Below are 57,671 nucleotides of genomic sequence, written 5' to 3'. Positions count from 1 at the left end.
TTCCATTGCTTCCCTTGCAGCTTGTTTAATCCTTTTTTCCGTTTCAGCATGATCCTTCTGAAAATCGGTTACTCCCAAATTGACAGATCTAAAAGAAGCAAGCTTATTTATGCAACCGTATTTATGAACATTCTCTTTCATCTCTGGAATCCACTTATCTCTACCTACAATAATAGAAATACTTTCTCCAAGTGTAGAAGCAAGATGTAAACTAGCTTCTGCCGGGGCAGTTATTACTATTTTATTGGAAATTTCCCTAGCTGCTCTGATAAGAGGATCATAAAAACAACCAATAATCGCTGCATCATAGCCATCCTTTTCTGCCTGATAAATGATCTCTAGCACTTCTGGCATTATCATGACTTCATAAGCATTGTATTCAAGATGAATGGGCCCAGGCGCTGGTTTTAACGAGACAACATCTACAATCGTATCTGTTTGTTTTACCTTCTCGTATTCTTCCTTAAATGTTTGATCAAATAGATCAGTTGTGACCGGATTAATCCATAAAATCTTCTTTTTCATTTTCCTTCCTCCTTAATTTTAGTTTTCTTACAGAAGGGCTATCCCTTTAAGCAGCTAACCTTTTGGATCCATATTACTTTTGCTACTGCTTCATATTTGCTGTTTTGGGCTTTTTAGTGATAATGAGATCTCTCGAAAGGTTATTTAGACGTTCAAATCCTACTGGTGTAACTAAAACAATATCTTCAATTCTAACGCCATATCTATCACTTAAATAAATACCGGGCTCCACACTAGTGACCATCCCAGGTTCTAAAACTTGACTGTTATTAAAAGTAACGTATGGTTCCTCATGAACGTCAATCCCTATACCATGACCAGTTCGGTGAGTAAAGTTTACTCCATAACCGGATTTGCTAATAATATCCCTAGCAATTTTGTCAATTTCTTTTAGCTCAATTCCTGGTCTGATAGCTTTGACAGCCTCATCTTGCGCGCGTTTAACCACTTCATAAACATTTTTCTTTTCTTCATCTGGTTCTTCACCCACTACGATTGTTCGGGTGATATCGGAACAGTAATGATTTTTAACTCCTCCCATATCAATAACTACCATATCCCCTGACCTTATAATAGTTTCGTCAGATTGATGATGAGGGATAGCTCCATTTTTCTCTGCGCCTACAATTGGGTTGAATGACAGCTTCTCTACCCCTTTTAAAGCAAATAACCTTTTAATTTCATCTGCCACTTCTTTTTCGGTAGTACCCGGACTAATGTAATCAATGATTTGTTTCATTACTTCATCTGCTATTTTTCCTGATTCCCTTAAAAGTTCAATTTCTTTTTCATCTTTATACATTCTTAAAGAATGAATGATGTTTGATCCTTTGGTGAAAGTTACATTTTTCTTGTATTCCATTAACTCTAATAACTTTCCACTTGGCCAAGAATCATCAATAGACACAGTAGCATAAGAAGATAACTTTTCAGCTAACAATTCAATAGAATTGTCGCCATCTTTCCAAAACTCGATTTCAAAGGAAGCTGTAAAAAGTATTTCTTCTTTTGACATTTCATGTACAATCATAACTGGTTTTCCGATTTGTGGAATAATGATGGCCTGTAATCTTTCATTAGAATCAAGCCATGTTCCACTAAAGTAGTAGAAATTCGATGGAGAGGTTACCACTACTGCTTGTAAATTTAATTCTTGTAATTTTACTTATGCTTGAGACACTCGGTTTTCATAAATCATTTTTACCCCACCTCTAATTTAAATTCGGGAAAATTTCCGATATCATATAGAAAATCTAGAGGCGAATACATGCTAAATTTAAATAAAGAAAGAAGGACAAGGAGAGTTGCGGGCGCAATATCATTTCACAAAAGTAAAAGATTGTATTCTCCAAAATCCTTAAAATCAATCTATTTACACGTATTACGCCTCTCCTGATGAAATATCTTATATCCCCTCATTTAATAGTTTAATACTTTATTAGCCCTTCACTAATGCGTATACCAATTCAACTGCACTGTCGGCATTGTTGACACACCAATGCTTTTCCCCTGCAGGAATATACGAGGCTTCCCCTGCCTTGATATTGTAAGGTTTCCCTCCGCTTTCACCAGATAAAGAACCTTTCAGAATATAAGAATACTCATGTTCCTCATATGCAGTCGTTCCTTCTAGCGGAAGACGTGCTCCAGCAGGAATCGAGACAAAGCCAAATTTCACTTCAGCGCCTTGAAATTGGTCTTTAAAAAGAGTTTGTACGATTTCATCGGTCACTTTTGGTTCTGTTATCTTCATATTTATTGCCTTCCGATTATGCTTGTCTGCCTGGCAGTTCTTTATATTCAAATGTTACTGGGTCCACTTCAACAAGGAAGTGCGCTCTTGCTTCTTCTACTGTGAAGTAGCCATTCTTCACATCCTTGGCCACCTGATCGGCCGGACGGTTTAGCGGATTTCCATAGCCGCCGCCTGTTCCAGTCATCAGGCGGACCACATCATTCTTTTGAAGCCTGTATCGAGGGTAAACCCCGTATGGTCCGTCAACTTCACCATTGGCTTTATGGATGTAGAATTCGTTTGGTGATCCTTCATGACCTTTGTTCATACCCCATGGATAGAATTTATTTCGCCCATAAGTAATGGTAGCAGCCTGTCCATCGGACAATGCCCGGTAAGCTCGGATAACCCCCTTACCACCGATATACTCCCCTGCACCAGCACCATTGCAGTCTTGGCGAAGACTGTATTCATCGATTAATACGCCGTAGCGCGTTTCAGCCACTTCAACAGGAATGTTATAGGTTTCACCATCAGCGATACAGAATTGGCCGGAAGCTCCATCTTGTCCCATACCTCCGCCCCAGCCTCCGACTGAAGGTTCAACGATTAGGAATGGCTCATCCGTGTCTTGGTGATTACCAGTTAATGTTACGGAACATACAGACAGATGATGTCCTGCTGTTAGGCGGTTTGGAAGATGTGGTGCCAGTGCTTTCCAGACTAGATCCAGGCTTCCTAAAAGGGTTTCGAAATAGTTAGAAACCGGTACTGGTCTTTCAGCTGACATGATGGATTTTTTATCCACAATAACCTTGAGTGGTCTGAATACACCATCATTGACATCTTGTTCCGGGTTTGTGATCGCTAAGAAAATGACCCGAACCGCTGACATCAGCCCAGTAAAGGAACAGTTCATCGGTCCAGGTACCTGCGGTGAACTTCCCCGGAAATCGCAAATGAACTCATCGTCTGTAATGGTTACTTTTACTTTGATTGGGAACGGCCCATTACCAACGCCGTCTGTATCAATGAAATCCTCTGCTTCAAAAACGCCCTTTGGCAGCTTTTGAATTTCTTGGCGAGAAATCGTTTCGCCATGATCTAATAAGTAATCTATGGCAGCTAGAATTGTATCTTTTCCATGTTTGTCGCAAAGCTCCTTTAATCGGCGGTCACCTGTACGAAGCGCCGCAACTTGTGCCCACATATCCCCTAGTGAAAGATCCGGGAATCGGACATTGGACCGTATTATTTCAACAATGCCTTCATTTAGGCGATCAGCTTCGTAAAGCTTGATGCAATTAAATTGGAGACCTTCCTGGAAGATATCAACCGCATCATTTGTAAATGAACCTGGATCCTTTCCTCCAACTTCTGTCCAGTGGGCTTTGTTGGCAGAGAATGCAATAAGTTCGCCTTCATAGAAGATCGGCATAACAAGACCGACATCGGAAAGGTGGGAGCCTCCGCCATTGTATGGATCATTAATAATGATGACGTCGCCAGGCTGTAATTTTTCGCCCGGATATTTTTTTAGCGTTTCTTTTACCATGAACGTAAGCATTCCGATGAATCCTGTTACACCATTTCCTTGAGTAAGTAGGTTTCCTTCTGCATCCGTCAATCCACTGGCGTAATCGAGCACTTCATAAACAATGGGACTCATAGATGTACGGGCAAGGGCGACGAACATTTCGTCCCCTGCTGCTAAAAGAGAATCTTTAACGATTTCCAATGTAAATGGATCCACTTTGACTTTCGTTGTTGTCATTTATCTCTCCTCCATTTCGATAATGATGTTTCCGAAGTCATCTAGGTGTAATTGCTGTCCTTGATAAATCACGGTTACCGCTGCTTTTTCTTCCACAATTGCAGGCCCTTGGATAAATTCATTTGGCGGTAGCTTTTCGCGGTCATAGACTGGTGTATTGATCCATCCTTGTTTCTCGTAGTAAACATTGCGGTCTTCTTTTTTCGCTTCCTCAAGGGAGCCTGTATGTGTCACTTTACCGATTGCAGGTTTTGGCACTTTACCAAAAGCGGTTACATGAAGATTAACGATTTCCGTAGGTGAATCTTCCAGCTGGAATGTATAGTTCTTTTCATGAAGCTCATGGAATTTCGCGATGATCGCTTGCTTATCTTCTTCTGTCCACTGGCCATTTGGCACTGGCACTTTAACGGTGTGCTCCTGGCCAAGGTAGCGCATATCGGCAAAGCGATGGAATTCTACCTGATCTGCAACCATGCCTTCTTCTTCATAATGAGCAAGGGCATGCTTTTCAATTTCGTCCCACTGGGTATCCATTTCTGCAAGACTAAGCTCATTTAAGCGCTTAATATATGTCTTGATGTAGTCATGGCGCAAGTCTGTCATAAGCATTCCCCAGGCAGAGAATACCGGTGAAGCAATTGGTACAACGACTTTCTTAACACCTAGTTCAAGAGCAAGCGCTGGCGCATGCATTGATCCCCCGCCGCCAAATGCAAGTAATGTGAAGTCTTGCGGATTGTGTCCTTTACGGATAGAAATCAATTTCAGTGCATTTAGCATGTTAGAGTCAGCAATTCGGATAATACCAAGCGCTGCCTCTTCAGCTGTAATGCCGTAATGGTCCCCAATCTTTTTCTGGATGGCGTCTCTAACACTTTTCATGTCAACGTCATAGTCAAAGTTTTTTGGAGACAGACGGCCTGTTAAAAGGTTCGCATCTGTGGTCGTTGGCTCTGTGCCACCTAATCCGTATGCAACAGGTCCTGGATCAGCACCGGCAGATTGAGGACCGACTTTCAGAGATCCTGCGTTATCAATCCATGCAATGGATCCGCCTCCGTTTCCGATTTCAACGATATCAACAACAGGTGCTTTAATTGGATATCCGGCATTACGGCTGTCTCTTTCAATGTAGTAGTCAGTGGAAACCTTCACTTCGCCATCTTCAATAAGTGAACATTTCGCTGTTGTACCACCGATGTCAAAGGCAATAATGTTCTTTTCACCGATGAGCTCCCCAAGAACCGCAGCCCCGAAAATACCGGCAACCGGTCCGGATTCAACCATATTGATCGGCGCTTCCTTGGCATTATTAAACTTTGTTGTTCCGCCATTAGACTGCATAATGTAGCGCTGATCTATTTCAATTTGCTCTCTTAGTTCCTTGTCTAATTTATCAATATAGGTTGTCGCTGTTGGCTGCACATAGGCGTTCAGAACAGCTGTGTTTGTTCTCTCATATTCACGCCATTCTTTTGTGATCTCGTTTGATGATGTAACGAATACTTCTGGCCAAAGCTCTTTGATGATCTTTACTGTTTCTTTTTCGTGTGATGGGTTCACATAAGAGTGCAAAAAAGAAACGGCAATAGCTTCAACCCCCTCTTTTTTAAAGTAATTTACGCATGCTTCGATATCTTCTCTTTTCAGATGGGAAAGGATTTCACCTTTGTAATTAAGACGCTCATCTACTTCAAGACGAAGATGACGCTCAACAAATGGTTCCGGCTTTTTATAGCGGACGTTGAATAAGTCCGGTCTGTTTCCTCTAGCAATCTCTAAAATATCCCGGAATCCCTTTGTCGTAATGAGCCCCATTTTGGCTCCCTTGCGCTCCGTCAGCGTATTAATGATGACAGTTGTTCCATGAATAAACATAGACAATTTCTCAGATTTCACACCTGCTTTTTCAATAACATCAAGAACCCCTTTTTCAAAGTTTGGCGGGGTTGTGTTGCTTTTGGCAATCCCGACATATCCTTGGTCATCAACGTAAACAATATCTGTAAAGGTACCTCCGATATCTGTTGCTACTCTCATGTGATCTGCACTCCTTTGGATTAGAAAATGATTGGTGTTGTTACGCTTAAAATGAAAGTTTCCTCTGAAGTTGGATTTTCCCATTCGTGTATAAGTTCTGAAGGAAAGTGGATGGTGTCTCCTGTTGTCATGCGGTAGCTTTCATCGTTTAAATGAAAGATTACATCACCTTTTAAGATGTAATAAAACTCCTCTCCTAAATGACTGTGCTTTTGTTCCTCTTTAAGGTAAGGGGGAAGAATAACCATCATCGGTTCAAGCTTTCGGTCAGGAAAGGTACCTGATAAGCGAGCATATCTTTGTTGCCCGCCATTTACTTTAAAAAACTTCTGATCTTGCCTTCTTAAAAAATACAACTGCTTGTACCTTTCCTCTTCAAAAAAGAAAATCATCGATACCCCAAGTGCATCAGCTATTTTCTTTAATGACGTGATTGAAAGTGATGAAGCTCCTCTTTCAATCTGTGATAAAAAACTAAGCGATAATCCGGTTTCCTCACTTAGCTCCTTCAATGTAAGGTTGTTCTGTAGCCTTAAAGCTTTGATTTTCTTGTAAATATCCTCCATTTAAATGCAACCCCTAATAAATTGTAAGTCTACTGTAACGAGATAGAGTTGAATTACAGAATTCCCTAAATATTTGTGGTACTACTGTAATTATTATGAATATAACATAACTTTTATCTGAAATGAATATATATTTTAAATTTTTTAATAATTTTTTTGAATATAAACTTTAAAGAGTATAGTATTACAGTAAAAAGGTGAATTTTCTTATTAATCATTTTAATAAAAGGATGAAGTTTATACTTTAAATAGGAAATCACCAAAAATGGATATATTTGGATGAATATCCAAATATGTATTGCCTTAATGGGAGGGTATAATTGTGAGGATGACAGTGAAAGGTATGTTAGAAATGGAGCCTCTTAAAAAACTAAATTTAATTGCTGGGCATGAAGGATTAAATAGAACAGTAAAGAGTGTAAGTGTATTAGAAATACCTAATAAGGTGGATAAATTTATTGCTGGTGGGGAATTTATTCTAACTACGTTTCATAGCTTAAGCAATAATTACGAAGGACAAGTTGAAACAATACAAAAGTTTTCTAATTTTGGAGTAGCAGCATTAGGTATTCACCCTATGATCACTGGATTTCAAATAAATAATAAATTAGTACATGCTGCAGATACTTATGGTTTACCACTAGTTTTGCTACCGCCGTCTATGAACTATTCAACAGTTTTTTCAATTGTCTTGGGCTCTATACTCAATTATCAATCTCTAATTCTTAAAAGGTCGGAGGAAATTAATCGTGAATTAACAAAGGTTATTCTAGAGGGGGGAGATGTTAAAAAGATTGCTCTATCTCTTGCAGAATTAATAAAAAAGCCTATTTTAATAATAAATGACACTTTTGATATTTTAGCTACAGGTTCAATTTCATCGAATGATGAACACTTTTTGCAAAGGTTTTTCCAAGCTAAAGAAATTTTAGGTAAGGGAAATTCTACATATTTAAGAAATTCAATAAGAAAACATCATCAAGAAAAAGATTATTATACCGATCAACTGGAATTTGGAGGACAGAGCTTTCACCAAGTTGCTTTCCCAGCTGGTGCAAAAAGTAGTCCATTTGGATATATTTTTACATGGGAGTTAAAAGAAACCTTACAAGAGTTGGATATTATTGCGTTATCACACGCAGCCACAGCACTTGCACTGGAAATCGCAAAACAAAAGGCAGTATCTGAAACTAAAGACCGTATTCGAAGTGATTTTCTTACAGAGTTATTTAATGATAAGTTTGTAAATGAAGAAGAACTATATAATAAAAGCGAGTTGGTTGGAATAAACATAGCCAACAAACATATGATTCTAGTTGCAAAGATTTCCCAAGATGAAGTTGCATATATTAATAATATGGGATCATACAAAATTGAAAAACACATACTTTCCCGCATAATACCTAAAATTGAATTGTTTTGTCCCCATACTATTTGTCTTACAAAAGGTAACGCCATCCTTCTCTTTATCCATTTTAATAAAAATCCTGAAGTACAGTTCGCTAGAGACAAAGCTTATAAAATATCTTCTATATTGGAGAAGTTCATCAATATACAGTTCAAGGATATTAAGATTTCAATTGGAATTGGTAATTTTTATTCTTCTCCCTTAGAATTAGGAAAAAGCTATAAAGATGCAATTAGAGCAATAGATATTGGAAAAAGAATTTATAATGCTAAAAACGTCACAGCAATATATGAACTTGGTATATATGAAATAATTGAGCAAATTCCAAATAACATATTAAAAGACTTTATAACATATTTTCTTGAAAAGATATTACAGTACGATTATAAGCATCGATTAGATTTAGTTAAAACTGTAGAAATATATCTAGATGAAAATGAAAGTTTTACCGAAACTGGGAAGAAGCTATTTGTTCATCCTAATACAGTTAAATACCGTATTGAAAAAATAAAAGAAATTTTAGGTTTTGATCCATTTATGGTACCTGAACAAAAGTTAAACTTCCACTTAGCATTAAAGGCCCAAAAGTTATCAAATTAATTTTTTGATAAGTTTGTTACTTCAAGGTAACCTATTAAATATTTAATGTTTTATATAAACAAAAAGGTTCAGTAAAAACAAACTGGACCTTTTTGGTCTGTTCACTTCACCGTCTATTCATCAAGAAATCCCCCCTTTGGAGTAAAAACAAGGAAATTTGTTTCCAACACACAAAAAAATGCTATAAAATTTGTACTTGCTAAATATTTAGATTATTCAGTATAAATGAAACAATATAACTAACACAATAATCCTGTGTGTATTTAATATAGGAGGGGAGAATACCATTGACAAATAGTACCAAGTATCGAGTTGGAGTAGACATTGGAGGAACATTTACAGATTTTGTTATCTTGGATCAAGATTCGGGGCAAATCACTATAGAAAAAACACCTACAACCCCAAGAAATCTTTGGGAAGGAATACGAAACGGTTTTGATCAGGCTAACGTTGACTTAACTGAAACAGCAATGATAGTTCATGGAACAACTGTAGGTTTAAATTGTTTCTTGGAGAAAAAAGGAGTACGTACTGGAATTATTACAACAAAAGGATTTCGTGATGTCTATGAAATCGGTCGGGTTAATAGAATAGAAATGTACGATTTATTTTACAAAAAGCCTGAACCTCTTGTTCAAAGGGAATACAGAGTTGAAGTAGAAGAACGATTAGATTCAAATGGGAATGTTATTTCTGCGTTGAATAGGGAAGACGTACTAAAAGCAGCAGAATATTTTCGAAAAGAAGAGATTAAGGCTATTGCTGTATGTCTTTTACACGCTTACAACAATCCAGTGCACGAAATTTTAGTTGGACAAATCCTATCAGAGGTATATCCAGAGGCACAAGTCTCCCTTTCTCATCAGTTAGCGCGGGAGTGGAGGGAATATGAAAGGACAAGTACAACAGTCATAAATGCCTATATCGCTGATAAAGTAGGAAGTTATTTATCTAATATAGAATCAGGTTTGATGGAACGCGGTTACAAGCGGCCATTCTTTGTTAACCAGTCTTCTGGTGGCATAATGTCGGTTAACTCAGCAAAGGCGAAACCTGTTCATACAATTATGTCAGGTCCCGCAGCTGGTGCTATAAGTTCTGCCTATATCGGGAAACTAGCAGGTTTTAATAATATTATTTCCTTTGATATGGGTGGAACAAGTACTGATGTAAGCCTTACCTACCACGGAAAAACAAGGGTAACTAATGAATCTCAAATTGAGCGACATCCATTGATGGTTCCAATGATAGATATCTATTCCATAGGTGCAGGAGGTGGATCCATTGCCCATATTGATCGTGCAGGCTCCCTGAATGTTGGCCCCCAATCATCTGGGGCTGAACCCGGACCAGCCTGTTATGGTCGAGGGGGCTTAGAGCCAACTGTAACAGATGCAAATCTTACCCTTGGTCGTATTCCTAGTCATTTACTAGGAGGAAAGATGGAAATGAATAAGGAATCCTCAATCAATGCCATTCATCGAATCTCAGACCCTCTTACTCTAGATGTTGTGACGGGCGCTGCGGGAATACTTCGGATAGTCAACAATAATATGGCCTATGCAATTCGTGCTGTTACTGTGCAACGCGGTCTGGACCCAAAAGACTTTGTTCTATTTGCTTTTGGTGGGGCGGGACCAATTCATGCATGTGAAGTTGCTGAAGAACTTGGAATCAAAACAGTAATTGTACCATTGGCACCGGGGACATTTTCTGCTCTAGGAATGTTGCTTAGTGAGATTCGCCATGACTTTGCCCGTACACGATTGGTTAGAACAGAATTATCCGATCCATTAGAACTTGAAGGCATATATTCTGAAATGGAACAGGAGTCAATTTCCATTTTGGAAAAAGAAGTGAATCCGGATACACCAGTCCGATTCGAAAGAGCAGTTGAGATGCGCTATGTAGGGCAAGAATATACAGTTCGTGTTCCTTTACCAAATGATGCATTAACAAAAGATCGAATGATAAGTCTACGTGAAGATTTCAATCGTCTTCATAACCAAGCATATGGACATTCATCGGAATCTGAACCAACAGAAATTATCAACCTCCGTTTAGCAGCTTTTGGTTCATTAGGAGAAGTCAAAATTAAGAAGATTACAAATGGTGGACCCGAACCATTAAATAATGCACTCATGGGCACAACTAAAATTTTTCTCAATTCTACTGAGGGATATGTGGATTGTCCTGTTTACAATCGAGATAACCTTCTGGCTGAAAACAAAATATTAGGCCCTGCCCTTGTTCTTGAAAAAGGGTCAACAACACTTATAACATCCGATTTCGAGGGAGTAATTGATCAAATTGGAAATTTACTTTTAACAAGAAAGGAGGACTAAGGTATGAAAGCCACAAGCATAGGAACAAAAAAAGTAGATCCTATTTTGATTGAGGTAATACGTAATGGGTTTGTAGCAGCTGCAGATGAGATGAAGATCAACCTAGCTCGTACAGCTTACAACCCAATAATATATGAGGTACTTGATTTTAGCGTAGGATTGTTTGACCATAATGGTGATATGGTATCACAAGCTGCAGGGCTACCTATTTTCCTTGGAAACCTTCCACCATCAGTTAAGCAAATCATCTCTGATATAGGTAAGGAAAATATGACAGCTGGGGATGTATATTTAATAAATGACACATACACAGTAGGTACCCATCTTAATGATGTTGTTGTTTGCAGTCCCATTTTTTTAGAAGAAAACATAATCGGCTTTGCTGCTAGTCGTGCTCACTGGCTGGATATTGGTGCTGTTTCACCCGGTGGCTGGACAACAGACACAACTGAAATTTACCAAGAGGGTATTCGCCTTCGCTCTATCCAATTAATGAAAAGTGGTGTAATGAACCGTGACGTATATCAAATTCTACGAGATAACGTTCGTTTCACAGAAAGTGTCATGGGAGATTTACGCGCACAAATTGCGGCTAGTCATACAGGCGAACGCCGAATGCTTGAAATTGTAAAAAAGTATGGTTTGGAAACTGTCCAAGTAGCCATTCAAAAGATGTTTCTAATGGAGGAAAAGGCTACAAGAGCCGCTATAGCAGCCATTCCAGATGGGGAGTATAAGGCTGAATCCTTTATGGATGATGATGGAGTTGGCGTTAAGAATCCTAAGGTGTGTGTCAATGTTAAAATAAAAGGCGAAGAGATGATAATTGACTTAACTGGATCAGCAGAACAGTGTCTTGGTCCTATAAATTGTGGATATGCTGCTACACTTTCTGGAGCTAGGATAGCCTTAAAGGCTGTAACAAATCCTCTAAGTCCAGTAAACGAAGGGACATTCCGGCCATTAACCCTTACGATACCTGAAAATTGTATGTTTAATGCTAAACACCCTGCCCCATCTGCAGTTTATGGACTTGTATTAATGACTCTTTGCGATACGATATTTAAGGCATTGGCGACAGCTATTCCAGAACGTATTCCCGCAGCCCATTATGGTGATGTGTGCGCAGTATTTATCTTCGGTGATGATCCCAGCACTGGTGTTCCATACTTGCATACTGAAGCTGAAGGAGGCGGCTGGGGAGCAAATCGATTCCGCGATGGTGAGAATGTAATGATTGCTATTGCTGATGGTGACACCCGGAATGTTCCAGTAGAAATTGTTGAATCAAAATTTCCATTTCGTATAGAACGTTATGAAGTTCGTCAAGACTCGGGGGGACCTGGTAGATTTAGAGGAGGATTAGGGCATTTTAGGGATTATAAGATTATCAATCATGATCCTAAATTTACCACTACCCAAGAACGCTCTGAGTGCCCACCGTGGGGATTATTTGGAGGTCAGACAGCGTTGCATAATCGGGTAGTCGTTAATCCGGGAACCCAGAAAGAAGAAATAATACAAAAAACTACAGGTTATCAATTAAAGGACGGAGACATACTTTCTGTTCAAACTGGTGGTGGAGGTGGATACGGTAATCCATTGGATCGCACAGTAGATGAAGTTCGCGTTGATGTAATAAGAGGTTATGTTAGCCTAAAGGCGGCTGAGGAGTGCTATGGTGTAATAATTGATCCTATTTCATTAAGCGTTGATCAAATTGCTACCAACAATAAGCGAAAGCAATTAAAGGCCTTGTCATAATAAAAAATAACTTAAATAAGAGCACTTTTATAAGAAGTTCAATATGATTTCTTATTTGCTTTTTTTCCTGTAGCTGATATTAAGAGAACATTAAGAATATCAGCTATATTTTTATCAAAATGATCTTCTAAAAGTAAAGAAACTATTCGGGTAATGCAACCAAAACTATACATTCGGTTGCAATGGTATTTAAATTGAATCTAGTAAATTTTTTTCCTCGGCTCTGTTCCCTCTTTGGTGATTTTGAAAGGGGTACAGAGCCCAATTGATATATATACCAAAGGGGGATTACCATGAGTCAAATTAGAATGGGAATTGATGTAGGAGGAACTTTTACCGATGGAGTGATTATGCAAGGCAAAGAAGTACTTGCAAAAACAAAGTCATTAAATACAGAAGATATTATTTCAGGTATAATTCATGCCCTTGATGATGTATTACGAGATAGCAAAGTTTCCCCTTCTAATATTTCAATGATTTCGTTAGGAACTACACATACAATCAACGCAATTATTGAAAGGAGAAATTTGGATAAAGTTGGAGTATTACGTCTTGGTGCCCCATCATCTACCTCAATTCCCCCACTTACTGGTTGGCCAGAGGATTTAGTAGAAGCAATAGGTGGAAGAGTACATACCCATATTATCCGAGGCGGTTCTGAATTTAATGGTCAAGATATCGTTCCATTAGATGAAGAAGCAATCATTTCTGCTGTCAAGGCAATGAAGGGACAAGTAACATCTGTTGCAATCGTGGGAATATTCTCACCGATTATTGCAAAGCATGAAGAACGAGCTGCTGAAATTGTACGCGAATATCTTGGCGAAGACATTCCGATTACCCTGTCTCATAAAATTGCCTCACTATCCTTAATTGAGAGAGAAAATTCTACGATTTTAAATGCATCTGTTGTTTCCGTTATGAGAAATGCAATCCGTGCATTTAAGGAAGCAGTTGCTTCAAGAGGAATCAAGGCAAGATTGTTTGTTGTTCAAAATGATGGAAGTGTAATGAACGCTGATTTTGCAGTGGATTATCCAATTTTTACAGTTGCTGCAGGTCCGGCTGCTTCTGTTAGAGGAGCTGTTTATTTATCGGGAATTGAGAATGGAGCAGTTGTAGATGTAGGAGGCACCTCCACAGACGTAGCTTACATTGTAAATGGTTTTCCTAGGGAAAGTTCTGTTACCGTTAATATCGGTGGTGTAGTGACAAACATTCGTTGCCCCGACCTATTATCTATTGCACTAGGTGGAGGAACCATTATCGAGGCGAACCAAAATGAAGTGCTTAGTGTTGGACCAAAGAGTGTAGGCTATAAACTAACGTCATTAGGTATGTCCTTTGGTGGAGAAACATTAACAGTTCATGATATCGCAGTGGCAACAGGCAGATTAACAAATAATCTAGATATATTTGAAACAAATTTTGTTACACATATGAAAAACATTGAAGTGATTCCGAAAGAGGTTGTTGAAGCAGCTGATCAGCGAATCAAAGAAAAGATAGAGATTGCAATTGACCAAATGAAGACAAAATCTGGGTTAATCCCCGCCATTTATATTGGTGGAGGAGCTGTCACAGTTCCACAAGAAAATATAGCAGGGACATCTGAAGTGATCCTGCCAGAAAATTTTGAAGTCGGTGGAGCAATCGGCGGTACAATTGCAGAAATTAGTGGTTCAGCTGAAATTGCAGTTGACCTAGATAAAGAAAATCGCGAAGATGCAATTACCCGCGTGGTTGAAATGGCAAAAAAACACGTTAGAGAAGCCGGTGCTATTGTAGGGACTGAAGAGATTATGGAAATTGAAGAGGTGCCGTTTACCTATATGCCTGGAAGACAACAACGAATTAGAGTTCGTGTAAAAGGCAATGTATTTGAAAATTAATAAGGGGGGGAATCAAGATGAGTGTATTTAACACATTACAAAAGTGGAATATTTCCCAATATCGTTCCATTGATAAAAAAAGTATTGATGAAATCGCTTTAGGTGCTTCCATTTTAGCAACCGGTGGAGGTGGGAATCCTGAAATTGGCCGACTTTGGGCACATAAAGTAATTGATGAAAAAAAGGATATTTTGATGATTGATCCAATGGATGTTCCAGACGATGTGTTAGTTTGTTCTGTTTCCCCATTAGGTTCACCAGTTGTATTGACTGAAAAACCACCGAATGAGGAAGTATTAAAACAAGCTGTTCTTAAACTAGAAAAATATTTAAGAAAGAAAGTAGAAGCTATTGTTCCAGTTGAGTGTGGAGGGGTTGCATCGATTGTAGCTTATGCCATTGCTGCAGAATTAGGTGTACCTGTAATTGATGCAGATGGCATGAATCGTGCTTTCCCTGAACTCCAAATGACATCATGGGCTACGCATGGGATTTCACCAACACCAACCGTTTCTTCAGACGACCGTTTTAATACTACAATTATAGATACAGTGGATTATTTAGTAGCCGAATCAATCGCTCGAAAAGTATCCATGTCTTATGGTGGTATTTCATGGATTGCGACATATCCGATGACGGGAGCAGATTTAAAAAGAGCTTCTATACTTAACTCCCAAAGTATCGCATGGGAAGTTGGAAAAGCTGTTTTACATGCTCGAAAACACCATTTAAATCCTGCTGAACAAATTATTTTAGCATTAAAAGAAAAATATGGTCTAAAAGGTTTTAAGGTATTTGATGGGAAAGTAGCTGATATCCAAAGAGAATTTGGGGGTGAAATGAGCAAAGGCTTTACAATAGGAAGACTTTTTTTAGAGGGAATCAATGAAGACAAGGGAAAAGTAGCACGTCTCGATTATCAAAACGAATGGTTAAATCTGTTAATTGATGATGATGTAAAGTGTATGACTCCAGACTTAATTGCAATCATCGATGTTGAGACAGGTGAACCAATTCGTACAGAAATTGTGAAATATGGATATCGTGGTACTGTACTTCTTCTAGCAACACATGAACGGATGAGGACCCCAAAAGGAATTGAGACATTTGGACCAAGACATTTTGGTTATGACCTCGATTATATTCCTGTGGAGGAATTAAATAAATAATTGGCATAAAGCAATAAGGGGAAAAGTTTATAAGCGTCTTTGATAAATTGAAAGAATTAAGAATTTCGAAATATAAGGTGATTGATCGCCAAAGCATTGAGGAAATCACATTAGGAGCTTCAATCTTGGCCACGGGAGGTGGAGGGAATCCCGAGATTGGTAGACTTTGGGCACTTAAGGTTCTTGATGAAGGAAAGAATATTGTTCTTGTTGACCCTGAAGACATCCCAGATAATATTTTTATAGCTTGCCCAACACCTCTTGGTTCATCTGTTGTTTTAACAGAAAAACCACCAAATGAAGAGGTGTGTACACATGCCATCGCAAAACTCGAAGATTACTTAGGAAAGAGAATTCAAGCAACGATTCCACTAGAATGTGGCGGGGTTGCTTCAACGATTACGTATGCAGTTGCAGGGGAATTAGAGCTGCCTATTATTGATGCGGATGGAATGGGGCGAGCTTTTCCTGAGTTACAGATGACTTCATGGGCTACCCATGGAGTAAATCCTACACCAACAGTTTCATGCGATGACCGTTTAAATACAACGGTTATTGATACAAAAGATAACCATTTGTTGGCAGAATCAATTGCTAGGAAAACATCGATGTCATACGGCGGGATCTCCTGGATTGCTACGTATCCTATGAATGGATCTGATGTAAAACGCACCTCCATTATTAACTCCCAAAGCATTGCCTGGGATGTTGGAAAATCTGTTTTACAGGCAAGAAAAGAGCATTTGAATCCAGCTGAACAAATTATTGCAACACTTAAGCAAAAGTACAATATTCATGGATACAAGGTATTTGATGGAAAGATAACGGATATTAAGAGGGATTTTGGTAGCGAATTACAAAAGGGGTTTACAATTGGACAGTTAGTTATGGAAGGAATAAACGAGGATAAAGGAAAATCAGCAACGATTGATTTTCAAAATGAATGGTTAAATCTTATTGTAGACGGATATTTAGAATGTACCACACCTGATTTAATTATTATTCTCGATACTGAAACAGGGGAACCAATCCGTACAGACATTGTGAAATATGGATACCGTGGAACAGTTCTATTATTGGCTGCACAAGACCGAATGAGAACACCAAAAGGGATTAAGGCATTCGGCCCAAGACATTTCGGTTACAATATTGATTATATACCAGTTGAAGTGAGACAAAAGGCTAAGAACTAGATGAAAGATAATAGTGCAGCTATAACATTATATGATGTAGTCAAAGTAAACCTCTTTATCGCTAATATTGATAACTTTGAAGAGATAAATGAAATATATGTGGAGTATTTTAGTGATCACAACCCAGCAAGAACGACTGTTAAAGTAGCAAACTTCCAAAAAACGTTAGCCTAGAGCTCGAGGCAATAGCGAAGGGTTAAATATGATTTAATGAACGCTAAATGGAATTTCGGAATAGACCAATACTTTTTATGCTGTATAATCCCACCGACAAAACGCTGATGTCTTAAATGTGCTTTGTCGGCAGGATCCCTTAATAAAGCCTTAAAAAGTTGCCGCCTACTATTTTTTCTATTTCGCCTTCCTTATATCCTCGTATAACTAGACCTTCTATTATTAAGGGGAAACTTTGGTGACCAGCTATAACATCAAAAGGCTTACGAGGCATATTAGCTAAGCTTTCTGCAGCTACATATTTGAAAAAGTCATCACATAAATCTAGCCCTATACCTACATGGTCAATTCCGATCAAATCTACAATATGATCAATATGATTTAAATACTGCTCTAAATTGCTTTTCTTATCCTCGGTTGCAACAATGATACTTACCGCGTTAATACCGATAACTCCACCTTTTATAGCAATCGACTGAAGTTGTTGATCTGTTAAATTACGCATAGTATTTGAAACCACTCGAGAATTGGAATGGGATGCAATAATTGTATTTTTTGAATGCTTAATTACATCTAAAAATCCTTCATCATTTAAATGTGAAATGTCAATTATCATACCCAGTCTCTCAGCCTCTTCAATTACCTGAAGCCCGAAAGCAGTAATTCCTCCCTGTCTCCCTTCACGAATTGGACTAAAATGACTGCCTTCACCTACAGCATTTCTTCTACTCCAAACTAATCCTAGATTTCTAACACCTAATTCAAAAAATACTCTCAACAAGCTTATATCTGTTCCAATCGGTTCCGCCCCTTCTAGTGACAAAAGAAAACCAATTTTCCCCGACTTTTGCGCCTCAATCATATCATTCTTATTTAGGCAGAGCATTAGTCTATCTGGGGACTCCTTCAATTCTTCATACAAAGCGCTTATCTGACTTAGTGCTTTTCGAAGTCCCATTTCAGGCAGGTAGTTATTATCAATAAAAATAGCCGCAATGATTATGTTTATACCGCCTTGTTTAAAACGAGGAAAGTAATCTGTTTCGATAACCTTTTTTCTTCCATTCTCCCTTTGTATGGAAACATCCATTAACAAATCAAAGTGTGCATCAATTATCAACATATTATTTTTTATATTCTCAGCTATTTTTTTTATACTCATTCCGCTGCCTCCTGAATATCCTGAATTGACTCAAAATCCTTTTAATTTGTTAACCTATAGGATGTTCGCGCTCACGAATCCCCCTTTATAAACCCGTTTTTATACCAGTGATTTGCTTTAGACTGACATCCATATAGTCCACTAATTGTTGAATAATTTCATCTGTATGAGCCATTGAAATAGCATGATGAAGCAGGTAGTTCGGTGAACAGTACACACCTTTTCCTGCAAGCGTTTCAATAAACTCCCCATAATGTTCCTTATTGCTTTGGGTTGCACTTCTGTAATCAACTATTTCTTGATCGGTAAAGTACCAATGGAAATGTCCGCCTCTTCCTTGCACTCTCGCTTTGACTTGATGATTTTCTGCGATTTTAGCAAACTCTGTAATTAACTTTTCTGTTTTAGTTTGGAGTGACTGGAATACTTTTCTTTCTTCGTAAATCTCCATAAAGGCTAATGATGCTGCTAAAGAAAGTTGATGGCCATTATATGTTCCAACAAAAGAGCATGTTCCTTTACCAGGTGTGACCGTTTCAAAAATGACTGATTTTCCTGCTATGGCTGCTAACATATAACCGTTACTAATCGCTTTACCAAATGTGGACAAATCAGGCGTTAATCCGTAATACTCTTGGGCACCACCAGGTGAATCTCTAAATCCGGTTAATAACTCATCAAAAACAAGAACAATATTTAATTGGTCACATAATTTTCTTAATCCTTGTAAGTATTCTTTTTTTGCTGGAATATAGCCGATATCAATCATGGTTGGTTCGATAATTAAAGCGGCAATTCGGTGTTTGTTTTTAGTGAGTAGCCGTTCAGCTGTTTCCAAGTCATTATAAGGAAGAACAAGAGTACTCTTTACCACACCCTCAATTAGTCCGGATGCACCTGGAAGTGATTTCGGTTCGGTTTTATCTCCTGCCTTTTGCAAATCTGGCCATATGCTGACGTGGACAGCATCATGCCAACCGTTATAAGCCCCTTCAATAACAGCAATATCGGATTTCCCCGTATACGTTCTTGCCATGGCCATTGCATGCATGATGGCTTCTGTTCCCGTATTAGTGTAACGGATCTGTTCTGCTGTAGGAACAAGAGATAGAAATTTCTCGGCTGTTTTTATACTTAATTCTGTTTCCACACCTGTAACAATTCCTGACGTACTGTAATACTGCACACGTTCATTAAATTCTTGATCATTATGACCTAGAATAATAGAACCATTTCCCATGATGCAATCAATATAACGATTGCCATCGACATCTGTCAGGTATGCCCCTTCACCTTTTTGGTAATAAACCGGGTGTGGATTACGAAAACGGGAATTTGAATTAACTCCACCAGGTATAGACGCTACTGCCCTTTTATATAACTCTTCTGATTTTGTAAGTTGCATTATAGTCACTTCCTATCTAAATTCTTTAACTGCATCAGCGGATAACATGTTTTTATATAAAAAGTTATAGAATGCTGCTTTTATATTTTCAGGTAGATCGGTATAAACCTGGTGGACTGCTTCATTTCCCCTCCAGTATGAGTAAATGAAAGGTGCCCTTAATGAATGTTTGAAGAAATGAAGACGGGACTTAATCCAGTTTTCCTCACCAAATTTATTCATAATCTCAATTCAGCATTCATATTTAATTCATCATTGACAGGTAATTATGGGGGTAGGATCATTTACATTTTACAAGGTGGATTAAGATGGAGAAGGACACGGTACATGTGTGTACTGTGTCCTTTTACGCCTCTCCATTAAGGGTATTATATATCTTGCTATTCTACAGTTAATATTTAATTAGCCCTTCACCAATGCATATACCAATTCGCAAGCGCTATCGCCTTCATTCACACACCAATGTTGTTCCCCCGCAGGAATATAAGATGCTTCACCTTCACTGATTTTATATGGATTCCCTCCGCTTATACCGGATAAAGAACCTTTAATGATATAAGAATATTCATGTTCCTCATGGAAAGTCGTTCCTTCTTTAGGAAGACGTTCTCCCGCTGGGATAGAGACGAAGCCAAACCTCACTTCTGCCCCTTGGAAACGATCCTGAAAAAGTGTTTGTACAATTTCTTCTGTTACTTTTGGCTGTTCAATTTTCATGTTAATACCTCCAAATTATGATAATCTACCTGGTAGCTCTATATAGTCGAAGGTTTCCGGATTAACTTCAACTAGGAAATGTTCTTTTGCCTCTTCAATAGTGAAATACCCGTTTTTCACATCTTTTGCTACTTGATCCGCAGGTCGTTTTAGTGGGCTTCCATAACCACCACCTGTCCCTGTCATCAAACGCACGACATCGTTCTTTTGAAGCTTGTACCGAGGGTAAACACCGTACGGTCCATTGACTTCACCGTTAGCCTTATGAATATAAAACTCGTTTGGTGACCCTTCATTTCCTTTATTCATACCCCACGGATAAAACTTATTTCTACCGTAAGTAACCGTGGCAGCTTGGCCATCAGACAATGCTCGGTAAGCACGTATAACCCCTTTACCCCCTATATATTCACCTGCACCCGCCCCATTGCCGTCTTGACGGAGGCTGTACTCATCAAGCAAGACACCGTAGCGTGTTTCTGCCACTTCAACAGGTATATTGTAGGTCTCCCCATCGAACATACAGAACTGACCTGAAGCACCATCTTGTCCTACAGCTCCACCCCAACCTCCGACAGAAGGTTCAACGATAAGGAAAGGTTCCTCTGTATCTTGATGGTTACCAGATAACGTCACAGCACATACGGATAAATGGTGACCTGCAGTTAGCCGATTAGGCAAATGCGGTGCCAAAGCCTTCCACACTAAATCTAAACTGCCTAAAACTGTTTCAAAATAATTGGAAACAGGGACTGGTCGCTCGGCTGACATGATCGACTTCGGGTCAACTAATACTTGAAGTGGACGAAAAACGCCATCGTTTACATCTTGCTCGGGGTTTGTAACGGCTAAGAAAATGACCCTTACGGCTGACATAAGCCCTGTATAGGAACAGTTCATTGGACCAGGTACTTGAGGATGGCTTCCACGAAAATCGCAAATAAAGTCGTCATCCGTGATGGTGACTTTTACTTTAATTTTGAATGGCCCATTGCCTATACCGTCTGTATCGATGTAATCTTCTGCTTCAAAAACACCTTTTGGAAGTTTTTTAATTTCTTGACGTGAGATCGTTTCACCATGGTCCAATAAATAATTGATAGCTGCTACAATTGTCTCTTTGCCGTGTTTGTCACATAACTCTTTTAAGCGGCGATCACCTGTACGCAATGCGGCAACTTGTGCCCACATATCTCCTAATGATAGATCTGGGAAGCGGACATTGGAACGAATGATTTCAACGATACCTTCGTTTAGGCGGTCTTCATCATATAATTTAATGCAATTAAATTGAAGACCTTCCTGAAAGATATCTACCGCATCATTTGTAAATGAACCAGGGTCTTTTCCACCAACTTCCGTCCAGTGTGCCTTGTTTGCGGAAAATGCGATTAGCTCTCCTTCATAGAATATCGGCATTACCAGTCCAACATCGGAAAGATGGGATCCTCCTCCGTTATAAGGATCATTGATAATAATGACATCGCCCGGTTTCAGCTTATCTCCTGGGTACTTTTTAAGTGTCTCTTTTACCATAAAGGTTAGCATTCCGATGAACCCTGTTACACCATTTCCTTGAGTTAGCAGGTTTCCCTGTGCATCGGTTAAACCACTGGCATAATCGAGTACTTCATAAATAATTGGACTCATCGACGTGCGGGCCAAGGCAACGAACATTTCGTCTCCTGCTGCTAGCAGAGAGTCTTTAACAATTTCCAGTGTAAATGGATCCACTTTTACAGAAGTTGTCATATTACTTTTCCTCCATTTCGATAATGATGTTTCCGTAATCATCTAAATGTAATTGTTGACCATCATAAATTAAAGTGACAGCGGCTTTTTCTTCTACTACGGCAGGTCCATGGATTACCTCATTTGGCGGAAGCTTATCACGGTCGTAAACTGGCGTATTGATCCATCCCTTTTTCTCGTAGTAGATGTTGCGGTTTTCTTTTTTAGCTTCATCTACGGAACCATTACGTGTGATTTTGCCGATTTCTGGTTTAGGTACCTTACCAAAAGCCGTTACATGGATATTTACGATTTCAGTCGGTGAATCTTCCAGTTTGAATGTAAAGTTCTTTTCGTGAAGATTATGGAATTCTTTAATGATTGCATACTTATCTTCTTCAGACCATTTTCCGTTAGGAACAGGAACTTTAACGGTATGCTCTTGCCCTAAGTAGCGCATATCCGCAAATCGATGGAACTCGATATTTTCTGCAGCCATTCCTTCATCTTCATAATGAGCAAGTGCTTGTTTTTCAATTTCTTCCCACTGCGCATCTATTTCGGAAAGAGAAAGTTCGTTTAACCGTTTGATATATGTTTGAATATAATCATGTCGCAGGTCCGTCATCAGCATTCCCCAGGCCGAGAATACTGGTGAAGCGATTGGCACAACGACTTTTTTCACGCCGAGCTCAAGAGCAAGTGCAGGGGCGTGCATTGAACCCCCACCACCAAATGCGAGCAATGTGAAATCTTGTGGGTTATGACCTTTTCGGATTGAAATTAACTTCAATGCATTTAGCATGTTTGAATTAGCGATTCGTATGATGCCAAGTGCTGCCTCTTCTGCAGAAATTTCGAAATGATCACCGATTTTTTGCTGTATAGCTTCTTTTACGTTGTTCATGTTCACATCGTAATCAAAGTTTTTAGGGGACAAACGACCCGTTAATAAGTTGGCATCTGTTGTCGTAGGTTCCGTACCCCCTAATCCATATGCAACTGGCCCAGGACTGGCTCCGGCAGATTGCGGACCGACTTTCAATGAACCTGCGTTGTCAATCCACGCGATGGACCCGCCGCCGTTTCCAATTTCTACGATGTCAACAACGGGTGCTTTAATCGGGTATCCCGCATTTCGGCTATCTCTTTCAATGTAGTAATCTGTGGAAACTTTTACTTCCCCGTTTTCGATGAGTGAGCATTTTGCTGTCGTCCCACCGATATCAAAAGCAATGATATTTCTTTCACCAATTAGTTCCCCCAAGACAGCTGCTCCGAAAATACCGGCTACCGGCCCAGATTCAACCATGTTGATAGGTGCTTTCTTTGCATTATCGAACTTTGTTGTTCCGCCATTTGATTGCATTATGTAACGCTGATTACCATCGATATGCTCGCGCAATTCCTTATCCAGTTTATCAATATAGGTTGTGGCAGCAGGTTGGACATATGCATTTAGAACAGCTGTATTCGATCTCTCGTATTCCCGCCATTCTTTGGTAATCTCACTCGATGCTGTCACAAGTACCTCTGGCCATAGTTCCTTTATAATCCTTACTGTTTCCACTTCATGCGATGGATTTACATAAGAGTGCATGTAGGAGATAGCAATCGCCTCAACACCTTCTTTTTTAAAATACTTCACGCATTTTTCGATATCTTCTCTGCGTAAAGGCGAAAGGATTTCCCCTTTATAATTCAGACGTTCATCTACCTCGAGGCGCAAATGGCGTTCTACAAACGGCTCCGGCTTTTTATAGCGGACATTAAATAGATCTGGTCGGTTCCCCCTCGCAATCTCTAAAATGTCTCGGAATCCTTTTGTAGTAATCAGACCTGTTTTTGCACCTTTTCGTTCAGTCAATGCGTTAATAATAACCGTTGTCCCGTGAATGAACATAGAGAGCTGTTCTCTTTTGACACCAGCCTTCTCAATAACGTCTAGTACCCCTTTTTCAAAATTAGGTGGAGTAGTATTACTTTTCGCGATCCCAATAGTACCATTTTTATCAACGTATACAAGATCTGTAAAAGTACCTCCAATATCTGTTGCAACTCTCATTTTTCCACACTCCTCTATTTTAGTTTTAAAATATTAGGTAGCCTAAATTAAAGTATTACTGTAATCATTATGAATATAACATAAAATAGTTGTGAATGGAATAAAAATTTATAATTATCAGTCAATATAATGATTATATAAAAGGCCTAACACAGGCATTTACAATAAAATGCCGGTGTTAGGCCAAAAAAAATTAAAGAGAACACTAATTTACTAAATCATAAAACCAGTGAGTACCAAACATAAGTTAGACCCATATTTTATAGATGTTACTCTAATATTTTCCCTTCAGTTTCCCTTATAAATAAAATAGTGATAAGTGTAATGACCATAAATATTTGAATAAAAGAAACTGTGGCTCCAAATACCCAGCCCAATCCTATTACAAATCCGATTAATGAAGGTGCTATAGTATTTGCCCAGCGTTGACCTGCTGCACCCCAGCTATAACCTACACCGCGGACATTTGTCGGATAAATTTCACCAAACCAGGTATTCCAAACACCCCATGCACCTAAACTGAAGAAAGCTAAACCAAAGTTAAAGATGTAAAGTTGCGCCACGTTTGACGAATAGGCAAATGCAAAACCAAAGATTGCTGCGAATAATACAAATCCAAACATTACTTTCTTACGCCCATATTTACTCGTAAGTTGAGCTGAAACAAGATAACCAGGTATTTGAGCGACAGCTGATAAGGCTAGAAAACCCATGCTTTGTCCAAGTGATAATCCTTTTTGAGATAAAAGCGTAGGAATCCAAGTATAAAGCCCCCAGTAGCCAAAGGAAAAGGAGAAATTTACAATTGTTTGTAAAACAGTAGTCGTCAACATCTTTCCTTTAAAAATTTCTAAGAAACTACCTTGTTTTACTTTATATACACTTAACTCTGTGTCATCAGATATCTTTGTTTCTCCTTCACTTAGTTCATGAATCACCTTTTTAGCCTCTGCTGTCCTTCCTTTGCCCGCAAGCCAATATGGTGATTCAGGTATTTTAGCAATTACAAATCCCCATAGTCCTGCTAATGAACTTATAAAGATTATTGCTCTCCATCCCCCAATAACTCCATCCAAATCCAAAAGCAAACTAGTTAAAGCAATTGCAATTAACGTACCAATCGGCCATCCTGCGGATAAGTGGACAGCCCCTTTTCCACGATGTTTAACCGGAAGCATTTCTTCATAGTAGGGAAATATACAAGCTAGTACTCCCCCCAAGGAAACACCGGATAATAGACGAAAGGTATACAGTACCTCGTAGTTCGGTGAAAAAGCGCTGATAAGTGAAACAATTCCGTATAGAAATAAGCTGTAGGTTATTGCTTTTTTACGCCCAATTTTATCTCCTACTATTCCCCCTATATAGGTACCTGGTATCATCCCTAAGAATATAGATCCTATTAGGGAGCCAACCTGGACTGGAGTTAATGAGAAATCAGCCGCGATTGCCCCACTAATCATAATTATGATCATCATTTCCCAGGCCTCTATTACAAAAGCCACGAATAGTGCCATACCAACAAACTTATGTTTTTTAGTAAGTGGCATATTTTCAAAAAGGGATCCCACTTCAATTTTATTTAATTCTGATGATGACCTGGCTAAATTCCCCATATTAACAACTCCATTCATACTGATACTTTCCCTATTTATTCATTGTAGTTGATTTAAATAAATTGAAACTTTCCACCTCTTTAGCCGGTGGTGACTGATATCCTACTTTTTTGCTGTGGGTCCAATCCATATTTTGCTTTAACTCTACCAAGAATTCAGCGTATTTAAGCGGCGACAAACTGGCATCAATAACAGGAACACCCAGCTCTTTTTGCAGAACATCAAAAAATCCGAATTCAGCTGTACACCCTAACACAATTACATCTGCACCATCTTCATTGATTGCTTCAAGTGCCGCAGTTCTTATTCTTCTTTTTGTTTCCTCATGATCCTTTTGGAAGTCATGTACACCTAACTCAAGGGACTTAAATGATGCCAACTTGCTTCCAAAACCGTATTTATGAACATTCTCTTTCATTTCGGGAATCCATTTTTGTTGGCCAACAATAATAGAAAAATTCTCACCTAATGTTGTAGCGACATGCAAGGCAGCCTCTGCAGGAGCCGTTATCACCATTTTTTCAGAAACTTCACGGCAAGCCCTTATAGCGGGGTCATAAAAACAACCAATAATCGCAGCATCATATCCCTCTTCTTCTGCTTTCTTTACAGTTCTTATTATTTCGGGGATGACCATTGCCTCATAACAGTTATACTCAAGATGGGTTGGGCCTTCACCAGGTGCAAATGAAATAACATCTACTATTGTTTCTGGACTTTTATATCGTTCAAATTGGGTCCTGAATTCTTCATCATAGATATCGGTATGCAAAGGGTTAATAAAGATAATTTTTTTCTTCATATATTTTCATCCTCCCTATAATTTTAATACTCATAATAGTCAGACCATTTGTTTTGTAAATCCTCATATATAAGTTCTAATTGTAACAATTAGTATCCATGATGAGGATTCTGCCTTTTTAAACTTCGTATAAGTTTTACCTATTTACTTGAGCATGTTTTCCAGTACAAATTAAGTCACAAGAGAGATTATTTAATCTTTCGCATCCATCTGATGTAACAACAACTATATCTTCAATACGCACTCCAAAATTACCACTTAAATAAATTCCAGGTTCAATACTTATTACCATTCCCTCTTCTAATAGTTGAGAATTGTTAAAAGTAACATATGGTTCTTCATGTACATCAATCCCTAAACCATGTCCAGTTCGATGTGTAAAGTAGTCGCCATAACCTGCTTCACTAATAATATTTCTTGCAACCTTATCAATTTGTTTTAATGGTACTCCAGGTTTTACAGCTTTTATTGCTTCATCCTTCGCCATTTTGACAGTTTGATAGACTTTTTTCATTTCTTCAGTTGGTTCTTCCCCCACATAAACGGTTCGCGTCATATCAGAGCAATAGTGATCTTTAACTCCACCCATATCAATTACAACCATGTCCCCTGTTTTAATGATGTTGTCCCCCGATTGATGATGTGGAATTGCGCCATTCTTTCCGGCACCAATAATTGGTTTAAAGGAGAGTTGGTCGACATTATTCAACGCAAAAAGCCGTTTGATTTCTTCAGATACCTCCTTTTCAGTAAGCCCAGGCCTAATATAACCAATTACCTCATTCAAAACTTTATCAGCAATAGCCCCTGATTTCTTAAGTAAGTCAATCTCCTCCTTATCTTTATATAATCTTAATGAACCTATCACCTCTGTACTATCAACAAAAGAGAGTTGTTCATTTAAGTTCATTAGTTGAATTAAGTTTTGGCTTGGCCAAAGATTATCAATCGCTACAGTACCCCTATCAGGTAGAATTTTCAGTAAATGTTCAAGCGATTTTTCCCCATCTTTCCAAAAAACAGTTTGATATAACCCTTTTATTTTTATTTCCTCTTTCGACATTTCATGGATAATCATTGTCGGTTCCCCTGTTTCGGGAATAACAATTGCTTGTAACCGTTCATGTGAATCAATCCAGGTTCCGCTAAAATAGAAAAAATTTGATGGGTAGGTTACTACTACTGATTTTAAACCCAACTTACTCAATAATTCCCTAGCTTTGGTAATCCTCTTTTTGTACGGCATATCACTTTCACCTTCCATCCAAATATTTTAATCCCCAACTATCAAATAAAATTATAGGGATTATTAAGAAAAACTAAGTACTTTTCTTCAAAACTATCTTTTTATCGTTTAACGAGGGAAAAAACTATTTCACAGTCTTCTTCCCTATCATTAAGGGCCCAATGCTCTTCTTTATTTGGGATAAAGTAGGCTTGGCCGGAAGAAACTCTCTGTTCTTCCCCTCCGCTCATTATTAATAAAGACCCTTTTATAACAATTCCGTATTCGTCTTGTTCATGAGACCCCGTTCCTTCATTTGGAATGCGGCCACCCGGTGGAAATGTCACTGTGCCAAACAATGTCCTTCCGCCTTCTTCAATTGATTCATCAAATATCGTTTTCAATGTTGCGCCTGAACGCTTTTCTCCATCTATGTCTTTTAATCTAGTAGCCTTCAATTATCCTTCCTCCAATCCTTTACTTTTTGTAAATGCTTTTGCACTTAGTGCGCTTAGGTCAAGAGTGACACCATAATCGCTGTCAGCCTGTTTAAGTGTGATAAATTCATTTTTAACATAAATCACAACTTCTACAGGTCTATTCAATGGATCTCCATATTCCCCCCTAATTTATCCTCCTTTTCCTACAAAATAGTAAATTAATAGAGATTAGAATAATACCGGAGTTACAACTGCCAAAACACTAACATCTTTATTAGTAGGATTGGTCATTGTATGTGGGATATTAGAAGGGAAATGAATAGAGTCCCCTGCTTTTACAACATATTCCTTTTCTTCTATTTCAACAATTAGAGTACCATCAAGGACATAGTAAAACTCTTCCCCTGGATGACTATTTTTTTTATCATCAAGTTGGCCGGGTGGAAACTTTACTAGTAAAGGCTCAATGGTTCTTCCTAAAAACTCTCCACCTAATCTTACATATTGATTACCAGTTCCCTGAATTTGAAAAGGTTTTTGGTCTTCTACCTTTATCAGGTGATTATTAGTAGTAAAGTCTTCAAAAAAAATTGTAATAGGCACCTTTAAGGAATCCGCAATTTTTTTTAATGAAGTTATCGCAATTGACGAAGCACCCCTTTCTACTTGCGAAAGGAAGCTTACAGATAAGTCAGTTTTTTCACTTAAATCTTTCAAGGTTAAGCCCATTTCAATACGTATTTCTTTAATTTTTCTTGATACCTCTTCCATATCCAGGACCTCCAACTTACTCATGTTGTAATTTTGTTACTTACTACATTACCAACCGAAGGCAGGTAGTTATATCTATTTATTATCTTTGTTTTCTCCAAATAACTTTCAAATAAATATTCATTTTCTTTAATTGTAATTCTCCCTATGTATTATTTAATTCATCGTTTTAGGTATTTCTCATAAATAATTTGCTAATGTTTGAAGAAAAGAACGGGTTAAAGTTCAAAAAATGCAGTAACACTTTATTTATTTAAATATTACCATAACTCTAAATAAATATATAGATAATTCAAAAAAATATTTTTTTGGCAAAAACTACTTATGAATACAAAAAAACTCCTGCACGGAAATTGCGCATTATTACGCAATTTCAAACAAAAGGTGGTTTTTAGCTTTTCATCTCCCATTGAAACTGAATACTTAGCAATTTTAATAGTTGTTTTTTAAACGAGATTTACCTAGCTTAGTCTTCCAATCTCTCAATATAAATCTTCTCTTTCCCTTCAAGCCAAATTCGTTCGCCAATTTGTACAAGTTTGTCAAATTCCGAATAGTCGACTTGTGCAATAACGTTAACAGGCTCACTGCCTTTGTGGCTTCTTGCTAGCTCTGCACCATAGTAAATGGCTAAAGCTTGGGGGATGGTGCCATTCTCTTCCCAGTTCCAATCCCGCCAATAACACACTTCCCCAAGACTAGTATAGATGGTCTGGTTTTCTCTTGGCGGTAAGTCTTGTTCGTTATAGGTAAAATTGAATTCCCTGCCTGACCATCTGGATTGGGTAACGATACTTTCTAATGGAAGTGCATTCCAAATTTTCTCACACGTTAATGGGGCTTTCTCCTCCAGCAAGGTTGCCGAAACTTCTCCCCCACCTTCAAACCGAAATCTTATTCTTTTCAACGCTGCTGCACATCCTCTAAGTTTATATTTAAAATAAATTCCGAGATGCCGGTCTTAACTAGGCGAAAATAGGGAAGGCATTCTTTTAAGAATATCCTTCCCATTTCCACCATGAGTTCAAGGTGTATATTCTTTACTCGCTGTTTTTTTGTTTATTTTCCTGTAACATATTCATTTCTTAAATCTTTTTCAAAATCCCCATAAGATCTTTCGGACGGATCCCCAAAGCCACCGCCACCCCCGGTCATGACTTTGACGATATCGCCTTTGCGTACTTTTCTTCCGTTTACCTTTAGTAAATGGTCAACCTCTTCTCCTGAAATAATTTCTACATCAGGCTTTGCGCCAGGCAGGCCACCGAATAGTCCCCAAGCCGGAGTTTTGGATCTTTCAAACCATAAAGAAACTGCCGCATCTTCACTAAGAATCTCATACTCTCTTACAACTCCAAGTCCTCCGCGATACTGGCCGGCTCCGCCAGAGTTTTGTCTTAATCCATATTGATTGATTCTGATCGGATACTTTGACTCAAATACTTCAATTGGCAAGTTTTTGAAGTCCCCGCTCACATGGTTAATTAATGCAGATTGGCCATCACCAGAATGGAATGCACCCCATCCTCCAGCAGTCGCTTCTACACTTAAAAATGACTCATTAGTATTCTCATCTATTCCTGCAAATGTAACTACCATTGAATCCCCATAGTGTGCTCCAGCAGCCTTATCCTTCATGACAGGTGATAAAGCTTTAATAATTAAATCAATCAATATGCCTAGCGGAGTAAAATACCAGCCGCATGGCGCAGGCTCTACTGCATGGAAGATCGTTGCTTCTGGAGCAATAACCGTCATTGTTTTAAAGTTCCCGCCAGTTACAGGAGAATTTGGACTAATTAAATCTTTAAATGCCACACGGCAGGCTGAAATCGTCTGTGCATAGCCGCAGTTCGTTTGTCCGAAGCGCTGCTTGCTAGAGCCTGTAAGATCAATCGTAATATAATCGCCCTCAACCTTTACTTGAACCTTTACAAGAATCGGTTCATCCTTGACCCCATCATTATCCAAGTATCCTTCTGCCTCATAGACGCCGTCCGGAATATTACGAATAACACTTCTATCCATTTCTTCGGATTGTTTAAAAATGTCATGAATACAGCGATTAATTCGGTCGATGCCAAAGCGGATAATTAATTCCTTGAATCTTTTTTCACCTGTCCGGCAGGCTGCAATTTGCGCATTTAAATCTCCCAATGCAGCTTCGCGGAAACGGTTATTCGAAACAATTAAGCGGATTACATCTTCGATTGGCTTCCCTTGATCATAAATTTTAGTAGGAGGAATTCGGATACCCTCTTGATAAATACTTGTTGCATCCATCGGATACCCAGGATCCTTCGAGCCGATATCTAACCAGTGGGCACGGTTAGCTGTAAAGCCAACAAGCTCACCTTCGAAGAAAATTGGAGAGAAAACCGTAACATCATTTAAATGTGTTCCGCCAATATAGGAATCATTTAAAATATAGACATCTCCATCCTTATAGTTTTCAATTCCGCCAATTACATTTGTTGTTACCTTTATACATTCATCAATATTTCCGAGAAATATAGGCAATCCGGCAGACTGTCCTAATAGCTCTACATCACGGTTAAAAATACAAACACTGCAATCCTTCATTTCATAAATAATCGGTGAAAATGCGCTTCTCGCAAGACTTGCGTTCATTTCATCTGCAGCCGAGATGAGGGCATTCCTGACAATTTCCGTTGTGACTGGATTTTCTAAATATACTGGTGTTTGAGTGCTCATACCAAAACCTCCTGTTCAGCTGTTTCTTTCACAATTTCAATATTCTGATATTCATCAATGCGAATATAGTGTTTTGGCGGTATAACTAATGTTGAGTTTTTATCTTCAACAACCGCTGGCCCACTGAAATAGTTCCCATTAGCTAGCTCTTCTGTTGAATATACATTTGTTTCTTCTTCAACATTATTCCAAACTACATTTCGTTTTGATGATGGCACCGCTTGTTTTTCAGATCGTTCGCCCGACTTCACATATTCTACCTTTTCAAGATCTCCAAAGGCTGTAGCACGAAGGTTCACGATCTCTATTGACCCCTTCGGATTATTATGTCCGTAAATATCTAAATGGGCTTTATGGAAGTCCTCTTCGATTTTCTTAAGATTATTTGTTTCGTTTAATATATTGACCGTATATTCCTGACCAGCATAGCGGACATCGATGCTATTTTGGAAACGAATATGCTCGGTTTGAATGTTCTGCTGATTTAATACTGCAATGCTTTCCTGCTTCATTTCCTTATATAAGGATTCAAGCTGGCTAAAATTCACTTCTTTGATGCTAGATACATAGTTTCGCACTGTATCAAAGCGGATATCTGTTTGCAGCATGCCCCATGCAGAGAATGTTCCGGATACGCTCGGTACAAATACTTTCTTCATATCTAAGAGATCTGCAATTAACACAGCATGCATTGGTCCTGCACCGCCAAATGCAACTAATGTAAAGTCACGAGGGTCAATTCCGCGCTTAACCGTTAATGTACGAATGGCATCTGCCATTTTCGCATTCGCAATATCACAAATTCCTTCAGCTGTTTCTTGAACAGAAAGTCCAATTTGATCAGCAACCGATTTCACTGCTTCAATCGCCGCTTGTTTATCAAGCTTGATGTCGCCGCCTAAGAAGTTATTTTCATCAATACGGCCCAGTACTAAATTCGCATCTGTCACAGTCGGCTGTTTTCCGCCTTGTCCATAACAAGCCGGCCCTGGTGAGGAGCCTGCACTTTTTGGTCCGACACGCAATCCGCTTGCCTCTACCCATGCAATGGATCCGCCGCCTGCTCCAATCGTATGGATATTAACCATAGGTGATAAAATCGGGAAGCCTTCCATATGAATTTCAGCTGTAATGTCTGGCTGTCCATCAATTATCATACTTACATCAAAGCTTGTTCCGCCCATATCTACACAAATTAAATTTGGATCGCCTGTCAGCTTTGTTAAATTCATTCCGCCAATCGTTCCGCCTACCGGTCCAGACATAAGTGTCTGCAATGGAAGACGCTGAGCAATCTTGGAAGTCATAACCCCTCCATTAGACTGCATAATGTAAATATCTTTTTTGAAGCCTCTCTTTTCTACTTCCTTCTCTAAAATATTTAAGTATTTTTTTACGATAGGAGCGATATATGCATTGATAACCGTTGTACTAACACGCTCATATTCTCTCCACTCACGGGCAATATCGCTGGAAAGCGAGACCGGAATATCAAGCTCTTTTTCGATGATGCTGCGAATTTTTTCTTCGTGATTTGGATTACGGTAAGCGTGCATTAAGCACACAGCCACTGCATCATAGTTTTTATCTTTTAATTGGCCTATAATTTGCTGCAGGTTTTCTTCATCTAGCGGTGTCACGACAGAGCCGTCAAATGTCACTCTTTCTTGAATTTCATAAATATGCTCCCGCTCCACTAAAGTAGCTGGCTTATTGAACTGAATATTGTACATTTCAGTTCGGTTTGCCCTGCCGATTTCATACACATCTCTAAATCCTTTCGTTACTATAAGGGCTACATTTGCACCCTTTCTTTCAAGGAAAGCATTTAATCCAGATGTTGTTCCATGAACAAAATATTCGATTTCTGATAAATCCCCTACATAATGACTTATAGCCTCTAAAACACCTTCAGCTAGATTATGCGGAGTTGTTAAAGTTTTTTTCGTATGATAGACATTTTTCAGACGATCAAACACAACCAAATCTGTAAAAGTACCTCCAATATCTACTCCAAGACGATAACGCGACATTCATGTTTCCTCCCCTTCTAGTACAGTTATAAGATTAAATGTTGTTGTAAACCTTTTCAAAAAAATATTAGACAATTGTCGTTAACTAATGCTCCTGAATGACGGGACATTCCTCCCTTCAAATTAGGTTATCTATTTTATTTAGTTAAAAATAACTGGAGTGATAACCGAAAGAAGTATCGTTTCTTGATCAAGCGGATTCTCCCACATATGGGGCAGTGTGGACGGAAAATGGACAGCTTCTCCCTCACGCAAAAAGTAAACATTCTGATCAACGGTAATTAACAATGCACCCTTTAGGACATAATAAAATTCTTCCCCCGGATGCCTAGCCATTTCTATATCCCTTTGATGCGGTTGCATTGTTACTAGAAAAGGCTCTATCTTTCTGTCAGTGAAATTATTGCTGAGCCGAATAAAAGTAGAATCAGAGCTTTCTATCTTAAAAGATTTTTGATCTTCCTTTTTAACTGCATAATTTAAATTCTCTGGCTCCTCAAAAAAATGAATCATCTTTACTCCAAATGCATCAGCAATTTTTTTTAATGACGTGATAGCAAGTGAAGATGTTCCTCTTTCTATTTGTGATAAAAAACTAACGGAAAGGTCCGTCTTTTCACTCAGCTCTTTTAATGTCATTCCCTGTTCAAATCGTAATTGCTTAATTTTTTCAAAAATTTCCTTCATTACTAAATCCCTTTCTATAAATGAAGAATTTTTACTACTGTACTGTAATTGTTTATGATTTTATCATAATTTTTTATGTTGTAAATGAATTTTTAAAATATTTTTTATTTTATGATATTGTTTAATATTTAACATTTTCCTAATATAATAGTTTCAATTCTTATTACTGACCTCTATAAAATAAAAAACGCACCTATTAGATAGGTGCAATTAAACTAATTATTATTCTCCAGTTTTAGCAAACCTCTTAACCTTCATCCCTATTTCATCACGAACCCGCTGAAAAAACGCCCATTTTTCATCATCAGACCCTTCCGCTTTTGCTGGATCATCAAATCCCCAATGTTCACGTTTTACATGTGGCGGCATCACTGGGCATTTATCTGCAGCATCTCCACATAAAGTGACGACTAAATCAGCCTTGCTAAGAATCCCCGAATCTATGATATCTGATGTTTGATTAGAAATATCAATTCCTGCTTCAGCCATAGCTTTTACAGCATTGGGGTTTAGACCATGGGCTTCAATCCCTGCACTATAAACATTCCATTCATCAGCTAAATATTTCTTAGCCCAGCCCTCTGCCATTTGGCTTCGGCAGGAGTTGCCTGTACATAGAAAATAAATTGTTTTTTTCATTATTTAACTCCTTTTTTAGTGAATAAATAGCAGCCATACATATAAACCAGCAAGTGTAACAAATAATGTCGGAATCGTTAAGACAATCCCCGCTTTAAAATACGTTCCCCATGAGATTTTTACACCTTTTAAGGAAAGAACATGCAGCCATAATAAGGTGGCTAGAGAACCAATGGGTGTAATTTTTGGACCTAAGTCCGAACCAATGACATTGGCATAAATGAGTGCTTCTCTCATGACTCCCGTTGTATTTGTGTCTGAAATCGCTAAAGCATCAATCATCACGGTAGGTAAATTATTCATCACAGATGAAAGCAGCGCAGCAATCAACCCCATCCCGATTGTCGCAGCTAATAGTCCTTGATCAGCAGCTGATTGAATAATATCCGCTAAAATATTTGTTAACCCAACATTTCGCAAGCCATAAACAACCACATACATTCCAATTGAGAAAAAGACAATAGCCCAAGGAGCCCCTTTCATGACAGTCCTTGTATTCACTGCATGGCTCCTTCTTGCCATAAATAGGAAGAAAACAGCTACAACCCCAGCAATGATAGAGACTGGAATTCCAGTAAATTCACTAGCAAAATACCCCATAAGGAGGACTGCCAGTACATACCATGACAATAGAAACATTTTTTCGTCCCGTATTGCTTCTACTGGTTTTTTAAGATCCGATAAGTCGTAGTTCTTTGGAATGCTCTTACGAAAGAAAAGATATAATACCAAAATACTAGAAGCAAGAGAAAAGAAGTTTGGGATAATCATTCTTGATGCAAATTCATTAAATCCGATTCCAAAATAATCGGCAGATACGATATTAACAAGATTACTAACAACTAAGGGAAGCGATGTTGTATCTGCAATGAATCCACTGGCTATGATAAACGGAAAAACCATTTTTTCATTAAATTGCAGATTTCGGACCATCGATAATACAATAGGTGTGAGGATAAGCGCAGTTCCGTCATTAGTAAATAATGCGGAAACAATAGCACCTAGAATGGTGATATATACAAACATTCTTATCCCATTTCCCTTTGCTGCTCTCGCCATATTTAAGGCCGCCCATTCAAAAAATCCTATTTCATCTAAAATAAGCGATATAATTATAATGGCAATTAACGTTAATGTGGCATTCCAAACAATTAATATTACATCTATGAAATCATGAAAGTCCACGACTCCGATAATAAGTGCCAGCACAGCTCCTCCGCAAGCCGACCAGCCAATCCCTAATCCTCTCGGCTGCCAAATAACTAAGGTTAATGTGGTCAAAAAGATGATACTTGCTAAAATAATTGAAAACATCGTGAACCCCCAACTATCTCTATTTACCTCCATCAGTATAAAGGCAGACTCCAGCATGTTCAATACGAAATTATCTTTGAAGTCAATGTCCTATTCCAAATGAATTTTATTGACAAATTTCCCCTTCATACACACAATACATACATGAACATATACTCATATATAAAATTGGGGTGTCTAAATTAATTTACGATGTGTTAATTATCGGAGCTGGTCAGGCCGGCTTATCTATGGGATACTATTTAAAAAAATCCTCCTTGTCCTTCCTTATTATTGATAATCATAAGCGTGTCGGTGACGTATGGAGAAATAGATATGATTCCCTTGTCTTGTTTACCCCACGTTCTTATAGTTCCTTACATGGCAAAACGATGGAGGGGGATCCAGATGGGTTTCCTTCTAAGTATGAAGTAGCTGATTATTTAGAGAAGTATGCTGAAACTTTTCAATTGCCCATACAGCTTGATACAAAAGTTCAACAAGTATATAAAACAGATAAATATTTTAATATTGTTACTCAAAACTCTACTCTTCAAGCAAAGAAAGTGGTTATGGCAACAGGTCCCTTTCACCATCCAAGAATTCCTGCTTTTTCAAACGAACTTCAAGAAGATATCATCCAGCTACACTCTTCCGAATATAAAAATCCTGCCCAGCTGAAAGAAGGAAACGTTCTAGTCGTCGGAGGTGGTAATTCCGGTGCGCAAATTGCTGTTGAACTTTCCGAAACCCACCCTACTTATCTTTCAGTAGGAGCTTCACTGCGCTTCTTCCCTTTAACCTTTGCAAATAAAAGTATATTTTGGTGGTTAGATCAATTAGGAGTATTAAAAGCAAATTCAACTTCTAAAATAGCAAAATGGCTTCGGAAAAAAGGCGATCCTATTTTTGGTCTTGAATTAAAGGAGAAGATTAAATTAGGTAAAGTATCCATGAAAGGAAGAACAATTGGCATTAAACAAAATGAATTTCTATTTGCAGATGATTCCACTTTAAAAATCGATAATATTATTTGGGCTACGGGTTTTGAAACTAATTTTTCCATGCTGGATTTCCCGCAGATTTTTGATGAAAAAGGGAAAATAATACATGAACGAGGAATATCAAATATAGACGGATTGTATTTTCTGGGCCTGCCTTGGCAGCACAGGAGAGGCTCTGCTCTTTTATTAGGGGTTGGCGATGATGCAAAGTTTTTATTCGAAAAAATCATAATGGATTACTCCCTGAACTAAACGCAGCAATCGTGTTGCGTTTTTTCTTTTAGTATCAGTAAATAATAGATATAATCTATGTATTAATCATTCGATCAAATATTACTTTTAATAGGAGATACATTATGGACTTGAGAGAACGGTATGAAATACTTTTTAATAAAATGAATCAATACAATTCGGGTGATATCGGTATAACGCGTGTTGCCTATACGAATGAAGAGCAGGCGGGTACCCATGCCTTCATGAGGCTTTGTATGGATGAAAAATTAGATGTTCGCCTTGACCCATGCGGAAACTTAATTGCCAGAAGAGAAGGAAAAATAAAAGGCCTTCCTCCAATTGTGATAGGGTCTCACTTAGATACTGTGTATCAAGGCGGAAAATATGACGGTTTAGTTGGTGTAACAGCGGGATTAGAGGTAATTTCGCGTTTAAATGAGAAGGGGATCGTGACAGATCACCCGATTGAAGTTGTTTCTTTCGCTTGTGAGGAATCCTCCCGATTTGGTGTTTCTACTTTTGGGAGTAAGGCAATGGCAGGCCTCCTAGATAAAGAAAAATACAGGCATCTGAAAGACCGCGATGGTATTACGATGGAAAAGGCATTAGCTCTATGTGCCCTTGATTTTAATAGTATTGATGAAGCAAGCAGAGCTAACGAGGAATTCAAAGCCTATTTCGAGTTGCATGTGGAGCAAGGTCCCGTTCTCATTAATAATCAGAGAAAAATTGGGATTGTAACTGGGATTGCAGCACCAGCCAGACTCCTTCTAAAAATCTTTGGGAAGGCCTCACATTCAGGTACAACCCCAATGAATATGAGAAAGGACGCTCTCCTCGGTGCTTCCGAAATTGCCTTAGAGCTTGAAAAGGCGGCAATGCTTGAACAATCGTACGGAACTGTTGGAACAGTAGGCGTTTTAGATATTCCTTCAGGAGCGATGAATGTTGTTCCCGGCGAGGTTGAGCTTAAAATTGACATCCGATCTACGTCAACCGAATCAAGAGAACGCGTGTTAAACCATGTCTATGAAACGATTGCCTCAGTAAAAGAAAAGAGACAGCTAGAGATCGAAAGTAATGTGATTAGTTTAGAGGAGCCCGTTATTCTTTCCGAAGAACTTGTAGATGAGTTCAGGAACATCTGTGATCGCAAAGATCTATCATATGAGGTCATGCAGAGTGGTGCAGGCCATGATGCGATGAACATGACAAGACTAGGTCCAGTTGGGCTAATTTTTGTACCATCTGTTGATGGACTAAGTCATCATCCTGATGAATACACAGATCTAGACGACATTTTATTAGGAATAGATGTTTTAGAAGAAGCAGTTATTCAGTATGCCAAAGCTTAACTTCAGTGATTGAATGTAGTGAGTGATAAGAAAAACGAAGGTATTATCTAGAATCTTTTGGATGGTGCCTTCGTTTTTTATAGGTAGTATTTTCAACTACACTTGCTAAATCTTTTACCATGAAGCATTCATAGTTAGCGTTTTGGTACTAACCCGGCCGAAACCATCACTATGGAGCGTTCATAGTTAGCGTATTCGGGCTAATCTAGACAAAACACGCTCTATGAGGCTCCCATAGTTAGCGTTTCCATACTATCCCAACCAAAACACGCACTATGAGGCTCCCATAGTTAGCGTTTTCATACTATCCCAACCAAAACACCCACTATGAAGCCCCCATAGTTAGCATTTTCATACTACATCAACTAAAACACGCACCATGAAATGCCCTTTTAATTAATAACATCCAAAACAGTTAAATAGGTATCCTGCTGTTTCTACTCCCACCCATTTCCAGTACGGTCTAAATGACCATTTCTCCTCTTTTTGGTATACTATATATCGTTAATTCACATACGAATACTATCCAAAGACACCAACTAGAATGGACGTGAATCATTACCAATGAAAACAGTTATTTATAAAGAAGAAGCCGGCTATGAGCTTAAAGCCGATTTCCATGAAACGGATCGAGAAAATGCACCTGTTGTCGTATATATTCATGGGGGCGGTCTCCTATGGGGCACAAGAAAAGAACTTACTGCTGAAATGATTCAGCTTTATACAGATAATGGCTTTGCCGTGTTCTCTATTGATTACAGACTTGCTCCTGAAACAAAGCTATCGGGCATCATTGATGATGTACAAGATGCACTGAACTGGATAAAATCTGAGGGCCGTAATCAATTCTCAATTGATCCGGATAGAATAGCAGTAATAGGCGGATCAGCTGGCGGATTTCTAGCACTGACTACCGGTACACTTTCTAACAAGCCGCGTGCAATCGTATCCTTCTATGGATATGGAGATATAGGGGCTAATTGGGCTACATCCCCTAACAGCTACTACCTCCAAAAAGATAGAGTACCAAAAGAAATGGCCGATCAACTCGTATCCAATCAAATAATTACAGAAGCTTCTATTCAACCCCGGTTTCTATTATATTTATATGCTAGACAAACTGGAGAATGGATCCAAAATGTTACGGGGGTAAACCCGATTATGAATAAAGAGGAAATTCAAAAGTATTCCCCGATTCATAATATTACTAACGAATATCCGCCTACATTATTTTTACATGGGACGAAAGATATCGATGTGCCTTACGAACAATCCGTATTTATGCGTGGGGCTTTAGTTAAAGAAGGAATTGAAGCAAAATTAATTACCATCCAAAATGGAGAGCACGTATTCGATAAAGATTTTCACAACCCAACAGTTCAAAATGCACTTAAACAAGTAATTGAATTTCTTCAAGCTCATTTATCTAAATAAGTGACACTTCAACCTTTGGGGATTTTCATCATCTCCGACTATTGGTTTGCTTAAATCTGTTTCTTATATTTTCTGCCTTATAACAAAAAGGTCCGGTAGATTAATAAATCAGGCCGGACCTTTATATATTCAACTTGTTATTTATTATCGGTAAACTGTTACAACTTTTTCAGTTTTTACTGTAACTCGTCCATTTTTAATTACGAATAATCGTGTTGGCAGATCGATAATGGCGTTTGTAACAGATTCGGTATCAAGTAAAACAAGGTTGGCGGTGTGTCCAACTTTAATCCCATAATCTTTTATGCCAAGTGCCTTAGCCGGGTTAGTTGTGATCATTGGTAATACCGTTGGTAAATCTGCTGCGCCTCCTAAGTGTGCTGTGGGAATAGCTAACATGGCTGTTTGAATGAGGTCACCTGTTCCATATGGAGTAAAAGCATTACGAATATTATTTGTAGCGATACATATGTTCACTCCTGAATCTCGTAATGCACGAATTGGTGTCAGGCCGCGTCGAACATTATATTCATCATTCCGTCCTCCCATATGTAAATCAGTAGCTGGTAAGGACATAATACTAATTTGAGCCTTGGCTAGGTTTTCAATAATTGGTTCTAATTGTTTTTTAGGGACTGCTCCCAATGCCGTTACGTGACCTAGTGAAACCTGACCTTCATAACCTTCTGCAATTGTTTTTTCACAAATATATTCAATTGTCATCCCTTCTGGATCATCTTTGAAATCTTGGTGAAAATCAATTGGTTTGCCATATTTTTTTGCAATTTCAAATACCAAATCAATATGCTCTTTTGCAGGAGAATCGTTATATGGGATTCCACCCACTACATCTGCTCCGGCTTCCATCGCTTGGAACATCATTTCTTCTGTTCCTGGTGCTTTAAAAATTCCTTCTTGAGGGAATGCAACAACTTGCATATCGATAAAATTCTTATATTTTTCCTTTAATTCCATAATTGCTTCAAATCCTGCAAAACCTTGTGAAGGATCAAATTCAGCATGTGTACGAATATGTGTAGTACCGTTTACAATTAACATTTCGATTGTACGTCCTGCACGATCTAAAATATCTTCTTTTGTAAATGTTGGTTTTAACTTTGCAGTAACCTCAATGGCTTCTTTTAATGTTCCAGATTTATTTGGAAGACGGTCAGCAATCAATGCTTTATCCAAGTGAATATGACCTTCTATAAATCCAGGGACCAATACCTTGCCGTTTGCTTTGATTTCTTGCTTGGCATTTGCATCAATAGTATGACCAATAGCAGCTATTTTACCATCTTTAATTGCCACATCTTGTAACTCTGCGCCTTCTTCAAGTCGTGTCTTTTTGATCAAGATATCCATTTTAATTCCCTCCATATAAGATTATTTAATAACGCCAAAATCCGGCACTAATAAATAGTGCCGGATAATTATTCAAGTATTATATTTATTATTTCTCTTCGTTTAGCTTTTGGAAGTGCTCCCATAGGTAGTCACAATCTTCTCTGTTATCAACTTTAATCATGTTAACAACACTATCGTCTTCACCTTTTAAATATGCGCGAAGATGTTTGTCAGAGAAACCATGCGTAGCGGCATCTTCATTCGTGCTGCAATAGTACACATTTTTAATACCAGCCCAGATAATCGCTCCCATACACATTGGGCAAGGCTCGCAAGTTGCGTAAATTTCGCAGTCTGACAAGTCAAATGTTCCTAGTTTTTTCGTAGCTTCACGAATAGCAACCATTTCTGCGTGTGCTGAAATATCTGTATCTCTCATCATTGTATTTCCAACAGCTGCAATTACTTCACCGTTGCGAACGATTGTTGAACCGAATGGACCACCGTGTCCTTTATCCATACCTTCAATTGTTGCGTCCACAGCTAATTTCATGTAATCCATCTTAACAACCTCCTCATAATTAAGTTATTACGATCTACCTTTCGAAAAATACTAGGTTACTCTGTAACAGGGCCTAGATTTTCTTTTTTATTTACATAAAGTTTATATGCTAAGAATAATGCAATTAGTAGATATCCCCAAACGAAAGGCATAGCTGTTGCTTGTGCAAATCCGATCGTGGCTGTGTGAATGGCACCCATAAAAGATAAACCAGCTGCCAGCACTGCAGCTATGATGCCTCCAATAGGCGTGTTACGGATTGTAAATACTGCTATACAACCCCATAGAACACTAGAAATAGGTGCACCATTACCTAAAGCAACCAAGCCATCGTAGAAAAGTCCAGCATTATTCATTTCAAGTGAAGAAACTTGACCTGCAGCATTCCCCGCAGATGTACCAGCAGCTGAAAGTGCATTATTTACAGCAACAAGTGCCCAGTTAGCAACCCATGGGAAGAAACATACAAAGATTGCTGGAGCTTCAAATGTCGGACTTTCTTTAACAACTTGATGACCTGTTACAATCGCAATAAATACAAGCATCGGAACAATAGCGGCAATTGGGACAACAGCTAGCAACAGACCCATTAGACTGAAAATCGATAATAGGAATATGGCAGCAGAGCTAGCAATAGAATAACCTAAACCTGCACCAACTTCCTTCCAACCAGCGTGACCTACATAGACTGTTACTGGGAATGGGTTTCCACAAAGACCACCTATTGCGGTAGCAAAACCGTTTGCAAGCATAACATCTCTAGTTTTGTATTCATCTCCACTAACAGCTGCAGCTTCAACGTTTTCCAAGTTAAAAATATAGTTTGCTAACCCTAAAGGTACAGCCGTTAATAAATATGGCAAAGCAGCGCTAAAATGCTCGGCAAGTCCATTTAAATGCAACATAGGAGGATTAAAGCCAAATGTTTTTAGAGCTGCAGTAACATCAGCAGGATTTTGATATCCAGCTATCCAAGCAATTGCAGTTCCAACAACGATTAGTAATAAACCCGTTGGTATTTTCTTAAATATCGGATGTTTACTTAACCAGTTCATAAAGATGATGATTAGTGCAACAAATGCCACGATAGGCATTTCAAAGGATTGAAGCATTGGGTTCATACCTAAGAATACAAATGCTAAACCAGCCAAGGCTGCTAGTAGTACAGTTCTAGGGACAATCTTTCTAATCGTTTCACCTAGGAATGCTCCAAGGAATAAAATGGAGGCCTCAACAAAACCCCAAATCACTGCAACTGTTGTTGTGAAAACAGCATCCTGTGTTTGATGATAAAGGGGAAGCATAATAACAAATACGATAAGAAAAATACCAGGTGAACTAGAACCTGATGGTAGTGCAGTAACATCTGTCCTACCTGTTTTCTTCGCTAATTGATAGGCAAAATAAGCAAAAATAATACCAGATATCAATACAGCAAGTCCAAAACCAGGAACAATTCGTTTAAAAACAAACTCACCTGGCATTCCAACTACACCGATTAATAGTGAGATCATAACCAAAAAGTCTGTCAAAACGTTAACGAACAAACCAAAAGCAGCAGCAATGTCTCCCTTTTTCCAAAAAGCTACTTTTCCCATGTGAATTCTCCTTAATGTTGTATTATTTTTCTCACTAGCGAGGATCCATTCGCTTGTGAGCGGTTTCAACTCGCACAAAAGTTTCGAATGCGTGCCTATAGGTTTCTTAATATGGCTTTGAATTAATTAATTCAGCATTTTGCAAGGCATTAAGGTGCCTCAGATTGAAATTAGCATTTAGGCATTTGCACTAAACACTACATGTTTAGTTTATACAAAATGCACAAAACCGTCATTGTGTACAAAATCCAAAAAAAGGCGTATGTTATTAGGCAATTTATACAATGTATTTTGTACGAAATGACACAGAATATGATAAATATGGTTGTAGTATATCCAATAAATTCAAAACATATTTAAGTGGCCACCAAAAATGGTGGCCACTCTGGGAATTTATTAGTTATTTAACAATATGTGTACCAGCTTTTTCTTTAATAGCTTATTTCAAGCTTTCCGGATCTGTAATAATTATTCTAGAACCACTTTTTCCATGTTTCGGCATTTAGTTTATTTTGCCTTTTTTAACAATTCCAACGATTGCTCTTTATGCAAATGATACAGAGGATTTGTTGAATCATGGGCAATTGCATTTTCAATAGCTGCAATGGCTTCCTCATGCTTACCTAATGATCTTAAACTGTTTGCCTTATGAAACGAGAAATCGTATCTATGAGGCTGGAGAGCCAACAGCTTATCCATCTCATCGACAGCTTCCGTATGTCTCCCTAATTCTCTTAAATAATTCGATTTATGATAACGATAAAACGTCTCATTTGGATCTAGTCTACAAGCTTTATCATATTCATTAAGGGCTTCCTTTGGTTTTTTCCATAATCTATAGCAATTAGCTGTATAGAAATAAAAATCAAGATCATTTGGATCAAGGGCTAAAGCCTCGTTGTATTCTTGTAATGCCTCTTCAAATTTCTTTAATTCTTGTAAGAAATAACCTTTATAATAAATAAGATCAAGGTTCATATTAGCTGTTTCTACAGATTTATTAATTTCTGCAATCGCTTCTTCATACTGATCGTTTTTCGCAAGATCTTTCGCTTTAATTATTGCTTCGTTTTCCTCTTTATATTCCTTACGAAGAATTTTTAAAACTTTATCCTGCTTCAGCTCTACAGCGTGCTGAATAGAGGACTTCCCATCTCTATCCGGTAAGTTTACATCTGCTCCTGCATCCACTAGCGTTTGAATAATATCGGAATATAAACGGCCGCCATTCCCTAATATGACTGACTCTAACAGAGCAGACCAGCCTAGGTTATTGGCGTGATTTACAGGAACTCCTGCATCAATACATACTTGTACAGTCTTTAAATAACCTTTTTCACTAGAAGGGAGCAAAGCAGTGCCGCCAAAGCGATTAACACTTTTTAAATCAGCACCAGCAGCAATCATTAAACGTGTAATCTCATAAAACCCATTTGCAGCAGAAGCAATAAAAGGGGTAAGTTGAGTGATATCTCTAGTATTTACATCGCTTCCAGCATCAATTAACTTTTTGGCGGCAGCCACCTGGTTCTTTTGTGTTGCTGCCATCAGTGCTGTTCGTCCATCGGCATCTTTATAATCAACACTTGCTCCATCATTTAATAGATTCTCAATACCTATTAGATCTCCCCGTTCACTCGCAAGTAGAAGTTCTGAATTCAACGATTTATTATCCACAATTTTCCTCTCCTTTAAAAAAAGGGCCAACTTCACATTTCAATAAAAATTGTATATAAAGAAGGATGACCTAGGATATATACAATATTTTATTGTGTGCGAAATCAGACCCTTCTATTATGATCATTCAAAGTTGTCTTACTGAATATTTTCTGCAAGTGCAAGCATTGCTTTTTCAAACGCTTCTACAGGTGGGTTCGTAATACCTGCACCAATCATTCCAATTCCCGGATCCTTATGAGCAATTGCAGTATTGATGATAGGCATAATTCCTGTTTGAATGACTTTACGAACGTCAATTCCAGTTGGGACACCCATGAAATCTAACATAGGGATAGTCACATTTGGGTTCTCGGTTGTTGTAATTTCTTTCATTTTCGTTGAATAACCAATCGCATCTTCTACTGTTCCACCAACTAGAGCAACGATTGCTGGAGCAGTCGCCATCGCGAATCCGCCAATACCATATGTTTCAGTGATAGCACTGTCACCAATATCTAGGCCAGAATCTTCAGGCTTGTAGCCAGCGAACATTGGGCCAATTACTTTTTGTGCTGGACCTGTAAACCAAGTGTTTCCAGCGATTCCGCTTACACGAATACCAAATTCAACACCATTACGTGCCATTGTTGTCACAACTGTACTATTCTCAATGCCATGTGCAGCATCTAGAGCACATTTAGCCATTGCCATCCAAGTTGGGCCTGAGAAATAGTCACTGCTTGCAACGAATTCAAAAACTTCACGCTTTTGGTCAATCGAATAATCTGTTTGAAGAATATATGGAGTTAACGCTTGAATTAATAAAGTTGTTCCCGCAACATTACGGTTATGACATTCATCACCCATATGAAGTGCTTGAGCAAGCATTAAGCGAAGATCAATGCCGTTCGGATTTAACTTCATAGCATCTCTTAAAATAGGACCAAAAACATCACGCATCCAATTTAAGCGATTAATTACACTCTCATCATTCGCACCCATACGAAGAATCTTTGATAATTGCTCACTTAGGTTTGTATAAGCAATATTTCCGTATGTTTTGTTTTCAACAATATGCATAAACATAGACGCAGATGTTACCCCTGCCATTGAACCAACACAGTTATGCTCATGACACGGAGCAAAAGTAATTTCCCCAGAAGCTGCTACTTTCTCTGCTTCTTCAATTGTTTTTGCTAAACCTTCAAATACGATTGCACCAGTAACGGCACCCCTCATTGGACCATTCATTTTATCCCAAGTGATTGGAGGGCCAGCATGGAGGATTGTTGTCTTCGTCATGCCAGGTACACAATTGATAGCTTGGTCATAGCCAATTAACACTGGCTGTGAGTTAACAATTCTCTCAGCTGCTAATTTGTTAGCTTCTTCAATTTTCACCATAATAGCAGGATCTTCAAGCTTATCAAGGGCTGCAATCAAGCTCGGATTTCCTCTGCCTGGAGGTGTCCAATCCAAATGGGCGACTTCTGCATTTTGCTCAAGCATGTCATCTTTAAAAGATTCAACCCCTACATTAATAACATTAAGTTTACTATTAAAAAGTTCGTTAATTTTACTCATGCCTATTCCCCTTTCACAACGAATTCTCTAGCTAATAGACCAGCATTCTGACTGCTGCTTGCATGTGTTACTCCAGCAGCTAAAAGTTTATTCACTTGATCATCAAGGTTTTGACGGTCTAATTCTGTTCCAAGTACGTAACCGATAATCTCCAAATGTCTGCCCTCTGCCTCAGCATTTTGCTTTGCTTCAATCATAGCAGGCAGCATTGCGCCCACTGGATCTTCGTGTGCACCATAGCCTAATACGAAGTCCATCACAATTGCGCCTACTTCTGGGTCTTTTGCTTCTTGGATAAATCTTTCGATACGAGTAGCTGGATCAATCATTGGATGTGGCTTACCCTGAGTAAACTCATCATCACCGAAATCAATGAAAGTATGCTCCATGCTAGTGTTTCTATCTTTTAAGCGGAATTCTGGATTTTTAGCAATATTGCTGTAAACATTATCAAACTTTTCCTTTGCCGCATGCATAGCTTCATCACAAAGCGTCCCACCGCTGAATAATCCGCGAATATATTTTTGTTCTGGCTTTAACTTCGTGCGAACCTCTTCAATTAACGGGATGTTTAGTGCACGCTTGTTTAGCTTGCTTTCGTCTGCACCAGCGAGTACAACAGCCTTAATCGCAGCCTCTTTAGACATTTTTGCATAATGTCCTCCAGCTTCCGTTACTGCTGCTTCATCGCCGCCAATGAACCAAACGACAACTGGTTTCTTGCATTCCTTAATTTTTGCTAGAACCTTTTCTTGAACAATTGGTGCAGGTGGCTTTGAAACAAGGACGATCACTTTTGTAGCCTCATCGTCTTCAAGAGCCTGAATACCGTCCAGCATCATAATTCCGCCGATTTCTTCCTTCAAGTCCCTTCCACCAGTACCGATTAATTGCGAAATACCGCCGCCAAATTCATGAATACGAACACTTACTTCCTGGCTTCCTGTTCCGGAAGCAGCTACGATACCGATATTGCCTTTTCTTACTTTATTAGCGAAGCAAAGAGCAACATTTCCAATAATAGCTGTTCCACAGTCTGGCCCCATCATTAGTAAGCCTTTTTCATGGGCTAGTTGCTTCAGTGCTAATTCATCTTCAATGCTCACATTATCACTGAAAAGCATTACGTTTAAGTCATTTTCAAGTGCTTTTTTAGCTTCTCTTGCTGCATACATACCATTTACGGCAATTACGGCTAGGTTCGCATCTGGAATGTTTTCCGCTGCAGAAGAAATTGTAGAAAATTTAACTTCGCTATTTCCACTTTTCGAAGGGCTCTTCTTTTTTGTTAATAGATCATTAATGCCAACGAAAGCGTTTTCGCATAATTCATCAGTTGCAGCTTTAACAACAATAATTAAATCACTAGATCCCGCTTCTTCGATTTCAGGTGTTAATAGTCCAACATTTTTCATTACTTCTTTATTCATTTCAGTACCCATTGCAATAATGGCTTGCTCAACGCCTTCAATTTGGTTGGCTTTTGTTGATAAAGACATCAGTGACACTGAATCGAAATATGTGTTTGGCTTGATAACAGCTTGTACAGTCATAATTTACCTCCAGCTTTTATATTGGCCTCCATTCCGCTGACAAGCCCTAAGGCTATATCTGTCCCGGAAGAAGATCCTATGTGTAATACTTTATTTAAAGAGAGAATTAATTCATCTCGGTTCCCTTTTAGCATGGAACTGACGAGTTGAATAATGGATTCTCGAACTTTACCAATAGACGCTTTTTTTAATGCCATAAAGCTTATGTTGTTTGTTAATGTCTTTGCTTTTTGCACTACTTCTTCGCAAAGGGATTGATATGATGATAGAGGGCTATTCCTTACATTTAATGCAGTAAAAAGACCAACTAGGAAATCATCTCCAGATGGTGTTAAGCCAGGACCTAGTCCAATTAACGATTGCGCATACTCTAACGCACTTGAGCTACTGCCATTCAGCAATGCCTGTTGTAGATGTTGAGATCGTTCAGCAATCATTCTTGAAACTTCTTTAGCAAAGAGATGATCGGAAGCGATATCTATTTTGGCTCCGCCACTTCTTCCATGAACTTCAATATAGTCCTTAACAAAAGATAAATTCCTGTTGACGATCTCTATCGTATTAGGATATTCAGGTAATTCGCTTTCCCACCTTCGTATGTTTTCAAATGAGATAGTGAGCTTTTTACCTATATACATACACTTGCCAGAAATACAAACTGGTTCATTAACATTAATGCCTGTGTTATGAAGGTTTTCTAAATCAATAATAATTGTATTTGGTCCATTATCTAGTTTCTTACACGCAATCGTGAACAGCTCATCACTATCATGATTTTGTATATTGAGAGTGCTATTGAAAACACTATGAATAATACCGCGAAAACTCGAAGCTTCTACTAAGTCAACGAATTCTCTATCTCCAGATATCGCTAATTTCAATAGAGTCACCTCTTAAGTCTAGATTATTTCCCTACAAGCTTGAAACTATGCAAAGATAAATCTTTACTGCAATACCTACAATTTAAATATAGTAATCGAAAAAAATATGTTATTTTTCTAAAAGTGAGTAATATACTTCGTTCTTACCTCTGTCCGGACTATTTTTAATCTACAAAAACAGCCCCTACTCTCAGATTACTATTTGACAATGAACCGGCCTTACGAGATTATTTTATATAAAATGCCTATAAGAGTCATCGTTTATAAAATCCAAAAAAAAAACATATCGCTTGTGCATCATGCACAAGGAACTATGTGTAATTTATGTCTTTAGGAGATGAGAAAAGTGCTAACAGTAAAAGATCTATTAGAAATAAAAGCGATCGACGGGATCAAGGTTGTTGCTGGAGAGCAAGGAATAAATAATGTTATCTCAATCGTAAATATTATGGAAAACCCCGATGCCTTTGATTGGCTCTCATCAAATGAACTCCTCTTATCTACAGGATATATCTTTAAAGGGAATGAAAAGCTGCAAAATCGAATTATTAAGGAATTATCTGAGATTAATTGCTCAGGACTAGTAATTAAGATGAAACGTTATTTCGATAAAATCCCAGAGAATATGATTAAGCAAGCAAACAAATACGGATTGCCTTTATTGGAACTGCCGCTTGAATACACCTTGTCTAAAGTCATTTCAATTATCAATGAAAAGGCTTCTGGCAGATATGATTTACTAAACCGCAAAACGCTCGATATGCATAATACTCTATTTAGAATAGCGTTGGAGGGTGGAGGAATTGAAAGGATTTCTTCGATGCTGGCAGACACTGTTAACAATCCGATTCTTATTTTGGACAAGGAATGGAGATTGCTCCACTATACGGATTATGTTGAAAACAAAGTACCTCTAGCCTACTGCCTTGATTTAGTGAAGAATCGGCCCGCTTTCAAGAAGGAGTTTACCGATTTAATTCCTCGAGATTTTAGTCTGATGAATAAGTTGATTAAGCGCATTTATCAAGTGGAAGATTTAGAGGTAAGATGCCGCATTCTCCCTATCGGTGTTTCAAATGAGGTTCTTGGCTATATTGTTGTTTGGCAAACTGTTCGCGAGCTGACAGAATTCGATTACATTGCTTTAGAACAGGCCACAACCATTATTGCACTTGAATTAATTAAAGAAAAAGAGATAGAAGATGTTAAATTAAAAATAAGACAGGATTTTTTCGATGATTTACTAACTGGGAAGATCACATCTTCTGAAACCATTCAGACTTTATGCGGCTTACATGGTTTGAACCCTAACTATAAATATCACTGCATCGTGATTAATATTGATTCCAATGAACTCGATAAATACGAAGACATGATCGCAAGAAAATATAAAATGGAAGGCATACTAAAAAAATGTGTGCAGATAGTCTACGAAAATTCGAGTAATGCAAATGGGGAAATTACATGCTTCCATCGTAACAATCGCGTTATTATTTTACGTGGCCAAAACGAAACAAAACCTTCAATGACCATAAATGAAGCTAAACAATATGCCCTTGATATTCAAGAAATATTAACTAGTAATATTGATAATACGAATTTTTTAATGGGGATCGGCAGACAGTATAGCTCCATTCATTCTCTGCATAAAAGTTTCTCAGAAGCAAATGAGGCGGTTAGACTTATGCAGAAGTTCGAGGACCGGGATGGAATTGCCCATTTCGAGGATCATTCTGTCTATCATTTCTTAGACTCCAATATTAAGGAATTGGTACTAGAAGACTTTTTCGTAAAATGTCTAGGCAAATTATATGAGCATGATTCCTTACATGGCACAAGCTATATTGTTACTTTGGAAAATTTCTTTATTAATAATCAGAATATCAGTGAAACCGCCAAAGCCATGTTTTTACACAGAAACACACTCATTTATCGTATTGAAAAAATTAAGGAAATCTTGAACAGCGATCTAAAGAGTTCAGAAGAACTACTAAGGATTCAATTATCACTAAAAATCTTTAGACTATTAAATAAGAATCTGCAACTAAATTCATAAATGGTAACTCATTATAGTATTGCCATGTCATCTTCTTTAGAAGATTTAACTCTTCACCAGGACTTTCACCCTAAATACCCTACCAAAGTTATGTGAATGATGAAGGAAAATGTCTTTTTCTTAGAACCTTTGTCGAATCTATTTCGTAATATGAAATATCTCCTATAATAAAGATATACTTGAAAACATTAGTAGGAGAAGATGAAGATGAACAAGTATTCATTAGAGCAATTAGTCCTTAAGCGCATTAATATAATGAGACAAGAAATGATCCGAATCGCACTTGAAACCGGAATGAATAGTGTTGAAACGATAGATTACAGCCAAAAGCTAGACCGTTTAATATACCTTCACCTTTTGCATTTTTCATTAAATGATCGTGCTATCCATAGTGGTCATTCAGCAAGTTAATCCACCTATATTCTTACTAAAATAGGGCTAGAAGATCTAGCTCTTTTTTCTATTTTATCGCAGATTAACGGGCTGTAAGATCCCCACTTCAAGAAGTTGAGTAAAACAAAAAAATTCTAAACGGGGGATCAACAGCCCGTAAAGGCCCGATTGGTTCAACTAACAATCAGTGGGGGTGAAGGAACCCCCCACTGATTGAAGTTTCACTTTATAGAAGTTAAATTTATGAAATCCCTTTAACTAGTCCATACTGAAAACAGATTCTTTTTTAGGGGTGTCATATTTTGTCATTCAATTTATTTACTAGCTTTGCGCGTTTACCGCTAATTTTTAGAGTATTAATTATTTCACTTACAATGATTTTTACATTCGGAACGATTATTCACTTATTGGAACCAGAACAATTTACAACTATTTTCGAAGGTATATGGTGGGCTGTTGTAACAGCAGCTACAGTTGGCTATGGAGATTTTGCACCGAAAACTGTGTTTGGGAGACTTGCCGGGATTGCCCTAATCATGATCGGAGCTGGATTTCTTGCCTCCTATTTTGTCACATTGGCAACTGTTGCCGTGACAAGACAGAACGAGCTAATTGAAGGGAAGCTTGCTTTCAAAGGGAAAAAACATCTAATTATTGTCGGATGGAATGAACGTTCACGTGAAATTCTTCAGTCACTTTGTAAAAATCATAAAGAGATGGCTATCACCTTAATTGATGAATCACTTGAAAAAAATCCATTGCCTGATAAGAATGTGCATTTTATTCAAGGCCGTTCCAACGTAGATAATGTGCTGATAAAAGCAAATATACTTGAAGCAAGTAAAGTGATTATTACCGCTGACCCAAATAGGGGCGAGCTTCATGCTGACATGGCCTCCATCTTAACCTTACTTGCCGTAAAAGGGCTTAACCCTCATGTACCTTGCATTGTTGAAATTCTAACATTAGAGCAGGTTGCCAACGCAAAAAGGGCTGGGGCTGATGAGGTTGTCCAAACAAATATTTTAACAAGCTTTGTTATGATTAATAGCATCTTTTCTCAGGAGCTTGTAACATCCTTTTTGGATTTATTACGGCAGCTGGATAACCGAAAATTAACGTTTCGGCAGGCTTCAACAGACATATTGGACATATCTTATATGGAACTTAGTCAATTACTCATTAAAGACGGGATCCTATTGCTCGGAGTAAAAAGAGGGGAGGAAACGGTATTAAATCCTCCTGCCCCCTTTTATATTCACGCTAATGACCAATTGATTATCATTATGAATTAACCATTCAAGAGCACAGCTTCCAATTCTTTGACAAGTGCCTTCCCATTATCCATGAATTTATTGGGGAATTCAGCATCTTTTTCGATGGGCTCCGAAAATTGGTTAAATGATCCAGACATGACTGCTGTATGCGCATGGTCGTCCAAACCATCCTCATAAAGGTGTGAGAGCAAAAACGGCCGTCCGAGCTCGACTGTACACCCTCGCACATCAAGCTGCCCGTCTATTGCTATAAAGGGAAGCCTTAAAAATTGATAGCCCTCTTTGTTATCAATCTTATAATCAAAAAAGCCTTTCTCATAATCCCAATTGCCGCCAATCGAATAGCCAATTGGTTTTAACTTCTGTTCTAATTTATACAAATCAAAGCTTTTCCCCTCTAATTCTGAAGGAATTTCAATCATTTACAATCTCTCCTTTCCATATCTTTTGATTAGTTTCCCCGAAAGAAAAGGATTCATTAAAAAAGAGTGCTCGTTTTTAAAACGAACACTCTTTTCTTATCTAAGCCGCTTTTCCAGCTCTGACTTCTTGTCTTCAAACCCCGGTTTTCCTAATAGAGCAAACATATTTACTTTATAAGCCTCCACACCTGGCTGATCGAATGGGTTGACACCTAATAAATAGCCGCTCATCGCACATGCTTTTTCAAAGAAATAAACAAGGTAGCCAAAGGTAAAGGCATCTAATTTAGGAATGGATAAAACTAGATTTGGCACCCCGCCATCAGTATGCGCCAACACAGCCCCTTCAAACGCCTTATTGTTGACAAAGTCCACTGTTTTTCCAGCTAAATAATTTAAATCATCTAAGTCCTGATCTGCCTCTTCAATCATTAACTCTTGACGAGGTTTTTCAACCTTCATAACTGTCGCAAACAGATTCCTTCGTCCATCTTGTATATATTGACCGATAGAATGCAGGTCCGTTGAAAAATTGGCCGAGGATGGGTAGATTCCTTTTAAATCTTTTCCTTCACTTTCACCGAATAGCTGTTTCCACCATTCTGAAAAGGACTGTAAAGCAGGCTCATAGTTAATGAGCATTTCAGTCGTCTTTCCTTTGTTGTATAAAATATGGCGAATAGCTGCATATTGATAAGCAATATTCTCACGGAGTTCTGAACTACTCAGCTCCTCCCGAGCAAGGGCAGCCCCCTTCAACATGTCTCCAATATCAGCACCGCTTACAGCTATCGGCAATAAACCTACAGCGGTTAATACCGAGTATCGGCCGCCAATATCATCAGGAACAACAAAGGTTTCATAGCCTTCTTCGTCTGCAAGTGTTTTTAGTGCCCCTCTTTCCTTATCTGTTGTTGCATAAATTCTCCTCCGTGCCTCCTCTAAACCATATTTCTCCTCCAATTGCTTGCGGAAAATCCGAAAGGCAATGGCAGGCTCAGTCGTTGTACCTGATTTAGAGATAACGTTTATAGAAAAATCCTTCCCGTCAAGAAAGTCGATAACATCCATCATGTAAGATGAGCTTAAATTATTGCCGACAAATATAATTTGCGGAGTTCCTCTTTTTCCCTTTGGCAGTGCATTATAAAAGCTATGATTTAACATTTCAATTGCTGCACGCGCGCCTAAGTAAGAACCTCCAATCCCAATAACAAGGAGCACATCCGAATCTCCAATGATCTTTTCTGCTGATTGTTTTATCCGAGAAAATTCTTGTTTATCATATTGGATAGGGTAATCCAGCCAACCCAAAAATTCATTTCCCTGTCCAGTATTCTCATGTAAAGAATGATGTGCAACCTTTACCGCGTCTTGCATATATGTAAGCTCATGGTCATTGAAAAATGCAAATGCCTTTGAGTAATCAAAACGAACATATGTCATGTCTGATCCTCCAATTATGTAATTTCATAAAAACTAAATTTTATACATGTAATTTTATACTTCTTAAACTTAACGGAAAGCAACTGTATAATCAAGGAACATCCGTTAGTAATATATCTACTTTTATTTACATTTTATGAGCTGTTATAGTGAAAAATGTCGAATAGTTAACCATTCTGAATGCGCAAAAAATCCTTGCACATTAGTACAAGGATTTTTTGTTCAGATGAAAATTATATTCTAGTTGGAGCGAACAACAGAATAGTTTATTATTTTATAAAAATTTTTCCGTTTTAAAAGTTTGGATTAGCCTAATATTTTGTTAATGCGTTCAATAGCCCAATCTAACTCTTCCTCAGTAATCACAAGTGGTGGTGCAAAGCGAATGACTGTATCATGTGTTTCTTTACATAATAAGCCCTCTTCCTTTAAAGCTTCACAATATTTACGAGCTGGTTCTGTTAATTCAACACCAATAAATAATCCGCGTCCACGAACGTCTTTAATCATTGGGTTTTTGATTTCTTTTAACTTGCTAACGAAGTATTCACCAAGCTTCAAAGAACGTTCAGCTAATTTTTCTTCAACAAGAACCTCCATAGATGCAATGGATACAGCACAAGCCATTGGGTTTCCGCCAAATGTTGAACCGTGTGAACCTGGATTGAATACACCTAGAACTTCTTTATTTGCTACAACACAAGAGATTGGGAATACTCCTCCGCCTAATGCTTTTCCTAGGATGTACATATCCGGATCTACATCTTCCCATTCACAAGCAAACATTTTACCAGTACGTGCAAGACCTGCTTGAATTTCGTCGGCAATAAATAATACATTGTTCTCTTTACATGTTTCATAGGCTGCTTTCATGAAGCCTTCCTCAGGAATGATGATCCCAGCTTCCCCTTGGATTGGCTCAATTAAGAATGCAGCAGTGTTTTCAGTAATTGCCGCTTTCAATGCTTCAAGATCACCGTAAGGAATTAATTTAATGCCCGGAAGCATTGGTCCAAATCCGCGCTTGTATTCCGCTTCTGAAGATAGAGAAACGGCTGTCATTGTACGTCCGTGGAAGTTTCCAACACATGCAATGATTTCAGCTTGATTTTCAGCTACGCCTTTTACATCATATGCCCAGCGGCGAGCAGCTTTAAATGCAGTTTCAACTGCTTCAGCACCCGTATTCATAGGAAGAGCCATTTCTTTTTTTGTTAGCTTACAAATCATTTCATACCATGGTCCAAGCTGATCATTATGGAAAGCGCGTGAAGTTAAAGTTACTCGATCCGCTTGATCTTTTAATGCTTGAATAATCTTTGGATGTCTATGTCCTTGGTTTACTGCCGAGTAGGCACTTAACATATCCATGTATTTATTGCCTTCAGGATCCTCAACCCATACACCTTCCGCCTTTGAAATGACGATTGGCAGCGGATGATAGTTCTTTGCGCCATATTTCTCAGTTTGTTCAATCAATGAATTTGTATTTGTTAATGCTGTCATGAATACATTCCTCCTAATGTCCGAATAATCTCTTTCATTGTACCGTTAAGCTGTTATACTTTAAACCCTTAAAGAAAACTTTTAATACATTTCAGAAGTTGTTTTCGCTTGCATGTGAAGAAGCAGATAATCAGGTCCGCCTGCTTTGGAGTCCGTTCCTGACATGTTGAATCCGCCGAATGGCTGGTAGCCTACAATGGCACCTGTACAGCCGCGGTTAAAGTATAGGTTTCCAACATGGAAATCTTCACGTGCTTTTTCTTGGTTCATACGGTTATTTGTAATAACTGCTCCAGTTAAGCCGTATTCTGTGTTGTTAGCAATGTCAATCGCTTCATCGAAATCTTTCGCTTTTGTAAAGCCTACAACTGGTCCAAAGATTTCTTCCTTCATGATGCGAGATTCTGGAGAAAGGTCAGCGAATACAGTTGGTTTGATGAAGTAGCCTTTTGAATCGTCTCCTTCTCCGCCTGTCATTAGCTTTCCTTCTTGCTTTCCAATTTCGATGTAGCTCATGATTTTGTTGTAAGCACTTTGGTCAATAACTGTTGCCATATAGTTGTTTGGATCTGTTGGATCGCCTTGTGTTAATTCGTTTGTTAATTCAACAACACGGTTTAATACTTGATCGTACACATCTTCAACTACTACTGCACGAGAGCATGCAGAACATTTTTGCCCGGAGAATCCGAACGCAGAAGCAACGATAGAAGTGGCAGCTAGCTCAAGATCTGCTTCTTTATCGACAACAATTGTATCTTTTCCGCCCATTTCTGCGATTAAACGTTTCATCCAAATTTGGCCTTCATTCAGCTTAGATGCACGTTCGAAAATACGAAGACCTACATCACGAGAACCTGTGAAGCTA

The 57,671-nt window shown here is 38.4% G+C and carries 46 protein-coding genes and 1 pseudogene (1 of these 47 cut by a window edge); 13 read left to right on the top strand and 34 right to left on the bottom strand.

What is annotated here, in order from left to right; genetic code table 11:
* The 6 genes and pseudogenes from AR328_RS06025 to AR328_RS06000 all read right to left on the bottom strand — a co-directional run.
* Window positions 1-525: the 5' portion of an aspartate/glutamate racemase family protein gene (locus tag AR328_RS06025; RefSeq protein WP_066291702.1), read on the bottom strand. It extends 252 nt beyond the left edge of the window; the window shows 525 of its 777 coding nt (coding positions 1-525); it begins with the start codon at window positions 523-525; its stop codon lies off the left edge, out of view.
* A gap of 82 nt (window positions 526-607) precedes the next feature.
* Window positions 608-1,675, bottom strand: a pseudogene (locus AR328_RS06020) (M24 family metallopeptidase); the annotation flags it as partial.
* Window positions 1,676-1,963: 288 nt separating this feature from the next.
* The gene (locus AR328_RS06015) at window positions 1,964-2,278 is read right to left on the bottom strand and encodes a cupin domain-containing protein (protein ID WP_066291700.1); all 315 of its coding nucleotides are present in this window, start codon (window positions 2,276-2,278) and stop codon (window positions 1,964-1,966) included.
* 16 nt (window positions 2,279-2,294) lie between these two features.
* Window positions 2,295-4,034, bottom strand: a complete 1,740-nt coding sequence (locus AR328_RS06010) for a hydantoinase B/oxoprolinase family protein (RefSeq protein ID WP_066291698.1) — start codon at window positions 4,032-4,034, stop codon at window positions 2,295-2,297.
* Complete coding sequence (locus AR328_RS06005) at window positions 4,035-6,077, bottom strand: hydantoinase/oxoprolinase family protein (RefSeq protein WP_066291696.1); 2,043 nt, start codon at window positions 6,075-6,077, stop codon at window positions 4,035-4,037.
* Window positions 6,078-6,097: 20 nt separating this feature from the next.
* Window positions 6,098-6,643, bottom strand: coding sequence for a helix-turn-helix domain-containing protein (locus AR328_RS06000; protein ID WP_066291693.1), 546 nt, complete (start codon window positions 6,641-6,643; stop codon window positions 6,098-6,100).
* A gap of 328 nt (window positions 6,644-6,971) precedes the next feature.
* On the opposite strand from AR328_RS06000, the gene AR328_RS05995 reads away from it, so the two are divergent.
* The 7 genes from AR328_RS05995 (at window position 6,972) to AR328_RS23455 (ending at window position 17,188) form a co-directional block, all read left to right on the top strand.
* Window positions 6,972-8,651, top strand: a complete 1,680-nt coding sequence (locus tag AR328_RS05995) for a PucR family transcriptional regulator (protein ID WP_231734772.1) — start codon at window positions 6,972-6,974, stop codon at window positions 8,649-8,651.
* A 287-nt stretch (window positions 8,652-8,938) separates the two neighbouring features.
* Window positions 8,939-10,996, top strand: a complete 2,058-nt coding sequence (locus AR328_RS05990) for a hydantoinase/oxoprolinase family protein (RefSeq protein ID WP_066291683.1) — start codon at window positions 8,939-8,941, stop codon at window positions 10,994-10,996.
* A gap of 3 nt (window positions 10,997-10,999) precedes the next feature.
* Window positions 11,000-12,760: a hydantoinase B/oxoprolinase family protein gene (locus tag AR328_RS05985; RefSeq protein ID WP_066291681.1), complete on the top strand. Its 1,761-nt coding sequence runs from the start codon at window positions 11,000-11,002 to the stop codon at window positions 12,758-12,760.
* 293 nt (window positions 12,761-13,053) lie between these two features.
* The gene (locus AR328_RS05980) at window positions 13,054-14,652 is read left to right on the top strand and encodes a hydantoinase/oxoprolinase N-terminal domain-containing protein (protein WP_066291678.1); all 1,599 of its coding nucleotides are present in this window, start codon (window positions 13,054-13,056) and stop codon (window positions 14,650-14,652) included.
* A gap of 17 nt (window positions 14,653-14,669) precedes the next feature.
* Entirely contained in the window at window positions 14,670-15,821 is a 1,152-nt protein-coding gene (locus AR328_RS05975; protein WP_066291672.1) for a DUF917 domain-containing protein, read from the top strand.
* A 77-nt stretch (window positions 15,822-15,898) separates the two neighbouring features.
* Window positions 15,899-17,014, top strand: a complete 1,116-nt coding sequence (locus AR328_RS05970; protein WP_269433505.1) for a DUF917 domain-containing protein — start codon at window positions 15,899-15,901, stop codon at window positions 17,012-17,014.
* The gene (locus tag AR328_RS23455; protein ID WP_082677135.1) at window positions 17,015-17,188 is read left to right on the top strand and encodes a Rid family hydrolase; all 174 of its coding nucleotides are present in this window, start codon (window positions 17,015-17,017) and stop codon (window positions 17,186-17,188) included.
* A 139-nt stretch (window positions 17,189-17,327) separates the two neighbouring features.
* Here AR328_RS23455 and AR328_RS05965 read toward each other — a convergent pair whose 3' ends face one another.
* From AR328_RS05965 to AR328_RS05890, 17 genes are all read right to left on the bottom strand, one after another.
* Window positions 17,328-18,350 (bottom strand): dipeptidase, encoded by a 1,023-nt coding sequence (locus tag AR328_RS05965; protein ID WP_066291662.1) that lies wholly within the window; start codon window positions 18,348-18,350, stop codon window positions 17,328-17,330.
* 85 nt (window positions 18,351-18,435) lie between these two features.
* Window positions 18,436-19,755, bottom strand: a complete 1,320-nt coding sequence (locus tag AR328_RS05960; RefSeq protein ID WP_066291661.1) for an aspartate aminotransferase family protein — start codon at window positions 19,753-19,755, stop codon at window positions 18,436-18,438.
* Between the two features lie 402 nt (window positions 19,756-20,157).
* Complete coding sequence (locus AR328_RS05955) at window positions 20,158-20,472, bottom strand: cupin domain-containing protein (RefSeq protein ID WP_066291659.1); 315 nt, start codon at window positions 20,470-20,472, stop codon at window positions 20,158-20,160.
* Window positions 20,473-20,487: 15 nt separating this feature from the next.
* Window positions 20,488-22,224: a hydantoinase B/oxoprolinase family protein gene (locus AR328_RS05950; protein ID WP_066291653.1), complete on the bottom strand. Its 1,737-nt coding sequence runs from the start codon at window positions 22,222-22,224 to the stop codon at window positions 20,488-20,490.
* 1 nt (window position 22,225) lies between these two features.
* Window positions 22,226-24,268 (bottom strand): hydantoinase/oxoprolinase family protein, encoded by a 2,043-nt coding sequence (locus AR328_RS05945; protein WP_066291651.1) that lies wholly within the window; start codon window positions 24,266-24,268, stop codon window positions 22,226-22,228.
* A 269-nt stretch (window positions 24,269-24,537) separates the two neighbouring features.
* A complete protein-coding gene (locus AR328_RS05940; protein ID WP_066291649.1) occupies window positions 24,538-25,884 on the bottom strand; it encodes an MFS transporter in 1,347 nt (448 codons plus the stop codon).
* A gap of 31 nt (window positions 25,885-25,915) precedes the next feature.
* Window positions 25,916-26,686 (bottom strand): aspartate/glutamate racemase family protein, encoded by a 771-nt coding sequence (locus AR328_RS05935; RefSeq protein ID WP_066291646.1) that lies wholly within the window; start codon window positions 26,684-26,686, stop codon window positions 25,916-25,918.
* A gap of 136 nt (window positions 26,687-26,822) precedes the next feature.
* Entirely contained in the window at window positions 26,823-27,950 is a 1,128-nt protein-coding gene (locus AR328_RS05930) for a M24 family metallopeptidase (RefSeq protein WP_231734763.1), read from the bottom strand.
* 83 nt (window positions 27,951-28,033) lie between these two features.
* The gene (locus AR328_RS05925) at window positions 28,034-28,369 is read right to left on the bottom strand and encodes a cupin domain-containing protein (protein ID WP_066291643.1); all 336 of its coding nucleotides are present in this window, start codon (window positions 28,367-28,369) and stop codon (window positions 28,034-28,036) included.
* On the bottom strand, window positions 28,370-28,516 hold the full coding sequence (locus AR328_RS22500; RefSeq protein WP_156422649.1) for a hypothetical protein: 147 nt from the start codon (window positions 28,514-28,516) through the stop codon (window positions 28,370-28,372).
* Window positions 28,517-28,579: 63 nt separating this feature from the next.
* Complete coding sequence (locus tag AR328_RS05920; protein WP_066291639.1) at window positions 28,580-29,122, bottom strand: cupin domain-containing protein; 543 nt, start codon at window positions 29,120-29,122, stop codon at window positions 28,580-28,582.
* Window positions 29,123-29,588: 466 nt separating this feature from the next.
* Window positions 29,589-30,029, bottom strand: a complete 441-nt coding sequence (locus AR328_RS05915) for a DUF3830 family protein (RefSeq protein WP_066291636.1) — start codon at window positions 30,027-30,029, stop codon at window positions 29,589-29,591.
* Window positions 30,030-30,181: 152 nt separating this feature from the next.
* Complete coding sequence (locus AR328_RS05910) at window positions 30,182-31,837, bottom strand: hydantoinase B/oxoprolinase family protein (protein ID WP_066291634.1); 1,656 nt, start codon at window positions 31,835-31,837, stop codon at window positions 30,182-30,184.
* A complete protein-coding gene (locus AR328_RS05905; protein ID WP_066291633.1) occupies window positions 31,834-33,870 on the bottom strand; it encodes a hydantoinase/oxoprolinase family protein in 2,037 nt (678 codons plus the stop codon). Before AR328_RS05905 ends, AR328_RS05910 begins: the two co-directional genes overlap by 4 nt.
* A 141-nt stretch (window positions 33,871-34,011) precedes the next feature.
* Window positions 34,012-34,557: a helix-turn-helix domain-containing protein gene (locus AR328_RS05900; protein ID WP_066291631.1), complete on the bottom strand. Its 546-nt coding sequence runs from the start codon at window positions 34,555-34,557 to the stop codon at window positions 34,012-34,014.
* A gap of 222 nt (window positions 34,558-34,779) precedes the next feature.
* On the bottom strand, window positions 34,780-35,199 hold the full coding sequence (arsC, locus tag AR328_RS05895; protein WP_066291629.1) for an arsenate reductase (thioredoxin): 420 nt from the start codon (window positions 35,197-35,199) through the stop codon (window positions 34,780-34,782).
* 12 nt (window positions 35,200-35,211) lie between these two features.
* Complete coding sequence (locus AR328_RS05890; RefSeq protein WP_066291623.1) at window positions 35,212-36,510, bottom strand: arsenic transporter; 1,299 nt, start codon at window positions 36,508-36,510, stop codon at window positions 35,212-35,214.
* 185 nt (window positions 36,511-36,695) lie between these two features.
* On the opposite strand from AR328_RS05890, the gene AR328_RS05885 reads away from it, so the two are divergent.
* The 3 genes from AR328_RS05885 to AR328_RS05875 all read left to right on the top strand — a co-directional run bounded on the left by AR328_RS05885 (window position 36,696) and on the right by AR328_RS05875 (window position 40,516).
* A complete protein-coding gene (locus AR328_RS05885) occupies window positions 36,696-37,745 on the top strand; it encodes a flavin-containing monooxygenase (protein ID WP_066291958.1) in 1,050 nt (349 codons plus the stop codon).
* Window positions 37,746-37,849: 104 nt separating this feature from the next.
* Window positions 37,850-39,082, top strand: a complete 1,233-nt coding sequence (locus AR328_RS05880; RefSeq protein WP_066291621.1) for a Zn-dependent hydrolase — start codon at window positions 37,850-37,852, stop codon at window positions 39,080-39,082.
* Between the two features lie 564 nt (window positions 39,083-39,646).
* Window positions 39,647-40,516 carry an alpha/beta hydrolase gene (locus tag AR328_RS05875; RefSeq protein ID WP_066291618.1) on the top strand — a complete coding sequence of 290 codons (870 nt, stop codon included), beginning with the start codon at window positions 39,647-39,649 and terminating at the stop codon, window positions 40,514-40,516.
* A 144-nt stretch (window positions 40,517-40,660) separates the two neighbouring features.
* Here AR328_RS05875 and AR328_RS05870 read toward each other — a convergent pair whose 3' ends face one another.
* The 7 genes from AR328_RS05870 to AR328_RS05840 all read right to left on the bottom strand — a co-directional run bounded on the left by AR328_RS05870 (window position 40,661) and on the right by AR328_RS05840 (window position 49,703).
* Window positions 40,661-41,884: an amidohydrolase family protein gene (locus AR328_RS05870; RefSeq protein WP_066291615.1), complete on the bottom strand. Its 1,224-nt coding sequence runs from the start codon at window positions 41,882-41,884 to the stop codon at window positions 40,661-40,663.
* 88 nt (window positions 41,885-41,972) lie between these two features.
* A complete protein-coding gene (locus AR328_RS05865; RefSeq protein WP_066291609.1) occupies window positions 41,973-42,428 on the bottom strand; it encodes a nucleoside deaminase in 456 nt (151 codons plus the stop codon).
* Window positions 42,429-42,484: 56 nt separating this feature from the next.
* Window positions 42,485-44,026, bottom strand: a complete 1,542-nt coding sequence (locus tag AR328_RS05860; RefSeq protein ID WP_066291606.1) for a xanthine permease — start codon at window positions 44,024-44,026, stop codon at window positions 42,485-42,487.
* A gap of 507 nt (window positions 44,027-44,533) precedes the next feature.
* Entirely contained in the window at window positions 44,534-45,703 is a 1,170-nt protein-coding gene (locus AR328_RS05855) for an ankyrin repeat domain-containing protein (RefSeq protein WP_066291603.1), read from the bottom strand.
* Window positions 45,704-45,841: 138 nt separating this feature from the next.
* Window positions 45,842-47,269, bottom strand: coding sequence for a DUF1116 domain-containing protein (locus AR328_RS05850; protein ID WP_066291599.1), 1,428 nt, complete (start codon window positions 47,267-47,269; stop codon window positions 45,842-45,844).
* A 2-nt stretch (window positions 47,270-47,271) separates the two neighbouring features.
* Window positions 47,272-48,822, bottom strand: coding sequence for an acyl-CoA synthetase FdrA (fdrA, locus tag AR328_RS05845; RefSeq protein ID WP_066291597.1), 1,551 nt, complete (start codon window positions 48,820-48,822; stop codon window positions 47,272-47,274).
* The gene (locus AR328_RS05840) at window positions 48,819-49,703 is read right to left on the bottom strand and encodes a DUF2877 domain-containing protein (protein ID WP_066291594.1); all 885 of its coding nucleotides are present in this window, start codon (window positions 49,701-49,703) and stop codon (window positions 48,819-48,821) included. Before AR328_RS05840 ends, fdrA begins: the two co-directional genes overlap by 4 nt.
* A 346-nt stretch (window positions 49,704-50,049) precedes the next feature.
* Between AR328_RS05840 and AR328_RS05835 the strand changes: the two genes are divergently transcribed.
* From AR328_RS05835 to AR328_RS05825, 3 genes are all read left to right on the top strand, one after another.
* Complete coding sequence (locus AR328_RS05835) at window positions 50,050-51,759, top strand: PucR family transcriptional regulator (RefSeq protein WP_066291591.1); 1,710 nt, start codon at window positions 50,050-50,052, stop codon at window positions 51,757-51,759.
* A gap of 207 nt (window positions 51,760-51,966) precedes the next feature.
* Complete coding sequence (locus AR328_RS05830; protein WP_066291589.1) at window positions 51,967-52,170, top strand: aspartyl-phosphate phosphatase Spo0E family protein; 204 nt, start codon at window positions 51,967-51,969, stop codon at window positions 52,168-52,170.
* A gap of 284 nt (window positions 52,171-52,454) precedes the next feature.
* Window positions 52,455-53,447 carry a potassium channel family protein gene (locus tag AR328_RS05825; protein ID WP_066291587.1) on the top strand — a complete coding sequence of 331 codons (993 nt, stop codon included), beginning with the start codon at window positions 52,455-52,457 and terminating at the stop codon, window positions 53,445-53,447.
* On the opposite strand, the gene AR328_RS05820 is transcribed toward AR328_RS05825, so the two are convergent.
* From AR328_RS05820 to AR328_RS05805, 4 genes are all read right to left on the bottom strand, one after another.
* Complete coding sequence (locus AR328_RS05820) at window positions 53,444-53,851, bottom strand: YugN-like family protein (protein ID WP_066291584.1); 408 nt, start codon at window positions 53,849-53,851, stop codon at window positions 53,444-53,446. The genes AR328_RS05825 and AR328_RS05820 overlap by 4 nt on opposite strands.
* 96 nt (window positions 53,852-53,947) lie before the next feature.
* Entirely contained in the window at window positions 53,948-55,297 is a 1,350-nt protein-coding gene (locus AR328_RS05815; RefSeq protein WP_066291582.1) for a glucose-6-phosphate isomerase, read from the bottom strand.
* A gap of 306 nt (window positions 55,298-55,603) precedes the next feature.
* Window positions 55,604-56,803, bottom strand: coding sequence for an ornithine--oxo-acid transaminase (locus AR328_RS05810; RefSeq protein WP_066291579.1), 1,200 nt, complete (start codon window positions 56,801-56,803; stop codon window positions 55,604-55,606).
* Window positions 56,804-56,884: 81 nt separating this feature from the next.
* On the bottom strand, window positions 56,885-57,671 hold a 787-nt coding region (locus tag AR328_RS05805; protein WP_156422655.1), incomplete at its 5' end, for an aldehyde dehydrogenase family protein.

The sequence above is a fragment of the Bacillus sp. FJAT-29937 genome (genome assembly GCF_001509555.1).
In the GTDB taxonomy this organism is placed as follows: domain Bacteria; phylum Bacillota; class Bacilli; order Bacillales; family Cytobacillaceae; genus Cytobacillus.
The sequence above is the reverse complement of the archived record's forward strand: the minus strand, read 5'-3'. Positions and strand labels throughout refer to the sequence as shown.

Coding starts and splice junctions, on each gene's coding strand:
- AR328_RS06015 (WP_066291700.1), bottom strand. CDS start 2,278: ATGAAGATAACAGAACCAAAAGTGACCGATGAAATCGTACAAACTCTT.
- AR328_RS06010 (WP_066291698.1), bottom strand. CDS start 4,034: ATGACAACAACGAAAGTCAAAGTGGATCCATTTACATTGGAAATCGTT.
- AR328_RS06005 (WP_066291696.1), bottom strand. CDS start 6,077: ATGAGAGTAGCAACAGATATCGGAGGTACCTTTACAGATATTGTTTAC.
- AR328_RS06000 (WP_066291693.1), bottom strand. CDS start 6,643: ATGGAGGATATTTACAAGAAAATCAAAGCTTTAAGGCTACAGAACAAC.
- AR328_RS05995 (WP_231734772.1), top strand. CDS start 6,972: ATGACAGTGAAAGGTATGTTAGAAATGGAGCCTCTTAAAAAACTAAAT.
- AR328_RS05985 (WP_066291681.1), top strand. CDS start 11,000: ATGAAAGCCACAAGCATAGGAACAAAAAAAGTAGATCCTATTTTGATT.
- AR328_RS05980 (WP_066291678.1), top strand. CDS start 13,054: ATGAGTCAAATTAGAATGGGAATTGATGTAGGAGGAACTTTTACCGAT.
- AR328_RS05975 (WP_066291672.1), top strand. CDS start 14,670: ATGAGTGTATTTAACACATTACAAAAGTGGAATATTTCCCAATATCGT.
- AR328_RS23455 (WP_082677135.1), top strand. CDS start 17,015: ATGAAAGATAATAGTGCAGCTATAACATTATATGATGTAGTCAAAGTA.
- AR328_RS05965 (WP_066291662.1), bottom strand. CDS start 18,350: ATGAGTATAAAAAAAATAGCTGAGAATATAAAAAATAATATGTTGATA.
- AR328_RS05960 (WP_066291661.1), bottom strand. CDS start 19,755: ATGCAACTTACAAAATCAGAAGAGTTATATAAAAGGGCAGTAGCGTCT.
- AR328_RS05955 (WP_066291659.1), bottom strand. CDS start 20,472: ATGAAAATTGAACAGCCAAAAGTAACAGAAGAAATTGTACAAACACTT.
- AR328_RS05950 (WP_066291653.1), bottom strand. CDS start 22,224: ATGACAACTTCTGTAAAAGTGGATCCATTTACACTGGAAATTGTTAAA.
- AR328_RS05945 (WP_066291651.1), bottom strand. CDS start 24,268: ATGAGAGTTGCAACAGATATTGGAGGTACTTTTACAGATCTTGTATAC.
- AR328_RS05940 (WP_066291649.1), bottom strand. CDS start 25,884: ATGGGGAATTTAGCCAGGTCATCATCAGAATTAAATAAAATTGAAGTG.
- AR328_RS05935 (WP_066291646.1), bottom strand. CDS start 26,686: ATGAAGAAAAAAATTATCTTTATTAACCCTTTGCATACCGATATCTAT.
- AR328_RS05930 (WP_231734763.1), bottom strand. CDS start 27,950: ATGGAAGGTGAAAGTGATATGCCGTACAAAAAGAGGATTACCAAAGCT.
- AR328_RS05920 (WP_066291639.1), bottom strand. CDS start 29,122: ATGGAAGAGGTATCAAGAAAAATTAAAGAAATACGTATTGAAATGGGC.
- AR328_RS05910 (WP_066291634.1), bottom strand. CDS start 31,837: ATGAGCACTCAAACACCAGTATATTTAGAAAATCCAGTCACAACGGAA.
- AR328_RS05905 (WP_066291633.1), bottom strand. CDS start 33,870: ATGTCGCGTTATCGTCTTGGAGTAGATATTGGAGGTACTTTTACAGAT.
- AR328_RS05900 (WP_066291631.1), bottom strand. CDS start 34,557: ATGAAGGAAATTTTTGAAAAAATTAAGCAATTACGATTTGAACAGGGA.
- AR328_RS05890 (WP_066291623.1), bottom strand. CDS start 36,510: ATGTTTTCAATTATTTTAGCAAGTATCATCTTTTTGACCACATTAACC.
- AR328_RS05880 (WP_066291621.1), top strand. CDS start 37,850: ATGGACTTGAGAGAACGGTATGAAATACTTTTTAATAAAATGAATCAA.
- AR328_RS05875 (WP_066291618.1), top strand. CDS start 39,647: ATGAAAACAGTTATTTATAAAGAAGAAGCCGGCTATGAGCTTAAAGCC.
- AR328_RS05870 (WP_066291615.1), bottom strand. CDS start 41,884: ATGGATATCTTGATCAAAAAGACACGACTTGAAGAAGGCGCAGAGTTA.
- AR328_RS05865 (WP_066291609.1), bottom strand. CDS start 42,428: ATGGATTACATGAAATTAGCTGTGGACGCAACAATTGAAGGTATGGAT.
- AR328_RS05860 (WP_066291606.1), bottom strand. CDS start 44,026: ATGGGAAAAGTAGCTTTTTGGAAAAAGGGAGACATTGCTGCTGCTTTT.
- AR328_RS05850 (WP_066291599.1), bottom strand. CDS start 47,269: ATGAGTAAAATTAACGAACTTTTTAATAGTAAACTTAATGTTATTAAT.
- fdrA (WP_066291597.1), bottom strand. CDS start 48,822: ATGACTGTACAAGCTGTTATCAAGCCAAACACATATTTCGATTCAGTG.
- AR328_RS05830 (WP_066291589.1), top strand. CDS start 51,967: ATGAACAAGTATTCATTAGAGCAATTAGTCCTTAAGCGCATTAATATA.
- AR328_RS05820 (WP_066291584.1), bottom strand. CDS start 53,851: ATGATTGAAATTCCTTCAGAATTAGAGGGGAAAAGCTTTGATTTGTAT.
- AR328_RS05815 (WP_066291582.1), bottom strand. CDS start 55,297: ATGACATATGTTCGTTTTGATTACTCAAAGGCATTTGCATTTTTCAAT.
- AR328_RS05810 (WP_066291579.1), bottom strand. CDS start 56,803: ATGACAGCATTAACAAATACAAATTCATTGATTGAACAAACTGAGAAA.